The 57671-nt window shown below is 48.4% G+C and carries 41 protein-coding genes and 1 tRNA gene (2 of these 42 cut by a window edge); 20 read left to right on the top strand and 22 right to left on the bottom strand.

The window, feature by feature from the left end; translation table 11 throughout:
- Positions 1-1675, bottom strand: partial view of an ATP-binding protein gene (locus DW039_RS02885; protein ID WP_120381687.1) — the 5' portion only. It extends 1109 nt beyond the left edge of the window; only the first 1675 of its 2784 coding nucleotides appear in the window; its start codon is at positions 1673-1675; the stop codon falls past the left edge of the window.
- A 234-nt stretch (positions 1676-1909) separates the two neighbouring features.
- Here DW039_RS02885 and DW039_RS02880 point away from each other — a divergent pair, with 234 nt between their 5' ends.
- Positions 1910-4618: a TonB-dependent receptor gene (locus DW039_RS02880; RefSeq protein ID WP_181981455.1), complete on the top strand. Its 2709-nt coding sequence runs from the start codon at positions 1910-1912 to the stop codon at positions 4616-4618.
- 63 nt (positions 4619-4681) lie between these two features.
- On the top strand, positions 4682-5866 hold the full coding sequence (locus DW039_RS02875) for a hypothetical protein (protein ID WP_057088568.1): 1185 nt from the start codon (positions 4682-4684) through the stop codon (positions 5864-5866).
- Between the two features lie 115 nt (positions 5867-5981).
- On the opposite strand, the gene DW039_RS02870 is transcribed toward DW039_RS02875, so the two are convergent.
- From DW039_RS02870 to DW039_RS02850, 4 genes are all read right to left on the bottom strand, one after another.
- Positions 5982-6410, bottom strand: coding sequence for an HU family DNA-binding protein (locus DW039_RS02870; RefSeq protein WP_057088570.1), 429 nt, complete (start codon positions 6408-6410; stop codon positions 5982-5984).
- A 335-nt stretch (positions 6411-6745) separates the two neighbouring features.
- Positions 6746-8023 carry a mechanosensitive ion channel family protein gene (locus DW039_RS02860; RefSeq protein ID WP_009037162.1) on the bottom strand — a complete coding sequence of 426 codons (1278 nt, stop codon included), beginning with the start codon at positions 8021-8023 and terminating at the stop codon, positions 6746-6748.
- Positions 8024-8050: 27 nt separating this feature from the next.
- Complete coding sequence (locus DW039_RS02855; RefSeq protein WP_117588660.1) at positions 8051-9064, bottom strand: DUF4435 domain-containing protein; 1014 nt, start codon at positions 9062-9064, stop codon at positions 8051-8053.
- Positions 9065-9075: 11 nt separating this feature from the next.
- Complete coding sequence (locus tag DW039_RS02850; protein ID WP_009037164.1) at positions 9076-9906, bottom strand: AAA family ATPase; 831 nt, start codon at positions 9904-9906, stop codon at positions 9076-9078.
- 139 nt (positions 9907-10045) lie between these two features.
- On the opposite strand from DW039_RS02850, the gene DW039_RS02845 reads away from it, so the two are divergent.
- Positions 10046-10957, top strand: a complete 912-nt coding sequence (locus DW039_RS02845) for a DMT family transporter (protein ID WP_009037165.1) — start codon at positions 10046-10048, stop codon at positions 10955-10957.
- A 16-nt stretch (positions 10958-10973) separates the two neighbouring features.
- Here the strand turns inward: DW039_RS02845 and DW039_RS02840 are convergent, their stop codons facing one another.
- From DW039_RS02840 to DW039_RS02815, 6 genes are all read right to left on the bottom strand, one after another.
- Positions 10974-11558, bottom strand: a complete 585-nt coding sequence (locus tag DW039_RS02840; RefSeq protein WP_005824006.1) for a Crp/Fnr family transcriptional regulator — start codon at positions 11556-11558, stop codon at positions 10974-10976.
- Between the two features lie 24 nt (positions 11559-11582).
- Entirely contained in the window at positions 11583-12686 is a 1104-nt protein-coding gene (meaB, locus tag DW039_RS02835) for a methylmalonyl Co-A mutase-associated GTPase MeaB (protein ID WP_117588661.1), read from the bottom strand.
- Between the two features lie 49 nt (positions 12687-12735).
- Positions 12736-13809, bottom strand: a complete 1074-nt coding sequence (locus DW039_RS02830) for a DUF1573 domain-containing protein (RefSeq protein WP_005824010.1) — start codon at positions 13807-13809, stop codon at positions 12736-12738.
- Between the two features lie 141 nt (positions 13810-13950).
- Positions 13951-19848, bottom strand: a complete 5898-nt coding sequence (locus DW039_RS02825) for an alpha-2-macroglobulin family protein (protein WP_117588662.1) — start codon at positions 19846-19848, stop codon at positions 13951-13953.
- 701 nt (positions 19849-20549) lie between these two features.
- Positions 20550-22007, bottom strand: a complete 1458-nt coding sequence (locus tag DW039_RS02820) for an aminoacyl-histidine dipeptidase (protein ID WP_005835191.1) — start codon at positions 22005-22007, stop codon at positions 20550-20552.
- A 370-nt stretch (positions 22008-22377) separates the two neighbouring features.
- A complete protein-coding gene (locus DW039_RS02815; protein ID WP_005824021.1) occupies positions 22378-23364 on the bottom strand; it encodes a lysylphosphatidylglycerol synthase transmembrane domain-containing protein in 987 nt (328 codons plus the stop codon).
- 135 nt (positions 23365-23499) lie between these two features.
- On the opposite strand from DW039_RS02815, the gene rsmA reads away from it, so the two are divergent.
- The 3 genes from rsmA (at position 23500) to DW039_RS02800 (ending at position 27638) form a co-directional block, all read left to right on the top strand.
- Positions 23500-24294, top strand: coding sequence for a 16S rRNA (adenine(1518)-N(6)/adenine(1519)-N(6))-dimethyltransferase RsmA (gene rsmA, locus DW039_RS02810; protein WP_005824025.1), 795 nt, complete (start codon positions 23500-23502; stop codon positions 24292-24294).
- 26 nt (positions 24295-24320) lie between these two features.
- Complete coding sequence (gene mgtE / locus DW039_RS02805; RefSeq protein WP_005824027.1) at positions 24321-25667, top strand: magnesium transporter; 1347 nt, start codon at positions 24321-24323, stop codon at positions 25665-25667.
- Between the two features lie 117 nt (positions 25668-25784).
- Entirely contained in the window at positions 25785-27638 is a 1854-nt protein-coding gene (locus DW039_RS02800; RefSeq protein ID WP_057282148.1) for a DUF349 domain-containing protein, read from the top strand.
- Between the two features lie 84 nt (positions 27639-27722).
- Here the strand turns inward: DW039_RS02800 and DW039_RS02795 are convergent, their stop codons facing one another.
- Both DW039_RS02795 and DW039_RS02790 read right to left on the bottom strand, forming a co-directional pair.
- Positions 27723-28901: a phosphoribosylaminoimidazolecarboxamide formyltransferase gene (locus tag DW039_RS02795; protein ID WP_120381686.1), complete on the bottom strand. Its 1179-nt coding sequence runs from the start codon at positions 28899-28901 to the stop codon at positions 27723-27725.
- Positions 28902-29083: 182 nt separating this feature from the next.
- Positions 29084-29154, bottom strand: a tRNA-Gln gene (locus DW039_RS02790).
- Between the two features lie 217 nt (positions 29155-29371).
- Here DW039_RS02790 and rsfS point away from each other — a divergent pair.
- Genes rsfS through DW039_RS02775 form a run of 3 tightly spaced genes read left to right on the top strand, consistent with a single transcriptional unit; the run spans position 29372 to position 32588 of the window.
- Positions 29372-29731 (top strand): ribosome silencing factor, encoded by a 360-nt coding sequence (gene rsfS, locus DW039_RS02785; RefSeq protein WP_005824036.1) that lies wholly within the window; start codon positions 29372-29374, stop codon positions 29729-29731.
- Positions 29732-29740: 9 nt separating this feature from the next.
- Complete coding sequence (gene ftsH, locus DW039_RS02780) at positions 29741-31756, top strand: ATP-dependent zinc metalloprotease FtsH (protein WP_087333342.1); 2016 nt, start codon at positions 29741-29743, stop codon at positions 31754-31756.
- The gene (locus DW039_RS02775) at positions 31746-32588 is read left to right on the top strand and encodes a phosphatidate cytidylyltransferase (protein WP_016274134.1); all 843 of its coding nucleotides are present in this window, start codon (positions 31746-31748) and stop codon (positions 32586-32588) included. Before ftsH ends, DW039_RS02775 begins: the two co-directional genes overlap by 11 nt.
- Positions 32589-32705: 117 nt before the next feature.
- On the opposite strand, the gene DW039_RS02770 is transcribed toward DW039_RS02775, so the two are convergent.
- The 3 genes from DW039_RS02770 to surE form a co-directional block, all read right to left on the bottom strand.
- Positions 32706-33455 (bottom strand): NigD-like protein, encoded by a 750-nt coding sequence (locus DW039_RS02770; protein ID WP_165853094.1) that lies wholly within the window; start codon positions 33453-33455, stop codon positions 32706-32708.
- 98 nt (positions 33456-33553) lie between these two features.
- On the bottom strand, positions 33554-34702 hold the full coding sequence (lpxB, locus tag DW039_RS02765; protein WP_098032348.1) for a lipid-A-disaccharide synthase: 1149 nt from the start codon (positions 34700-34702) through the stop codon (positions 33554-33556).
- 24 nt (positions 34703-34726) lie between these two features.
- Entirely contained in the window at positions 34727-35491 is a 765-nt protein-coding gene (surE, locus tag DW039_RS02760; RefSeq protein ID WP_120381685.1) for a 5'/3'-nucleotidase SurE, read from the bottom strand.
- A gap of 157 nt (positions 35492-35648) precedes the next feature.
- On the opposite strand from surE, the gene DW039_RS02755 reads away from it, so the two are divergent.
- From DW039_RS02755 to DW039_RS02725, 7 genes are all read left to right on the top strand, one after another.
- Positions 35649-37085, top strand: coding sequence for a DUF1080 domain-containing protein (locus DW039_RS02755; RefSeq protein ID WP_035450189.1), 1437 nt, complete (start codon positions 35649-35651; stop codon positions 37083-37085).
- A gap of 45 nt (positions 37086-37130) precedes the next feature.
- A complete protein-coding gene (locus tag DW039_RS02750; RefSeq protein WP_005824051.1) occupies positions 37131-37604 on the top strand; it encodes a DUF456 domain-containing protein in 474 nt (157 codons plus the stop codon).
- A 421-nt stretch (positions 37605-38025) separates the two neighbouring features.
- Positions 38026-38796, top strand: coding sequence for a ParA family protein (locus DW039_RS02745; protein WP_008665665.1), 771 nt, complete (start codon positions 38026-38028; stop codon positions 38794-38796).
- A gap of 107 nt (positions 38797-38903) precedes the next feature.
- Complete coding sequence (locus tag DW039_RS02740; RefSeq protein ID WP_005824054.1) at positions 38904-39788, top strand: ParB/RepB/Spo0J family partition protein; 885 nt, start codon at positions 38904-38906, stop codon at positions 39786-39788.
- A complete protein-coding gene (locus tag DW039_RS02735; protein ID WP_005824056.1) occupies positions 39789-40568 on the top strand; it encodes a DUF5683 domain-containing protein in 780 nt (259 codons plus the stop codon). It abuts the gene before it with no gap.
- Between the two features lie 52 nt (positions 40569-40620).
- Entirely contained in the window at positions 40621-41916 is a 1296-nt protein-coding gene (locus DW039_RS02730; RefSeq protein WP_200998832.1) for a lytic transglycosylase domain-containing protein, read from the top strand.
- A 76-nt stretch (positions 41917-41992) separates the two neighbouring features.
- Positions 41993-44251, top strand: a complete 2259-nt coding sequence (locus DW039_RS02725; RefSeq protein WP_005824059.1) for a bifunctional (p)ppGpp synthetase/guanosine-3',5'-bis(diphosphate) 3'-pyrophosphohydrolase — start codon at positions 41993-41995, stop codon at positions 44249-44251.
- A gap of 17 nt (positions 44252-44268) precedes the next feature.
- Here DW039_RS02725 and DW039_RS02720 read toward each other — a convergent pair whose 3' ends face one another.
- Together DW039_RS02720 and DW039_RS02715 are read right to left on the bottom strand one after the other, a co-directional pair.
- The gene (locus tag DW039_RS02720; protein ID WP_005824060.1) at positions 44269-44658 is read right to left on the bottom strand and encodes a MerR family transcriptional regulator; all 390 of its coding nucleotides are present in this window, start codon (positions 44656-44658) and stop codon (positions 44269-44271) included.
- Positions 44659-44687: 29 nt separating this feature from the next.
- Positions 44688-45656, bottom strand: a complete 969-nt coding sequence (locus DW039_RS02715; protein ID WP_005824061.1) for a M23 family metallopeptidase — start codon at positions 45654-45656, stop codon at positions 44688-44690.
- Positions 45657-45827: 171 nt separating this feature from the next.
- On the opposite strand from DW039_RS02715, the gene alaS reads away from it, so the two are divergent.
- Positions 45828-48446, top strand: coding sequence for an alanine--tRNA ligase (gene alaS / locus DW039_RS02710; protein WP_119958077.1), 2619 nt, complete (start codon positions 45828-45830; stop codon positions 48444-48446).
- A gap of 453 nt (positions 48447-48899) precedes the next feature.
- Here alaS and DW039_RS02705 read toward each other — a convergent pair whose 3' ends face one another.
- Both DW039_RS02705 and DW039_RS02700 read right to left on the bottom strand, forming a co-directional pair.
- On the bottom strand, positions 48900-49709 hold the full coding sequence (locus tag DW039_RS02705; protein WP_005824063.1) for a hypothetical protein: 810 nt from the start codon (positions 49707-49709) through the stop codon (positions 48900-48902).
- Between the two features lie 76 nt (positions 49710-49785).
- Positions 49786-51204, bottom strand: a complete 1419-nt coding sequence (locus tag DW039_RS02700; protein WP_119958076.1) for an ATP-dependent RecD-like DNA helicase — start codon at positions 51202-51204, stop codon at positions 49786-49788.
- Between the two features lie 95 nt (positions 51205-51299).
- Here DW039_RS02700 and DW039_RS02695 point away from each other — a divergent pair, with 95 nt between their 5' ends.
- The 3 genes from DW039_RS02695 to rsmD are packed head-to-tail and all read left to right on the top strand — an operon-like array spanning position 51300 to position 53308.
- Positions 51300-51986, top strand: a complete 687-nt coding sequence (locus DW039_RS02695) for a hypothetical protein (RefSeq protein WP_005824067.1) — start codon at positions 51300-51302, stop codon at positions 51984-51986.
- Positions 51987-52004: 18 nt separating this feature from the next.
- Entirely contained in the window at positions 52005-52784 is a 780-nt protein-coding gene (locus DW039_RS02690; RefSeq protein ID WP_119958075.1) for a DUF3822 family protein, read from the top strand.
- Positions 52775-53308, top strand: a complete 534-nt coding sequence (gene rsmD, locus DW039_RS02685) for a 16S rRNA (guanine(966)-N(2))-methyltransferase RsmD (protein ID WP_005824070.1) — start codon at positions 52775-52777, stop codon at positions 53306-53308. The genes DW039_RS02690 and rsmD overlap by 10 nt, the downstream gene beginning before the upstream one ends.
- A gap of 53 nt (positions 53309-53361) precedes the next feature.
- Here the strand turns inward: rsmD and cls are convergent, their stop codons facing one another.
- Together cls and DW039_RS02675 are read right to left on the bottom strand one after the other, a co-directional pair.
- Complete coding sequence (gene cls / locus DW039_RS02680; protein ID WP_005824073.1) at positions 53362-54801, bottom strand: cardiolipin synthase; 1440 nt, start codon at positions 54799-54801, stop codon at positions 53362-53364.
- Between the two features lie 270 nt (positions 54802-55071).
- Positions 55072-57671 carry the 3' portion of a TonB-dependent receptor gene (locus DW039_RS02675; protein WP_117588674.1) on the bottom strand. The gene runs 325 nt beyond the window's last position, so the window shows 2600 of its 2925 coding nt (coding positions 326-2925); its start codon lies off the right edge, out of view; its stop codon occupies positions 55072-55074.

Genomic DNA, 57671 nt, shown 5'->3' with positions numbered 1-57671 from the left:
TCCGTTCCGTATTGTCGATGTTAATCATGGCATAGCCGGTAAAGTTACCTTTACTGTCATACACCTTGCTCACTTTCGTATAAAGATGTATCACATCCTTCGGCTGTTTGGAAGTGGAGTAATACCCTTCAGTCCGGTCGAAAGCATAATTCAGGCGAAAGTCGACCATATCCTCAGTCTGTATACGTTCTGCCAATTGGGCGGACACATTCGGGTTCTCGAATAAGTTCACTCCAATGACATCCTGTTTGTCACGGACCCCGAATATCTCCATATCCTTATTGTTGATGTCTACCAGGAATCCGTCTTTGTCATAGATTTCCACCCCGGCCGGTATATTGGCAAAGATATTCTTGAACAGTTTTTCGCTATGGTCCAAAGCCAGATGAGTCTGTACCGAGTCTGTCGTATCGAGGAATAACGCCACCACTTCATTCTTTTCCGGAGAGTATATCACCACGTGGCAGTGCTTGTTGGTAAGCTCAAAACACATGTCCATTTCCTTATGTGTCCCGGTGTTCACTATCTCAAGCAGATATTCCAGTCTGGGGGCCGCCTCCCTTGAAAAGGACGAGGCTGTCTTGCCGATAAACGTCGACGCAGGTTTTCCCAGAAAATCGGCAAAGATAGAATTCGCATCTGTCACATAATACCCGTAGGGATTGTCCTTTTCATCACAGACAATGGACATCCGCACATACCCCAAAGGCATATAGCGGAACAAGTTGCTGAGGAAAGTACGTTCGCGCACAGCCTCATCCTTCGTTTTGCGCAACTCTATGCAAATGCTGATGACATTTGCCAACGAACTAAACCATTGGTAATCCTCGTTAGTCCACATTCGGGTACGGTCCACCAAATCAATGCCCATATATCCCCACACCTGGTCATTGGCAACCAGCGGAGTTACCATCAAGGACTTTATATTCTGTCTCGCCAGAATTTCATATTCGGCGTAAGCGTGCTCCGGCAGTTGCCCCAGCGTTTCCAGCAGAACGGGCTTTTGTGCCATAATCTGTGACGTCCACCACGGCAAGCTGTCAGCCTGGACTCCTTGAAGCATTTCTTTCTCAGGAGCCACTCCCGGAGCCACCACCTCGTATGTGCAGCTCTGGTACCGGCACTTCTCATCATATTGGAATATATAGACACGTCCGCCGCGAAAGAAATCAAGAATATCTTTCAGTATGTCGTAAATGCCCGCACTTATATCCTCGTCTTTCAGGAAGCGGAATAGGGAATGGGATATTGAGGTCTGCCGATAAAGTAAATCGTTCACTCTTTGCAAAGCCTGCTTCGCAGCCTCCTCCTTCGGCATCTCTACGCGCTGCAACACTCCGAAAGCCTTCAATGTACCATCCGGCAAATGCTCCTTATACCCCACGCGCGAATAGACCCAGACCACTCCTTCGGTAGAATAGATGGGAAACGTCTGTTCATAGACCTCCATATTCTGAATGGCAAGGAACTCCCGGCTGATACGCGCCCGATAGTCTTCGCGTATCATTTTACCGAAATCCTCAAAGCTCAGGTATTCCCCTTCCAAGCCTAACAACTTACAGACATATTCGGAGCAGAGATACTGCCTTGAAGAAAAATCAGCCTCCCACCAACCTATCCGGCCAAGAATGGAAAGGCGCCGGAAACGTTCACTATCGTCACGATGAACAGCCATATATTTATCAATATTGGTTTGAGATACAAAAATAGCCATAAAACTCTAATAAGCAACCATTAGAGACCTTTTTCGTCCCAAGCAGCCTATATATAAGGATAACAAACAATCCGGAAGAATGTGCGGTAACCAAATCGTAATAGATTTGAAAATGAAACGTATGCTCCATGTATCACCGGTGTAATGTCATTGCCTCATCTTTGCAGCGGATTAAAAAACGTACAAAGAAAAGAGATGAGCATGAAATTAGACTTGGGAAAGATTTTCTTCCTTATTTTATTCCTCACACTTTCCGTCATGGCTGCCACGGCGGGAACCATCAAAGGGACAATCACCGACCGACAAACCAAAGAACCGCTGACGGGAGCTACCATACAGATAGCCGAAACCCGTCAAGGTGTCATTGCCGACTTGGACGGGCACTACTCCATAGACGTAAAACCGGGCAACTATACCCTGCTCATCCGCTATGTGGGCTACAAGGACATCCGGATGGATAACATCCAGGCAGGCAACACAGAGATTGTGCTGAACTTCGAAATGGAAAGTGACGCGCAAACCCTGGGAGAAGTCTCCGTCATAGCAAAAAAGAATCTCGAAGGCGAACGTGCCCTGCAGATGGAACGGCAGAAGGCAACCCTCGCCATCGAAAACCTCGGTTCCAAAGAGATGAGCATCAAAGGTATCGGCAATGTAGAGGAAGGGGTAAAGAAAATAACCGGTATCTCCATTGCCAGCGCCGGGCAGCTCATCGTCCGCGGACTGGGCGACCGATACAGCACCACCACCTTGAATGGCCTGCCCATCGCCTCACCCAATCCGGACAACAAGCTGATTCCCCTTGACCTTTTTCCGTCAAGTACTGTACAGAACATAACAGTAAGCAAGGTGTATGATGCCAGTGCCTTTGCCGATTACAGTGGTGCCCACATTGACATCAGCACCAAAGAGAACATTACGGAAGATTTCTTCAACATCAGCCTCAATACCGGCGGTAAGTTCAACACTTTAGGAAAAGGGCGATTCCAGATGGATAGAGATGGTTCGCTCTTCAAGACACCCACTTTGGACCAGGCTGCACTCAACCTGGGCTTGCAAGAGTTTGATGAATACGTAAAGACCAAAAACATCTTCAACACTTCGTTTGCTGTAGAGAGGAAGAACTCCCTGCCCGAACTTGGGGGCAACCTTGGCTTTGGAAAGAATCTCGGCATCGGTAACCAGACATTAAGTTTATTGGCCTCCGTTAGTGCCAGCAACGGATACCAGAATATGAACGACGCCTTTTATAAAACGTTGGAAGCCACGGGCAACGTACAAGACAACTTCGCCTACGACAGCTATGCCAACGAACTGAAACTCGCCGCACTGGGCTACCTCGGATATACCCTGCGCCGCAGCGACCGCATCGGTTACACCTTCTTCTACGCCCGCAACGCCATCGACACCTACCAGCGCCGCGAAGGTGCCGATGCCGAAGGTCACGAACTCATCGGCAGCAACAACATCACCCATATCTACACGCTACAGAACCACCAACTGAACGGCGTGCACAACTTTGGCACGGACGACACATGGCAACTGGCCTGGGGCGGTTCCTACAGCAAAACCGGTAGTGAAGAGCCCGACCGCCGCCAAGTAATGTATCTCAAAGCCGACGACGGCAGCCTCAGCCTCTTCAAACTGAACCGCCAGGAAACCATGCGCTACTTCGGCGAACTCAATGAGGAAGAGTGGAATGCCAGTCTCGCCCTGAAGTGGAAGTGGAACGACCACAATTTTATCAAAGCGGGGTTCAATTATAAGGACAAAAGCCGCGACTATATGGGTACCCGCTTCTATTACAACATCAACAAGCTGAACCCCACCATCACCGACATTTACGACACCGACGGCTTTCTCAATCAAGAGAACATTGCCAACGGCACCATTGTCCTGGAACGTAAGATGCAGCCCAAGGACAGCTACCGGGCCGGCAATGAAATCTACTCCGGCTATCTGCTTACGGACTTCTACCCCATACCCGCACTGCTGGTAAATCTCGGCGTGCGCTACGAGCTGAGCAAGCAGTGGGTGAAATATGCCACAGACGGCGGCGAGCGGTATGCAGAACGGCGCGACCTGGACAAGAACGACCTCTTCCCCGCCATTAACCTGAAATACACGGTCAACGAAGAGAACAGCCTCCGCTTCTCCACCTCACGTACCATCACCCGTCCGTCCTTCATCGAGATGGCACCGTTCCTCTACGAAGAATCCTACGGAGCAGCACAAATCCGCGGTAACGAAGACCTGCAGAACGGATATAACTTCAATTTCGACCTACGTTACGAACTCTTCAAGAAGAATGGCGACATGCTTTCCATAACCGGATACTTCAAGTATCTGGACAACCCAATCGAACGTATCCAGCGACTGAAAGGCGGTGCCACGGAACACTCTTTCCAGAATGCCGACAATGGTATGGCAGGCGGTGTAGAAGTGGAATTCCGAAAGCAACTCATCAAAGATTTGCGACTGGGCGCCAATGCCAGCTACATGTACACCAACGTGAAGCTACCCCAAGGTGGTGCCTACACCAACAAGGAACGCTCCCTGCAAGGTGCATCGCCCATCCTGGTTAATGCCGACCTCACCTACTCTCCCCGCTTCGGTGAGGATAGGCAGCTCAACCTTGCCCTGCTCTACAACCTGCAAGGCAGCCGTATCCACGCAGTAGGCGTATCAGGTTTGGGTGACGTGAAACAACAAGCTCTGCATACACTGAACTTCAGTGCCGGTTATAGCCTGAGCAAGCACTTCAGCCTAAAGCTGCAAGTGAACGACCTGCTGAACCGCGACGTCATCTTCAAGCAAGACATTCCCACCACGGGGCAAGAAATGGAGGTGGAACGCTACCGCAAAGGAACGAACTTTGAAGTGGGGATAAGCTATAACTTGTAAGGACCGCATACCATACCAACAGAACCCATTACAATAAATCAATAACTAAAAAACAATGGAATTATGAAAGCAACGAAATGGAAATCCTACTCTCTGGCTTTGATAGCCGGAATGTCTGTCCTCACCGCCTGCAGCAGCGATGACAACAACGACAATGGCGGCAACGGCAACAATGGAAACGGCAATGAAATCGAAAACGGCACGACCCTGAAAGGTACCATTACCTCCGACGTAACGCTGACCGCCGGCAGCACCTACAAACTGAGCGGCGAATACATCGTAGAGGACGGTGCCACACTGAACATCGAAGCCGGTGTGAAAATTATCTCCATCTACGACGACATCGTGGACTACATCCTCGTGAAACAAGGCGGTAAAATCAATGCCGTCGGTACCTCCTCCGCCCCCATTGTCATGACTTCTGAAAAGGAAGAGCCGGGAGCTTGGGGCGGCATCCATATCTGCGGCAAGGCCCACACCAATGCCGAAGGCGGTAAGGGCAGCTCCGAGATAGGCGGTGCCACTTATGGCGGCAACGACGATGCCGACAATTCGGGCACGCTGAAATACGTGCGTGTGGAATACAGCGGCTATGCCTTCGACAGTGAGCACGAAGCCAACGGTATCACCTTCTACGGTGTAGGCAATGGCACCACCGTAGAGTACTGCCAAGCCTACAAAGGTTCCGATGACGGCTTTGAATTCTTCGGTGGCTCGGTCAACGTCAGCAATCTGGTATCCGTAAGTTGCAGCGACGACTCCTTCGACTGGACTGAAGGCTGGAACGGTACCGCCACCAACCTCGTGGCCTACCAGGAAGCCGAAGAAACCCTGGGCTACGACTGCGACTGCCTTATCGAAGCCGACAACAACGAAAACAACTATGCAGCCACCCCGGTAGCCCACCCGGTACTGAAGAACCTCATCCTTGTAGGCAATAACTCCGCTGCCGGCAACCGTGGCATCCGTCTGCGTCGCGGCACCCAGGTAGAGATAGACGGCGCCAAAGTGTGCGGCAAGAAGAACGCCGTCACCCTGGAAAGCGAAGAGACCGAAAACGCCCTGCTGGCAGGTACTTCCAAGCTCGCCAACATGACCGTAGACTCTGAACTGAGAAGTGAGAAGAACATCTATACCAACGACAATTTTGTGTCTGCCGGAAACACCGTCGACACCAGCCTGAAATATACTTCATTCGACGACATCAAAGCAGAGTGCGAGTGGATGGCCGGTAACTGGGTAAAATAATCCTAAAGAAGAAAATAATAAAAGAAGCACACAACCTCTTTCAACAACGTGCCCCTTGGAGCAGAAAAGCATTCAAGGGGCACGCGTTATTTCCAGGAAAAAAGGTTGCAAGCAATCACCCCTTCTTTTTCAACTCCTTTTTCAATTCCTGCACCTGGAAGCTGAACAAGTCCAAATGACGGTAGATGCGCTGCATAAAACTACCTGCCGCCTTAAAGCAGATACGCGAGATACGGACTTTGTCTGCCGTGCACTCCTCTATCCGCTCCACCGGTTCACTGGTGATGGCAGGATAGAAATTTCCAAGCCCCTTGATGTTCACCGTGCGCCCGCTCGCCAGATAGTCCGCTATAATATCCGGCAGTTGCACCAGCACGGACTGGGCGTCGCCCACTTGCAAGGAACTGACAAAAGCCAGCCTCTTGGCCAGTTCGTCATTGCTCACCGGTTCCGGCTGAAGCACTTTTGATGCCGCGTAGTAGCGCACCACTTCCTTGTCTCCACTCTTGTCCACCTTCTTGCGGACCACATAATTCATTGACATACCAATCTTTCTTTATAATTAGGTTAGTAAAAAACGAAAGATATTCCCGCCCGACGCGAAGCATATTCATAGCCTGCTCACACAAAGCCTATACCTTGCGGCAGAGACTCCGTGACCGAGTACCTTTCACTATACGACTGAGTACCTAAAACACCCGGATGTATTGCCCCAAAACATGGGGATGTTTTCACCCAAAACACCCGGATGTAATACCCCAAAACATGGGGATGTTTTGGGAGAAAAGATGGGGATGTTCTGACCTTTCAGTATACGACTCAAAGGTACTAACTCCCTATGAGAAATGCAATAGGTATAGGACTTTTTGATGGTCGGAATCAAGCTCCTTTTTCTTCGGAAGCAGCAGGCAGTACCCGCTGGAAATCTCTGCCGGACGGAGACTGGAATACCTGCAAATCGAATTCGGGGATGATTGCCAGCACATGGTCGAACACATCCGCCTGCACCCCTTCATAGGGCACCCAATCCTTCAGCGCACAGAAGAAATAAAGCTCTATCGGGATACCGCGGTCGGTAGGCTGAAGTTGGCGTACCATGCAGGTCAGTTCCTGATTTACGTCGGGAAGACTTTTCAAATAAGCCGTCAGATACGCCCGGAACACACCCAGATTGGTCTGGCGACGTCCGTTGACGAGGATGGAGTTATCGATGCCGTTTTCCACATTGTACTTTTCAATCACTTCCTCCGTCTGCTCCACATAATCTTTCAGTAGCTGTATCTTGCGATATTTTGCCAGCATCTCCGGGGTGCAGAAACGGACGCTGGTCATGTCGATATTGATACTGCGCTTCACTCGCCGCCCACCGCTCTCGCGCATGCCGCGCCAGTTCTGGAAGGAGTCGCTGACAAGCAGGTAAGGAGGGATGGTGGTAATGGTATTGTCCCAGTTGCGCACTTTTACGGTGTTCAACGTTACCTCTATCACCGTACCGTTGGCACCGTACTTGGGCATCTCAATCCAGTCGCCCACCTTCAGCATGTCGTTGGCCGAAAGCTGCACACCGGAGACAAAGCCCATAATGGAATCCTTGAATACCAGCATCAGGATGGCTGCCGAAGCACCCAATCCGGCAAGCAGCGAAAGCGGGTCGCGGCCTATCAGTTCGCCCACGACCACAATGCCGCCCACCAGCCATAGGATGACTTGCATGGTTTGCAACATCCCCTTTAAAGGGCGGTCACGAAATTGCTCCTTCTCACTGTATACACTGTAAACAGCCTTCAAGAACGAGTTAACGAAACTCAGGAAAGTAATGATGATGTAAATAAGGCAGATACGCCGGATGAAATCCATTGCCGATGAACCGACTTCGACAAATGCCAATGGAACAAACAGATAGATGATGACGGGAGCCACCATGCGGCTGAGGTGCACCATCACTTTGCGGTCGAATACGATGTCGTCCCATGTAGCTTTGGTCTTCTTCACCAGTTGTGCCACTACCTTCAGCAGGATTTTCCGGCATAGGGCATCCGCCAGGAAAGCAACGGCAAGTATCAGTGCGAAGGCAATGAATTGGTCGAGCATATCAGCCCGGGAAGGGGATATGCCCCACCCGATTAAAAGGTCGTCTATCTTCTTCAATATCTCCATAATCGTATGTTTATCATAACGGCAATCTTATCTACGCGACTGTTCCTCCCGCTCGAGGAACTCCATAATGTCTTCTTTCAACCACTGATAAAGATAAAGGTTCTTGTAGCCGCTGTTTTTTTTCAGCATCACGGATACATTGACCTGACTGTTCTCATACCCCGTCAGTTCGTTGCGGAACTGTTCGTTATGCTCTGCCAGGCGCTTTATCTCCTGCTCGCGTTCACGACGCAGCACCGTACATACCGGGATAAGGATTTTCAGCACTACACAATCCATGATATGGTGTCCTTGGATATAAAGATAGGTATTGTCCGGAGTCAGTCCCAAACGTTCCAACTCCGTGCCCAGCTGCTCCACCCGGTCGATGTAGCGGGGGAAACGGGCTTGCAGTCCGGACAGCTTTGCCGACACCGTCTTTTGCATCTCGTCCAGACTACGGTAAGGATGACGCAGGTTTATCTCCTGCAGGCGCACGCAGGCGTTGAAGTCGTACATCGGGAAGGTATGCGTGTCGTGCTGGCGGTAGAACCAGACATTCCACAGAAACAGCGGATAGGCAATCTGCGAATAACGCTTCAGGAAAGCGGGGAAGTCCAGGATATGCCGGTCGTTCAGCGTCGCCTGCACACAGACTTCATGCAGACTGTCGGCAAAGCAGTGGAAGTTCTCGATGGCATAACCGTAAGTCTGGAAGATATAGGGACTCTTGTTTATCCTATGCGACACCTTGGTGGCACCTTGCAGCAGGAAGTCGTAGTCGCTGTCTACACACGCTATCAGGCTGCGCCCCAGTTCCGATGTGTTCAACGTATTCATCAGCACCATCTTCTTGCCCTTTGCCAGAGAGGTGGCCGAGGGAAGCATCACTTGAAAATAACGTTCCTCATTCTCGAACTCAGACAGCAGCGTCCGCCAGAAAGCGATGTCGTCATAGCTTTCCACATACGCCACTATGCGCCTGCGTGCTCTCTTGGGGGACAACTTGCGGGCGGCATCCAGATAGGCGGAAGTAAGGTTATGTCTTAGGGAAGTGGGCACTTGGGTAGGGATTAAGGATTAGGGATTAGGGATGAGATTTCGCTGACTTCGGTGACGGCATCCAGCCAGCCTTCCATGATGACTGCGGGCGAATGGGTGGTGAGGATAAGCTGCACATTGGGATTCAGATTGCGTATCATGCCGATAAGCTTCTGCTGCCATTCGATGTGCAGGGAGGCTTCCGGCTCGTCCATGAAGAGTACGCAGTGGTCATCGTCACGCACCAGCACGGTCAGCAGGATGACCAGCATCTGCTTCTCGCCCGAAGACAGTTTGTAGGGCAGCAGGCGTTCACCGTTCTGATAGAAAACGATGTCGTTGCTTTTGCGGTCTATCGTCTTATGGGTATAGCTGAAAAGCTCGTCAATCATATCCTGGAACTTCCGCTTGGGGAGGGAAAGGGAGGGAGCCAGGCTACGCTGCTCTTCATCACCGCTGAGCAGTTCTATCATCTTGTTGCCGATGTTCACCTGATAGTCCAGATAACGGCGCTGGAGTAGATAGAGCTGCCAGTCCAGTTCCGACTTCACGTTGGCATCGGCCATGCGTGCCGTAAAGTCGCCCATGATAAGGGGACGGTCGTAGCTGCGGATTACATCATAGGGGATAAAGGTGGCTGCAGAATTGTCGAAGTAGACGTGTACGCCGTTCTTCTCGTCACTCTTCACTTCACCCGATGTCTGTTCCAGATAGTTGACCGAACGGTTCAGGATAGTGGTCTTCCCCACTCCGTTGATGCCGGAAAGTATATTGACGTCAGGACGCAGGTCCCAGGCAATATCGTACCGATGCCACAATCCGTGTATTTCGATACGCTTGATGTAATTGGCTTGTACTTCCATGGTTTCTTGCTTTAATTAGAAGCAAATATACACGATAATCTCTTATTTCTACGCCTGCAAGGTAGAAAAATCATATAATGAAAGATTTTCTCTTTTCAGAAAATAGTTGTTCTTTTGCACCCGCAAAGAACAAAAGAGTATGAACAAGAACATTCAAGGGCATCTGTTCGCCCTTACCGCAAATATCTTATGGGGCCTGATGGCACCTATAGGCAAGTCGGCTCTGGTGGAGTTTTCCGCGTTGTCAGTAACCACATTCCGCATGGTAGGCGCAGCTGCCTGCTTCTGGCTCCTCTCCTTGTTCTGCAAGCGCGAGCAGGTGGACCACCGGGACATGCTGAAGATATTCTTCGCCGCACTCTTCGCACTGGTATTCAATCAGGGTGTCTATATCTTCGGACTCTCCATGACTTCGCCCATAGACGCCTCCATCGTTACAACCACGCTGCCCATCGTCACCATGATAGTGGCTGCAATCTATCTGAAAGAACCGGTCACCAACAAGAAAGTGCTGGGCATCTTTGTAGGGGCTATGGGAGCATTTATACTCATCATGAGCAGCCAGACCACCGGTGCCGGCAATGGCAGCCTCATCGGAGACCTTCTCTGCCTGCTCGCCCAAATCAGCTTCTCCATTTATCTGACCGTATTCAAGGGGTTGTCGCAGAAATACTCTCCCATCACCCTGAATAAATGGATGTTTGTCTATGCCTCCATGTGCTACATCCCGTTCTCTTACCACGACGTGGCTGCCATACAGTGGAGCGAAATATCTACAGCCGCCCTGCTGCAAGCGGGATATGTGGTTGTGGGAGGAAGCTTCCTTGCCTATATCTTCATAATGAGTGCGCAGAGGCTGTTGCGCCCCACTGTGGTGAGCATGTACAACTACATGCAGCCCATCGTGGCCTCAACCGTTGCCATCATCTTAGGATTGGGAGTGTTCAATTTGGAAAAGGGAATAGCCATAGCCTTGGTATTCCTGGGAGTGTACATCGTGACACAAAGCAAGTCACGCAAGGATTTCGAGAAAGAAGGGAAAGCCGTATAAAACAGCCGTTCCACCGTCACAGTACTCCGGCACGTACCCGGCTCAGAGACTCGGGAGTCATTAACAGATAAGATGCTATGTGGTTGACTGAGGCACGCCGGGCTATCTCCGGATAATCCCTGACGAAGCGCGCATACCGCTCGCGTGAGGTTTCGAAACGCCAAGAGTCTGCTTTATATTGGGAAAGCATTAAAGACCCCTCCAATAAATGGCGAAGCAGACGGGCTATATGCAGATAACGCTCAGAGAGTTCGACCAGTCCTGCATACGAAATGCTCCAGATGACGCCTTCCTCCAGGGATTCCAGCTGAAGGCAATTACGGCGTCCGGTGAAAAGGCTGACGATACACATAGCGCCGTCACCGTCGCAGGCAAAGTTCTCTGTAATGTCCCGGCCTTCTTTGAAATAGAACTGGCGAAGCAGTCCTTTCTCTACGAAAACAATATCCCTGGCTATATCTTTCTCACTAATCAACAGTTCTCCTTTGTGCACCTCACGGCGTACAAACAAACCGGCAATGAGCTCCAGCTCCTCAGAAGGGAGTTCATGAAGGCGGCGGGTAAACCGCCGCGCCACTTCCATGTTGTTTTCCTTAGTCATCGATATAGGGAAAGGGATATGCCCTTATTTCTTCAGTTCTGCAAAATAGGTGTCCAGCAAGTTCTTGGCAGCCACAAAAGAAGTCAAGTTGCCCTGTAGCACTTGTTTTTCCTTGCCAGTCAGCATCGCTTCAATCTGCGGATTGTGGTAGAAGCTGTCGCGCAGCTGTTCGTTAATGGTCTCGTACATCCAGTATTTGCTTTGCTCATTGCGGCGGTATTCAAAGTAGCCGTTGTCTTTCACAAAGTCAATGTATTTGTAGACCATATCCCATACTTCTTTTACACCAAGATTATAGAAACCGGAATAAGTCAGCACTTGGGGTGTCCAACCGCTCTCCGGAGTCGGGAAGAGGTGCAGCGCATTACGGAACTGAGTTGCTGCCAGCCTGGCCCGCTCCAGATTGTCGCCATCAGCCTTATTAATGACAATGCCATCGGCCATTTCCATGATGCCGCGTTTGATGCCTTGCAACTCATCGCCCGTACCCGCCAGCTGTATCAGCAGGAAGAAGTCTACCATAGAATGTACGGCAGTCTCACTCTGCCCCACCCCTACTGTCTCTACAAATATCTTGTCGAAACCGGCAGCCTCACAAAGCACAATCGTTTCACGCGTCTTGCGTGCCACGCCACCCAGCGAACCGGCAGAGGGACTGGGACGTATAAAGGACTTGGGATGAACGGAGAGTTTCTCCATACGCGTCTTGTCACCGAGAATACTGCCTTTGCTGCGTTCGCTGCTCGGGTCAATGGCAAGAACGGCCAACTTGCCGCCGTGTTCCTCCAGTACATGCAAGCCAAATACATCAATAGAGGTACTTTTACCGGCACCGGGCACACCACTGATACCCACACGGACGGAGTTGCCCGAATAGGGCAAACACTTCTCTATCACCTCCTGCGCCACAGCCTGGTGCTCCGGTTTCACACTTTCCACCAGTGTTACAGCCTGGCTGAGTACCGTAACATCACCTTTCACTATACCCTCCACATAGTCTGATACGGAAAGCTCGCGTTTCTTCCGCCTGGGACGGTTCTTCAAGTAAGGATTGACCGATGAAGGTTGCTCAATGCCTGCATTGACAACCAAGCCTTTATATGCTTCATTATTTTCGGGATGTTCCATGGCTATTTGTGAGTTATAAGTTATGAGTTATGAAGGACTTTACGACTTCTTATTGTTTTGCTTTAATGTTGATTTCAACTTTCGGCTGCATCGGGTCATTGGTAATCATCAGCAGACGCAGATGACGGCGCTTCTTGCCTATATTCTTCTTCACTACCGTTACCCGCAGGCGAGTGCTTTCACCGGGTTGCAATACACTCTTCTTGAGGTTAACTCCCACTGCCGGGTGGAATACCTGGAGCTTGTTTATCTGTAAAGGAGAACGCCCGGTATTGGTAATGGTAATATCCTGACGTGCTTTTGACTTCTTTGCCAATATCGCACTCATATCAACTTCTTTGGTAGAAAGGCTGATGGCAGGAGCATTTGCCTTCTCCACTTCCGTCATTCCGGAGAAATCCGGTAAAAGAATGGCAGAAACGGGAATCTCGTTTTCATCGCCCACCTTGTCACCGGAGAAGCGAGAAAGATAGACCGACGTTTGAGTCAGTCCGAGGCCAGTCAGTCTTTCCGAATTCAATGTAAGTGTAATCACTCCTTTTTCTCCCTTTTGCAAGACATTGGGCTCTACTTTTGTCTGCAAATAAGGAGGCAGATGCATCAGTACCGGTTCATAAGGACGGTCGGAAAGATTGACCACGCCGATATGAATCACCGGCTGCTCACCATGCTGAATATCGGGAAAGTCGAGGCTGTTCTTGTCAATACGTATCTGACCGATAAGATAGGGATGCGTCTTGGTAAAGTCCTTGATTTCCTGTACTACTTCACCATTGAACTTCAAATAGACCAGATTGGGTTGCGCATTGCTGTAAATAGCCACGGATTTCTGGAAATGTCCCAATGCCTTGGCGTCAAAAGTCACATTTACTGTTCCTTTTGCCCCCGGAGCAATAGGCGTTTTTGTCCACTGGGCCACGGAGCAGGCGCAATCCGGCTCCACTTCTGTAAGCACTAAAGGCTGGTCACCCGTATTGGTGATGGTATATTGCACAGTCACGGGATGCTTCCATTCTATCTGGCCGAAACTGTACATCTCTGTATTCGAGGTAAAACGAGCTTGCGCTACAGCAGTCAATACCACACTTGCAAGCACATATAAAGTTATCAATATCCGCTTCATCTATTTTTCTTAATATCAAGATTTCCTAATTCTGCCACTCTCATTCAATATTAGTCGGACAAAAATAGGTGTTTTTAGCGAGAGTACCTAAAATAGCGGAGCGCAATTTGTACAAATTGCGCTCCGCTCCATACTCTATTGTTACTTTATTACAATTATCCCTCCCGCCGAATGCGAAGCATACTCCGGAGCATACGCACACTGTATCGTGGCCAGCCCCGTTTCGTATGTTCCGCCACGGGCTATGCGATAACTGTGCTCTAAGACATAAACGCCTTTGCCCAAATGGTCGAAGAAGAAATTGGTTGCGGCATCTTCCACTTCTGCATAATAACCGAGGCCATTACTCCAACGATAACCGGAAAGCGAGCCTATAGGTTCAAAGCAGGCACCCCGCTGGTCTTTCAACTGAACAAAATCCATAGTACGGTCCAAGCGGATAGTCAAACGGGCCACTATTTTATCACCGACGGATAATACGGTCCCTTCCGTAACCGGTTGCAAGGACTTGCTACCACCGGCCGATATACGCTCTACATAAAGTTTCTTCTCTACATTCAATTCCCCCCCCTGCTGCTTTACATCAGATATGGGTGACAGATACTGGGCATAAACAGCTCCCCAGGCAATGCCTGCATCCCGTTTCTCTACGGTGACGGTTTTAGCTTTCAGCTCCGGACTTCCTTGAGCGAAGGTTTCCTTGACATAACCCAAACCCGGGATTATGGTCTTTGTAGGCGACAATGTTTCCAAAACTTTGTTACCTAACGTGATACGTACGTCTCCCCGACTTTCCAGCAGATTAGTACCTTGACAAAGCAATGCATAAACAGCATCAGCCGTTGCAACCGGAGAATTCCAACTGGTAGTCTGCTTCTGTTTCAGCAGCCAGAGTTTCATTTCCTCCACCAAAGCATCGTTGCCACCTGCCATACGCAGGGCTTCCATTACTTCCACATGGGCAGGGATGGGCAGCATACCCCAGTTATACGGATTTGCTTGGAAAGCAAAGTATGCACCCAGTTCATCCGTCTGTACCAGATGTTCCTTGAGGGAAGCGATGAATTCATTCGCCTCGGCTGTACGCCCTACTGCTTTCAGGATGATGGCAGACTGTGCCTTGCTGCTCATGGTTCCATCTTTAAGATTGGCACCTACTTTTGATAGGAAATAGCGGTAAGCCGCTTGATTGTCTGCCGGCACTTGTTCGCCGCTAAGGGCTATCAGATACAGATATGTCATTGCCGATTCGGAGTTGGCAGTAATTCTGGCGCCATTTTTTTCGGCTTTACGGATATTGCGATACTCTTCCAAAGCCTGCCGATTCAAATAGCCGAAAGCTTTCTGCCGCATGGCGGCAACTTCTTCAGGCAGTTCATTTTTCGTCAGCAGAGGAAGACGAACAAGTAATTCTGTAATATAGCCAGTTATATAGCGGCTACCGGACATTCCCTTATACCAGCTCCATCCACCGTCTTCACCCTGCAATTCTTTCAATTTGGTAAAAGCGGAAAGATTGCGGTTATTCAGTTGGTTGATATCAAACAGCGTGGCAATACGTGCCTGCTGTTCGGCTTCAGTAGTAGCTTCCAGTACCCACGGAGACTCGCTGAGCAGGATATTCTTCACATCCTGATTCTTCTCCAACTGGCTGAGGAAGGTTTCTTTCGTGCCACCGGCAGCCTTCCAACTGTCAAATACAGTCTTAATGCGGGGCTGGCTGTTGGCAATGAAGCCTGCCAGACTATTGGCATACCAAGCTGTAGCCCAAGAAATGGCATTATCATTGGCAGGCAGGCTCAATGCCGGCAACGCTTGTACAGCATACCAAGCCGGATTCCCGGTAAATTCTACAGTCAGACGACGGTCTGTCGCTGTACGGCTATTACGGTTGAAAAGGCTGTCTAATGAGAACGTACGGGTCTCCTCGCCACGGATAGGCATAGCAAGCGTTTCCGTAATATACTCCTTATTCCTTAATACGGGCAACAGATGCTGCTCGCCATCGCTAAACGTACCTCCATCGGCAACCATACGAATACCAAGCAAATCATAGCGGTCGGACACTTCGAAATGGAAGTTGACAGCAGTATTTCTTCCTGCTTCTACCAAGAATTTCTGACGTTGAGTAGCAATAACTTTCTCCGTCATAGGGTCGAACAGTGTGAATACTGCTGTTCCTTTCACCGCTTTACCCGTCAGATTGGCTATTGTTCCGGCTATCTGTGTTTTATCTCCAACGCGGACAAACCGAGGCATATTCGGAGTCAGCATAAACTCCTTGGCAGTTACAACGGAAGCATCCAATATCCCAGTCAGCATATCCTTAGTATGTGAGTAACCACGGAAATTCCAACGAGTCAAGCTCTGCGGCATCGTAAAAGAAAACGCAAGCTCCCCTTGTTCGTTTGTACGAAGTTGAGGATAAAAAAAGGCTGTTTCGGCAAAGTTGGTGCGAAGCCCCTCAATAGGTTGCAAGGCCTCGCCAACCGGTATCGTTTCCGATTCAAAAACAACATCTTCCACCGCGTCTTCCGCTACTTGTGCAGGAACATATTTCACTTCAACGGCATTTCCGGATTCTGCTTTGGAAGCAAGCATCGGCTGGTTGGCACCACGTATTCTAAGATTACCGGTCAAAGAGCTATTCCGGGTAGTCCCATACCCCACAACACTTACTTCTTCCAAAAGCGCATTGTCTTCTACCATCACTATCCGCATCCTTCCATCCATATAAGGAGAACAGAAGTAGTCAAACGACCATACCGGAACCTTCCAAGCCTTCAACGGGAAATAAACGGAGAAGTAATTGCTATTATAACGGCTCGCACCACGGAATGCCCCATACAGATTATCCGGATAGAAAACCCGTAGTATCTGGTTACTCTTATAAATCTTATCCAGTGAAGCGTCGTACATCGTAGCCAACATCTCAGCCGCAGCAGGCATACCTTGAGGCGTCTTTATGACGAGCTTCCACTCTTCTTCCTGTCCGGGACGCAAACGGTCACGGAACACTTCCCATTTCATGTCGAGAGCACGTTCCGGCTCCCGCTTCTTCAGTTCAACCTGATGACTGTACATCTCGCCAGCTTTCACAAAACTGAAAAGAATGGTGATTCCCTTGCCATATGCTTCCTTATAAGGGAATTCCATACGAATAATAGTATCATTCAACTGCAACACACGGCTTTCAATGCGTTTTCTGTCACAAAAGACATCCATCAGCACATATGCATCCCGATAAGAAGTCCCCAAAAGAAAAGCGGCAGGGTACTGTACATCAAATTCCTCATTTTCTTTATAATAAAAGAAATCTGTAAACGTAGCCGGACGCTTGTCACTCTTTGAAAAGAGCATGAAACTGTCACTGCCATATGCCCCGTTATTCTCTTCACGTCCCAAACTATCACGTACAGAAAGTTTCAAGCGATAGTTACCTGAAGGAAGCTTGTTCCAAGCCGAAAAATCCTGGAGCCGATTGGCTGTGAAGGTACCCTCCAATACAACATCATCCAAGGGTTCAGAACCTGCAATATTCCTTGCCCCATTTTGTTCTGCAAATGGATAAAGGCAATAGGAACCTTCAATGTGCTGAGGAATATTCATTACATTATTCACTCCAAAAGTGAAAAGCATACTGTCTTCCTTACAAACATATTGAGGCAAGCGAATATCAAAGGAATAAGCTTTAGGACCTGCCAACAAGTTATACGAAGCGGATTGCGTTTCACCGGCCTCATCCGTCACCACCGCCTCCACATGATAAGTATACACACTCCCATACCCGTCTGTATCTACAGCCGGAGCTTCCAAAGTCAAGGGTATGGAAAAATCCCCGTTGGTATCCAATTGTATGGTGTCAGACAATAATGGTTTATCAGCATTGCTCCAATAACCAGGTCTCGGATTCCGGCGAGTCACCGTATATGCCAATGGCACATCCTGCACCATCATGCCATTGAAGGCCTTGACATTTCCTTTCAACACAACCTTGTCACCCAGCCGATAAGCTTCCGAAACCGGAGTGAAGGCAATCTCGAACGTAGGTCGCTTGTACTCCTCTACCCTAAAAGTGACGGTAGATTGAGGCTCTTTGGTTCGTATGCTGAACATGCCATTCAGGCAAGCTGCCGGAAGTACAAACTCCGTAGCAAAAGAGCCGAAATCATTGGTCCGCCCCTTCCTGGTGGCAAGTTCCTTGCGGTTGGCATCCAACAAGACAAGCTCATAATCAACTCCTTGTAGTACCTGGGCGCTATCACTATTCTGCTTGTAAGCTATCCCTTTTACATGAACGGTCTGCCCGGGACGATAAAGCGAACGGTCTGTCAGCAATGCCATCTGCCTCCAATCTGTATCCTTAATACCGTAATAAGGATGATTCATATAAACGTTCTGCGGCATCATGGCTGTGTCTCTGCCTTTACGCGCCACATAACTTCGGATTTCACTCTGCCAGGGTAATACAGCTTTCCCCCCGGCATCAGTCAGTACCTCTGCCATCGCTTTTCTATTCTTCTCATCATAAGAAGAGTAGAAACTCACCTTGGCACCAGCAATCGGCTGTCCACTACGGGCATCCAATGTAGCCACTTCCATACGGTTGTCACCCAAATCCAATGTCAGCACCTTGAAGCGGGTAGATACCAGAAATTTATCATCTGTACGGGCCGTTTCAGTATCAGGTACTATTTGAAGAATATAGACTCCCGTTTCCCGAGGAATCATGAACTTAAATACAGTGTCCGAGGCAAGATAAGGGACATCTTCAGGCAATTTATCCTTGCCTGGCAACGGCTTTAAGCCAAAATGCGTGGAAGAAAACTTCCGGGCATACTTTCTATAAGTATCTTTATTTATACCATGGTCCATCCAAGGTACTTCACTTAAAGTAGTGGTATATAAGTTGAGAGTGAAGCCCTCGACATTACGATAATGCAGCCTCATATTCACCGAATCGCCGGGATAACCGCTTTCATTCATAGTCAGAATGAGTTCAGGCTGTAAAATCTGTTCACGGATATTTTTCAACTCATTGATACGCTTATACGCAGGATAGCGCTTCAAGCCTTCTTCACAGACTTTTAGAGCCTCATCAGCGCGTTTCGGTTCCAAACGGCGCAGGTGGTTGGCTTTATGAATGTAAACCTCGGCACAAACCTCTCGTGAACCGTATTCCTTTATCAATTTATCCAAAACCTCAAGATATTCCCGATTAGCCTTTTCCTGACGCATTCGGAAAGTAGGATAAGGCTGCTGGCTGATACCACCGGTCAACTTCCAGTTCCAATAATCAAGAGAACAGAGCAACATAGCATCTTCCGAACCGGCACGATGGCGATAAGCATTCATCATATCCAGATAAATCCTTTCGATACGGGTCTGTACCAAAGAATCCACGCTGAAACCATCCAGCTGCCGATAAGCATCAACAGCACGGCTTACCAATAGATGGTACATATCGTGCCCATAGAACCGGCTACCGTCTTCCAACACCACAAAAGGCACATATTGTTCTGCAGATGTATTGAGCAAGCGGATGGAATCCTGCAAGGATGCACGGTTACACCTATCTATTTTATCCACAAACTGGCTGATACTCCACTCACGGATATCTTCTGGAACCTCGTCAACAGTCAGTAAAGTACGTGACAGCAAGACACGGCGATTCTTCCGCATCAAGTCAGCATATTCATATGCCAACAAAGAATGTAGAATAGCCTTGTTCACCGGATTCCTCTCCGATTGTGCCCAAGATTCCATATATTTCAGACTGGAGTAAAGGCTGTCCGGAGTCAGCCCCTCTTGATAAGTCTCCCTACAAATGTAGGCTTTCAACATTTGCGGAGCATTCTGCTCTTGCCGACCTTTCCGATAGATTTCATCAGCCAGTTTTATCACTGTTTGAGGCAGGCTTTTCTTTTGAGCCTGCTCCACCTGCTTCCACAACTTATCGTACGTCTGCGCATACAATGCCGAAGCCCCAAATGTAACCAGCAGCAACAATATGCTACAAATTCTTTGAATTACTCTCATAATTATTCGTTTGTTAGTCTTTGTATTAATAACAAAGGAAGTGAATAAAGTTCAAACAAATGTACTTTTGGACATAAAAAATCTTATTCTACTCCTACAAAAAAACAAGGGATATGTTTGCAAACATATCCCTTGTGCTATACTTAAATGCTAGTGTACTCACATTTGGAGGCTATAATATCTCATTGCCTCCATCCAATTCTTACCAGCTGCGGTAAGAATGTGCTTAAATGAATTTGCAATCTTCTTTTTCATAATCTTAAAAAATTAAACTAATACCTGAAAACTAAAATTCAATACTTCACGAAAGGGGGGGAATGCTTAAAGCATTACGTAACCCCAAATGTTCTTATCGGCTTCGCCGACATGCTTAAAAAAACTCTTTAACATTTTCATTTTGTTATCCTCCTAAAATCAATCTTGTTATCCTTAAAAAATCTACTAGTTTTCTATTGTTTTCATGTTTTACAACACAAAAATAGAGCCTTTGTTCAAGATAACAAGCAAAAAACGGATAGAAAACATGTTTTATAACACATTTCTTGACTTAGGTCAATTTTTAGGGAGAAAGTGCAAGGATATTGACATACCATTGTAATAAGTCTGGGACATTCTGGCAGAAAGGGGACAAACTGTCACAGACAAAAAAGGCAGGATACTTAATAAAGCACCCTGCCCCTATTCATTACATAAAGTATTCTCTACTTTTCAGGAGTCTGCTCCAATGTAGCCACCAAGAAATCATAGAACTTGGAAACAGTAGGAATTAACGCACGCTCGTCCGGTGAATGCGGAGAACGCAAAGTGGGACCGAAAGAAATCATATCGAGTCCTGGACAATTGGCACCAATAATACCGCATTCCAGACCTGCGTGAATAACCTTCACGGCAGGTTCCACACCAAACTGCTGCTTATAGGACAGCTTCATGGCATGCAGTATAGGAGAATCCACATTAGGCTGCCATCCGGAATAGCCACCACTCAATTCCACCTTCATACCTGCCATAGCGAAACAAGCTGTCAGGCTGTCTGCCAGGAAATCCTTCATCGTATCGCAAGAACTACGCGCCAAAATACGAACTTCGGCCTTACCGTCTGCAATGATTACGATAGCCAAATTGGAGGAAGTTTCTACAGTATCGGGAACAGTAGGAATCATACGCATCACACCATTCTGGCAAGCCATCAACACGTTAATCATATTATCCTGGATTTCTGAAGGAACAACGGCAGTGGGTAGAGTTACCTCTTCTATACTCAGGGTAATACCACTTTCAATCGGAGCATATTCGTCATTCAGTTGTGCCTCGTATTCCTTCATATAATCTTCCAAACCGTCCATATCCTCAAGATTGAACACCAATACTGCATGTGCTTCGCGAGGGATAGCATTACGCATATTACCACCTTCAAAACTTGCCAGCTGGGAGTCAAACTCAATCAGCAAATCATGTACGATGCGTGCCAGCAATTTATTGGCATTACCGCGCCCTTCATTGATTTCCAAACCGGAGTGACCGCCACGCAAACCTTTCAGCGTAATCTTACGAGCAACGAAATCGGCCATAGGCGTCTCCTCCTTATATTCCAAAGTAGCAGTAATATCAAGACCACCGGCACAGCCGATATAGAGTTCGCCTTCGTCCTCAGAATCAAGGTTCAGCAGAATTTCCCCTTGCATAGTTCCGGGTTTCAAACCGAATGCACCATACATTCCCGTTTCTTCATCCTTGGTTATCAGAGCTTCCAATGGGCCATGCTTCAAGTTATTATCTTCGAGCACCGCCATAATGGCAGCTACTCCCAAACCATTATCTGCTCCCAGCGTGGTTCCTTTGGCTTTCACCCAATCACCCTCAACATAGGTTTCAATGGGATCTGTTGTAAAATCGTGAATAGTATCGTTGTTCTTCTGAGGCACCATGTCCATATGCGCCTGAAGGATGATGCCTTTGCGATTTTCCATACCCGGAGTGGCAGGCTTACGAATAATAACATTGCCGACCTCGTCGACAAATGATTCCAACCCCAAGCCTTTTCCAAAATCAATAAGGAATTTGGTAATCTTCTCCATATGTCCTGACGGACGGGGAATCTGGGTCAGTGAATAAAAGTGCTTCCATACATTCTGTGGAGCTAACTGTAAGATTGTACTCATAATTCTAAAAAGTTAGTTTTCGCAAATATAACGGTTTATTCCCGGAAAGTACAATAAACCGGGATTTTTCTAAAGTACTAAATCATCAGCTATCTTAAACATGGCTTTTACATCTTCACATATTGCGATAGAACATCTGCACCTAATATAGCTACCATATTTAGGAATTTCTCCCACTTCTATATCCAAGCAACAATATCGTTTAAAGAAACCAATCTTCCAACAACCTTTAGGCTTCAGTACTTATAAGGAAGTACTGAAGTACTTGCAAAGAAGTATTACAGTACTTTTAAAGGAGTACTCTCTATAAGTACTGTCTCTGTCCTCTAACACAAGAAGTGACAATATAGGAACCCACCACAAGAAACGTCTATTTCTTTGCCCTATTCGCCAATGCCAGGTGCAACGACCCGTAGATGCCTAACACTATCACCAGCAACGTCTGTATGCCATGCACTATCAGAGCAAATATACCCGCATCCGTAGCATTTACCCCATAAAGCATCATCATAGTGATGACAGCAAAGTGCCAGGGTCCTGCCCCGTTGGGCGTGGGAACAATGACTGCAAACGTTCCGCCGACAAACATCACCAGCCCGGCAAGGAAACTAAGGTGCTCCGTAAACTGGAAGCAATAGAAAGTTATATAGAAATGATAGAAATAGCATAGCCAAATAAGTAAAGTGTAAAGAACAAACAAAGGCACATTCTTCACATTCTTAAGCGACATCACACCTTCCCATATATTCAAGACTACTCCCTTTACCTTTTCAAAAAAAGAAAGCATACGCAACAGAAAATAGAGAAGTACCAAAACACCAATAATAGAAAAAAGAGCCACATAAAACCAAGGGGAAGTCACAAGATGCACCAGCGAAGGAATCTTGGTGCCCGTCTCCTCGAAAAAACGGAAAAAGACAGGCATCTGCGCCAAAAAAGTAATCCCCGTAATCAGCAGAATGCAAAGCGTATCTACCAACCGCTCCGTCACCACCGTCCCCAGGGACTTTGCAAAGGAAACATTATCATATTTGGCAAGTACTCCACAACGCGAAACCTCTCCCACACGGGGCAGTACCAGATTGGTGGCATAAGATACAAAAATGGCATCAACGCAATCGCTTGTTTTGGGATGAGCATCCAGCGGCTCCAAAGTCTGCTTCCAACGCCAGCCTCGTAACACATGGCTCATCACACCGAAGAACAAGGACAACAACATCCACCACCAGTTCGTCTGATGAAGGAGAACTTCTTCTGCCTTTGAAAAGTCAAAATCACGATATACCCAATAGAGGATAAAACCACCCAATAAAATGGGTAAGATGATTTTCAACGTCTTTTTTAGCAGCTTATTCATACGATATTCCCAAATTCTTCATTCTTCATTCTTCATTCTTCATTGAAAAGAACTACCTTTGCTCCGTGTAAAGATAGGTTGTTGTTCACACTACAGCCTACGTTTACGGAGCAAAAGTAATGATTTAGTTGATACATGAGAGTAGTTAAACCTAAAAAGTTTCTCGGGCAACACTTCCTGAAAGACCTGAAAGTGGCACAAGACATTGCCGACACGGTAGATGTCTGTCCCGAAATTCCCATCCTCGAAGTTGGTCCGGGAATGGGAGTACTGACCCAGTTTCTTCTGCCCAAAGAACGCAACGTCAAAGTAGTAGAACTGGACTACGAGTCAGTGGCCTACCTACGGGAAGCCTATCCGCAACTGGAAGACAACATTATTGAGGACGACTTCCTCAAAATGAACCTGCAACGGTTGTTTGGCGGGCAACCTTTTGTGCTGACGGGAAACTATCCTTATAATATCTCCAGCCAGATATTCTTCAAAATGCTGGAATATAAGGATCTGATTCCCTGCTGTACGGGTATGATACAAAAGGAAGTAGCCGAGCGCATAGCCGCCGGGCCGGGCAGCAAGACATACGGAATCCTAAGTGTACTGATACAAGCATGGTACAAAGTGGAGTACTTGTTTACGGTACACGAACATGTCTTCAACCCGCCCCCAAAAGTTAAAAGTGCCGTCATCTGCATGATGCGCAATGAAACGCACGATTTAGGCTGCGACGAGAAATTGTTCAAGCAAGTAGTGAAAACCACGTTCAACCAACGACGCAAGACTCTGCGGAACTCCATAAAACCGATACTCGGCAAAGACTGTCCACTGACGGAGGACGTATTATTTAATAAACGCCCGGAACAACTGTCCGTACAGGAATTTATTCAGCTGACCAACCAAGTGGAACAGGCATTGAGAACGATTAATGATTAATGGCTAGTGATTAAACACGAACAATCATGGAAATAGACGAAGAATACATAGACAAAGTCAAAAGCCTGATAGAACAGAAAGACGCGGAAAACGTCAAAACACTTTTGACCGATCTTCACCCGGCGGATATTGCAGAACTGTGCAATGACCTCGGCTTGGAGGAAGCCCGCTTCGTTTACCGCCTCCTTGACAACGAAACGGCAGCGGACGTACTGGTTGAAATGGACGAAGACATCCGGAAAGAATTCCTGGAACTTCTTCCTTCGGAGACCATTGCCAAGCGTTTCGTGGATTATATGGACACGGACGATGCCGTAGACCTGATGCGCGAACTTGATGAAGACAAGCAGGAGGAAGTACTTTCGCACATCGAAGATATAGAACAAGCCGGTGACATCGTTGACCTGCTGAAATATGATGAAGACACTGCCGGTGGTTTGATGGGTACGGAAATGGTGACTGTCAATGAAAACTGGAGTATGCCGGAGTGCCTGAAGGAAATGCGCCTGCAAGCTGAAAAGCTGGATGAAATTTACTACGTATACGTCATCGACGACGAAGACCGTCTGCAAGGGGTATTCCCATTGAAGAAAATGATAACTTCCCCTTCTGTCTCCAAGGTAAAGCATGTGATGCGGAAAGATCCTATCTCCGTCCATGTAGATACCCCCATTGACGAAGTGGTACAAATCATCGAAAAGTATGACTTGGTGGCAGCTCCTGTTGTAGACAGTATCGGGCGTCTGGTAGGCCAGATTACCGTAGACGACGTCATGGACGAAGTCCGCGAACAGTCGGAACGTGATTACCAGTTGGCATCCGGTTTGTCCCAAGATGTAGAAACGGACGATAATGTCATGCGCCAGACTTCTGCCCGCCTTCCATGGTTACTTATCGGTATGTTAGGTGGTATAGGCAACTCCATGATATTGGGTAACTTCGACACGACTTTCGCCGCCCATCCGGAAATGGCCCTTTATATTCCGTTGATTGGTGGTACGGGGGGAAACGTGGGAACCCAGTCGTCTGCCATCATCGTGCAAGGCCTTGCCAACAGCTCACTGGATGCCAAAGACACCTTCAAGCAGGTAGCCAAGGAAGCAGTAGTGGCGGTCATCAATGCCACCATCATCTCCCTGCTGGTATACATCTATAATTTTATCCGGTTCGGAGCTACGGCTACGGTCACTTATTCCGTCTCCATCAGCCTCTTTGCAGTCGTCATGTTCGCCTCCATCTTCGGAACGCTAGTCCCCATGACTTTAGAGAAACTGAAGGTTGACCCGGCCATTGCCACCGGCCCGTTTATCTCCATTACCAATGACATTATAGGCATGATGCTGTACATGGGTATCACTGTCTTACTGTCATAAAAACAAGAAAATAGAAAAAAATCAAGGCAAATTGTATGAAGTAATCATTTTATTTCATTAATTTGTAGCCTAATGTAACCCGAACGGGAGGAACCCGTTTCTAAAAAAGTAAATACAATGACGGACACTCATGACACTAATCTCCCCGAAAAGCCGGTGGAATTAGAAGAAGAAAAGAAGGCAGCAGAGGTTTCTGAACCGGCAACAACAGAAACTCCCGCTGAAGAAATCGTTTCGGAAAAGCCGGTAGAGCCAGTTCAGAAGCTCACGAAAGAGGAAATACTTGCCAAACTCAAAGAGGTGGTTGCAGACGTGGAGAACGTGGCAAAACCTGAAATAGACGGTTTGAAGCAATCTTTCTACAAGCTGCACAATGCTGAGCAGGAAGCGGCCAGAAAACTGTTCATTGAAAACGGAGGCGCCGCGGAGAACTTTGTTCCACAAACAGACAGTGTGGAAGAAGAGTTCAAGAATATCATGTCCGTCATCAAAGAAAAAAGAAGCGCACTCACAGCCGAACTGGAGAAGCAGAAGGAAATGAACCTGCAGGTAAAGCTTTCCATCATCGAAGAGCTGAAGGAGCTGGTTGAATCTCCAGATGACGCCAACAAGAGCTATACGGAGTTCAAGAAACTACAGCAGCAATGGAACGAAGTTAAACTCGTTCCGCAAGCTAAGGTCAACGAGCTTTGGAAAAACTACCAATTGTATGTTGAGAAATTCTATGACCTTCTGAAACTGAACAATGAATTCCGCGAATACGATTTCAAGAAGAATTTGGAAATCAAGACACATCTCTGTGAAGCTGCCGAAAAGCTGGCAGATGAAGCGGATGTAGTTTCAGCTTTCCATCAGTTACAGAAGCTACATCAAGAATTTCGTGATACAGGGCCGGTAGCCAAGGAACTACGCGACGAAATCTGGGCACGTTTCAAAGCTGCCTCTACAACCGTAAATCGACGTCACCAGCAACATTTCGAAGCATTGAAGGAAGTGGAACAACACAATCTTGACCAAAAGACCGTAATTTGCGAAATCATAGAAGCCATCGACTACAAAGAACTGACAAACTTTGCTTCTTGGGAGAGCAAAACGCAAGAAGTCATCGCACTTCAAAACAAATGGAAGACCATCGGTTTCGCTCCGCAAAAAATGAACGTGAAGATTTTCGAACGTTTCCGCAAAGCGTGCGACGAGTTCTTCCGTAAAAAGGGAGAGTTCTTCAAGACCCTGAAGGAAGGTATGAACGAAAACCTGGAAAAGAAGCGTGCCTTGTGCGAAAAAGCAGAAGCTCTTAAGGACAGTACCGACTGGAAAGTAACTGCCGATGAACTGACCAAACTTCAGAAAGAATGGAAAACCATCGGTCCGGTAGCAAAGAAATATTCGGATGCCGTATGGAAACGTTTCATCTCCGCTTGTGACTACTTCTTCGAACAAAAGAACAAAGCCACTTCTTCACAGCGCAGCGTAGAGCAGGAAAATCTGGAAAAGAAAAAAAACATCATCGAGAAACTGAATGCTATTGATGACCAAATGGATACGGAGGGAGCTACCCAATTGGTACGCGACCTCATGAAAGAGTGGAACGGCGTAGGACATGTACCTTTCAAAGAGAAAGACCGAATCTATAAGCAATACCATAGTCAGATAGACAAATTGTTTGAACGCTTCAACATCAGTGCCTCCAACAAGAAGCTAAGCAATTTCAAGTCGACTATCAGCTCCATTCAGGAAGGTAGTCCACAAGCCCTTTACCGGGAACGTGAGAAGCTGGTACGTGCCTTCGACAATATGAAGAACGAGCTCCAGACATATGAAAACAATCTCGGCTTCCTGACCACTTCTTCCAAGAAGGGAAATAGTCTGCTGACAGAAATCAACCGCAAGGTGGAAAAGCTGAAAGCAGACATCGAGCTTGTGAAAGAAAAGATAAAAGTGGTGGACGAGAACATCAAAAACCAAGGATAACGTAACAAGATAAGACTTAATAAAAAAGGAACCCGCCCCTACAGCTATGCAGCCGTGGGGGCGGGCCTACTTTTATACCCCTTATCAATGATGGAACAGACGGATACCCGTGAACGACATGGCAATGCCATATTTATCGCAAGTTTCAATCACATGGTCATCGCGTACAGAACCACCCGCTTGGGCAATGTAATCTACTCCACTCTTATGGGCACGCTCAATATTGTCTCCAAAAGGGAAGAATGCATCCGAACCCAAAGAAACACCTTTCAATGTATCCAACCAAGCCCGTTTTTCTTCACGGGTCAGCACTTCAGGTTTCTCCGTAAAGAACTGCTGCCAAACACCGTCAGCCAGCACATCGTCATGGTCTTCACTGATATAGACATCAATCGTATTATCACGGTCGGCACGGCGGATTTTCTCTACCCATGGCAAATTCAACACCTTCGGATGCTGGCGTAAATACCAAATGTCAGTCTTGTTGCCCGCCAAGCGAGTACAGTGGATACGGCTCTGCTGGCCGGCACCAATACCGATAGCCTGACCGTCCTTCACATAGCATACAGAATTCGACTGCGTATATTTCAAAGTGATAAGGGCTATCATCAAATCACGTTTCGCTGCTTCCGGGAAATTCTTATTCCGAGTAGGAATATTCGCAAAGAGTTCATCTCCATTCAGCTTTATCTCATTACGTCCCTGCTCAAACGTGATACCAAAGACATCCTTATGTTCAATCGGGGCAGGCTTATAGCCGGGACTTATCTGAATCACATTGTAAGTTCCTTTACGCTTTTCCCTCAAGATAGCCAGTGCTTCGTCCGTATACCCCGGAGCAATAACGCCATCCGAGACCTCGCGGTTAATAAAACGTGCAGTAGCCTCGTCGCACACATCACTCAAAGCGATAAAGTCACCATAGGAAGACATACGGTCGGCACCGCGGGCACGCACATATGCGCAAGCAAGCGGAGAGAGCGGAAGATTATCCACAAAATAAATCTTCTTCATTGTCTCGTTGAGTTCCAAGCCGATGGCGGCACCCGCCGGACTGACGTGTTTGAATGAAGTTGCAGCAGGCATACCGGTCGCCTCTTTCAGTTCCTTTACCAACTGCCATCCATTCAAGGCATCCATAAAATTAATATACCCCGGACGTCCATTCAAAACCTCAATAGGTAACTCCCCCTCCTGCATGAAAATGCGAGCCGGCTTCTGGTTAGGGTTACAGCCGTACTTCAGTGCTAATTCTTTTGCCATAAAATTCTGCTTTAATGTTGAAATGCTACAAATTTACAGAATATTTCCGGCTTACAGAAGCCTTGTCACTGAATTTGCCACCGAATGCCTACACTGAAATTTTCGTACATGGTCGAAAAGCAACAAAAAACCACTAAAACTTGCGATTTTAGTGGTTTTTTGACTTAAATAAGGTAAGTTCGTTGGGCTACCTGGATTCGAACCAGGAATGACAGGACCAGAATCTGTAGTGTTACCATTACACCATAGCCCAATTGTTATTATTTCCGTTTTGCGGTTGCAAAGATACAAAGATTTCTATAAATCAAAACAAAAACGAGTATTTTTTTCGCAAAAAACTGATAAGATACCGTAATCCAAAGGATTATATAACTAAAAAAAATCAAAAATTGAAAGAGTTTTCCTCTTTTGCGTGTTTGATATGAGAAATCAACGTATATTTGTCAACTGTTTTAATATAATAATGTATAATGAACGAAACGAAGAAACTGATTCAACAGATAACAGAAGGTATTCAAGATAAAAAAGGAAAAAAAATCGTCATCGCAGATCTGACAAAAATCGACGATACAATATGCAATTATTTCGTCATCTGCCAAGGAAACTCTCCCAGCCAAGTGACAGCCATTGTAGAATCCATCAGGGACTTCACACGCAAGGGTGCCGATACCAAGCCCTTTGCCGTAGACGGGCTGCGCAATGCCGAATGGGTAGCTATGGACTACTCGGACATATTGGTGCATGTCTTCCTGCCTGAAACAAGGGAATTCTACAATCTGGAGCACCTATGGGCAGACGCCAAATTAACTCAAATTCCTGACCTCGATTAATCAAAACGTATGGACAATAATACCAACAAGAAACCCAATAAAGTGAATATGCCCAAGTTCAACCTGAACTGGCTGTATATGATTATAGCGATGATGTTGCTGGGGTTGTACCTGACCAATGAAAATGGTACGGCAACTAAAAACATCTCTTATGATGAATTCCAGCAATATGTACGAGACGGTTATATAAGCAAAGTCATCGGCTACGACGACAATTCCGTCGAAGCATACGTCAAACCCCAGCACGTAGGAAACGTATTTCGTCAGGACTCCAGCCGCGTAGGCAAGAATCCGCTTATTACGACCGAGGCCCCCTCACGCGAGAGCCTAGGTAATTTCCTGCAAAAGGAAAGAGACGACGCCCACTTTGACGGCTCCATTAACTACGAAAAAAAGCGGAACTACTTCGGTGCCATTTTGTGGCAGATTCTCCCCTTTGCATTCCTTATCGGTTTCTGGATTTTCATGTCCCGCCGCATGAGCGGTGGTGGAGGCATGGGCGGAGGTGGAGGCATCTTCAGCGTAGGAAAGTCCAAGGCCCAATTGTTTGAAAAAGGTTCCCCCATCAAGATTACATTCAAGGATGTGGCAGGACTTGCTGAAGCCAAGCAAGAGGTAGAAGAAATTGTCGAGTTCTTGAAAGAGCCCCAGAAATATACCGATTTGGGAGGTAAGATACCCAAGGGCGCCTTGCTGGTAGGCCCTCCGGGAACAGGAAAGACCCTGCTTGCAAAGGCTGTGGCCGGAGAAGCCAACGTACCATTCTTCTCTTTGGCAGGTTCCGACTTTGTGGAAATGTTTGTCGGCGTGGGTGCTTCCCGTGTCCGCGATTTGTTCCGCCAAGCAAAGGAAAAAGCGCCTTGTATCGTGTTCATCGACGAGATTGACGCTGTAGGGCGTGCCCGTGCCAAAGCAGCTGCTATGGGTGGCAACGACGAGCGCGAGAACACATTGAACCAGTTACTGACCGAGATGGACGGTTTCGGCTCCAATAGTGGTGTTATCATCTTAGCCGCCACCAACCGTGTGGACGTTTTGGATAAGGCATTGCTGCGCGCCGGACGTTTTGACCGCCAGATACATGTAGACCTACCCGACCTTAATGAGCGTAAGGAAGTATTCGGTGTACACCTGCGCCCCATCAAGATAGACAATAGTGTGGATGTAGACCTTCTGGCACGCCAGACTCCCGGATTCTCGGGGGCAGACATTGCCAATGTATGTAACGAAGCAGCTTTGATAGCTGCCCGCCACGGCAAAAAGTTTGTCGGAAAGCAAGACTTTCTGGACGCCGTAGACCGTATTGTGGGTGGGTTGGAAAAGAAAACCAAAATCACTACCGAGGCCGAACGCCGTTCCATTGCCATACACGAAGCCGGCCATGCCAGCATCTCCTGGTTACTGGAATACGCCAATCCGCTGATTAAAGTAACCATTGTACCCCGTGGACGCGCTTTGGGCGCGGCTTGGTATCTGCCGGAAGAACGGCAAATCACCACTAAGGAACAGATGCTCGATGAGATGTGTGCCACCTTGGGAGGACGTGCCGCCGAAGACCTATTCTTAGGTAGAATATCCACCGGAGCCATGAATGACTTGGAACGCGTGACAAAGCAGGCGTACGGTATGATTGCCTATCTGGGTATGAGCGAAAAACTACCCAACCTCTGTTACTATAATAATGAGGAATATTCCTTCAACCGCCCGTATAGCGAAAAGACTGCGGAACTGATTGACGAAGAAGTGAAGCAGATGGTCAACGAACAGTACGAACGTGCCAAGAAAATATTGTCCGAAAACCAAGAAGGGCACAACCGGCTGGCACAACTGCTGATTGACAAAGAAGTAATCTTTGCCGAAGACGTTGAACACATCTTTGGGAAACGTCCATGGGCTTCCCGCTCGGAGGAAATCAGTGCAAACAAGACTGCTGCCGAGCTGAAAAAAGCGGAGCAAGAAGAAGAGCAAAAAGCCATAGAAGCAGAAAAGGAAGTCAAGGAAGAAGAAGAAAAGCATGAAAAATAACTTTATCCAACGTGCCGTTACCGGCGTGTTATTCGTCATAGTATTGGTGGGCTGTATTATTTACAGCCCCCTTTCGTTCGGTATACTGTTCACCATTATCAGCGCACTGAGCGTACATGAGTTTGCCCAATTAGTCAGCAAAAGCGGCGAAGTAAGCATTAACAAGACCATCACTGCATTGGGGGGAGCCTACCTTTTCCTTGCATTAATGAGTTTCTGTACCCAGCAGTCTGTAGGAGCACGGGTATTCCTTCCTTATTTGGGACTATTGCTCTACATGATGATTACGGAACTTTACCTCAAGAAAAAGAATCCGACGGGTAACTGGGCCTACTCCATGCTAAGCCAATTGTACGTGGCACTCCCCTTTGCCCTGCTGAACGTACTTGCTTTTCAGAACTCCCCGGAAACGGGCAGTGTGACCTACAACCCTATTCTACCGCTTTCCATTTTCGTTTTTATCTGGTTGAGCGATACAGGTGCCTATTGCGTAGGTTCGCTGATAGGCAAACACCGTCTGTTCGAACGTATCTCACCTAAAAAATCCTGGGAGGGCAGCATCGGCGGCGGAATATTCTCCATCGCTTCCTCTCTTGGCTTTGCACATTTCTTTCCTTTTATGCCAGGATGGCAATGGGTAGGTCTGGCAATCGTTGTCGTCATTTTCGGCACTTGGGGCGATCTGACCGAATCACTCATGAAACGCCAATTGGGCATCAAGGATTCCGGTAACATTCTGCCGGGGCATGGAGGGATGCTCGACCGTTTCGACAGTGCCCTGATGGCAATTCCTGCAGCAGTTGTTTATCTATATGCCTTGACGATGTTCTAACGACGGCTCACATGACCAAACTTACATAAAACAGATATAAAAAGAGCACCCGGGCAAGATGAATGACATCAAAATCACGGGTGCTCTTTCTAACTATATACTCTCGCAAACTCTTTCTTACTTCAACTGCATATTGGACAAATCCACATTAGTAGTCAGCTTTTCATTACTCCCCGCAGTTTTCAAATCAAAGGTTACTTCCACCTCTCCATTCTCTTCTGAATTGAGTTTCAACTTGATGCCTTTGGTTTCAGAGGGGATGTCCAGACTGTTCAAGTTATAGGAGACAGCACCAGGACTACGACGTCCCGTCAGGTCATCATAGTCGTTATAGCGGAGTCCCAAATGGACGTATCCATCTTCGCCATACAAAGTATCATCTTCTTGCGGACGCACCAGGCTGATACGGTGTTTATTATCAGTCGAAGATGGCAGGTTCTGCATGAAAAAAATGTTCATATAGCCACCACTGATGGTAATATCACCTTTATATATACGCACGGGGTCATTACCGAATTCCTCTTCGGTTTCGGGAGTCAGCGTCTCCACCTCTTTCGTCAAGACGTTCTGCAGACGCAGCAGCTTCACAGCATGGTCATATCCTGCATAGTTGTCCCACAAAGGATTGAACACGGTAATCACACGCTGCCCATCCACAGCATCATACCACCCAATGTCCGTATTTACCGGCCAGAGTGTCCCCCAGACATCGCAGTTTAAATAAAAGGCATTTCCCGTAACACGCACAGTAGCCCACAAAGGCGGGGTAAAATCACCCAAAGAATATCCGTCGTTATCATCACATGATTGCAAAGCGGGCATCACTGCCAAACATATTGCCATAAATAACCAATGTAGCTTTTTCATAATCAAAGTTCTTTTCATTTGTTTCTGTATAGAAAATACAAAAGCCGGGCATTTACTGCACCGGCTTTCCCCATTTTAACAAATTCTTAATTTTTCGACTATTCCTCCCTGCTCCTCCTCAACAATGCCACCATCTTGCGGGCAGCATGTTTGGGTGCCCCTGCCTCTCCCAGACGGGATGCCATATACTCATATCCCTCGAGCATCTGACGGCGGTATTCCTTATCGTACAAAATGCGGTTCAGCTCCGAGCGTACCTGCTCTACCGTCATGGTATCTGCAACCAGCTCTTTCACCACCTCCCGGTTGGCTATGAGATTGACCAGGGAAATGTACTTCACTTTCAGTACATGCCGTTTCAGGAAAGCGATAACCTTCCCTATCGGAGTATGGTAGCACACCGCTTGCGGCACACGGAACAGAGCAGTTTCCAGCGTTGCTGTCCCCGAAGTGACCAGTGCAGCCTCTGCCTGCCTCAACAAAGGAAATGTCTTGTTGAAGATAATCTTCACGTCCGCCCCACCCACATAACGTTTGTAATACTCGGGAGAAATGCCCGGAGCACCGGCCAGCACCAGTTGATAATCGGGAAAAGAAGCTGCCGCACGAAGCATGTCCGGCAGATTGTCCTTGATTTCCTGCTTGCGGCTACCGGCCAGCAGAGCAATAACGGGTTTGGCCGAAAGTCCGTTTGCCCGGACAAAGTCGTCGAATGTCTCTGAGCTGGAAGCAAGAAAAGCCGTCACTTCATCCACTGTCGGATTGCCGACATAATGTATTGGATACCCGTGCTTCCCTTCAAAAAACTCCACCTCGAACGGTAGGATGGAGAACAGCTCATCCACATCCCGTTTAATATTCTTGATGCGGTATTCCTTCCATGCCCAAATCTTGGGAGAAATATAATAAAAGACAGGAATCCTTGTGTTGGCATGGACAAACTTGGCTATATCCAGATTAAAGCCCGGATAGTCCACCAAAATCAGCACATCCGGCTGCCACGCAACAATATCCTCCTTGCAGCGCTTCATATTGGCAAAGATGGTGCGCAGATGCAGCAATACGGGAATGAACCCCATATACGCCAACTCTTTGTAATGCTTCACCATCACACCGCCCACTGCAGCCATGAGGTCGCCTCCGAAGAAACGGAACTCCGCTTGCAAGTCCTCCTCCTTCAATGCAGCCATCAGATGGGAGGCATGCAGGTCGCCGGAAGCTTCACCGACAATCAAGTAATACTTCATATCAATTGATAATTGTCAATTAATTCAGAACCATGCTTTCAGTTCATCAATCAAGCCGTATGCCGTTGCATCCACCGTGGTCGGGGTGATTGCCACATAACCGTTATCAAGCGCCCAATGGTCATTCTTCTCATTTTCGGTATCGTTGTTCTCAAACTCGCCGGTCAGCCAGTAGTAATGGGCATCTCCTCTATGAGCAAAGTTTTCCCATTCATTGGTCCATTGCCCCTTGGTTTGTTCGCAAATCTTCACACCCTTCAATTCTTTGGTATCGGGGAAGTTGACATTGAGGCATGTCAACGGAGGGAGTCCTTTCTCCAATACCAGCCGGGCTATCTCGCGGATGTAAGGACCTGCAGGTTCAAAATCAGCGTTCGGCTCATGGTTGCAAAGGGAGAATCCGATGGAAGGCACTCCTTTCAGGCATCCCTCTATCACAACGCCCATCGTACCGGAATAATGCAGGTTTACAGAAGAATTGTCGCCGTGGTTGATGCCGCCTACCACCAAGTCGGGCTTGCGGTCGAGCACCGTATGAAAAGCCAGCTTCACACAATCGGTCGGCGTACCGGAACACTTGTATACCGTCAGCCCAACATCCTTACGGACCAACTGGTAGTGGATAGGTTCCGTTACAGTCAGCGCACACGCACTTCCAGAGCGGGGTGCATCCGGCGCCATTACCACAATCTCGCCCAGCGGACGGAGGAATTTGATTAACTCGCTAATACCTTTCGCAATGATGCCGTCATCATTGGAAATCAATATCAAAGGTCTCTGATTTTCCATAACTTTCTTTTTTATTATCGTGCAAAAGTAGCTAAAAAGGCTTTAAACAGAATACTACAAAGATAATAATTCTTTTGTATTCAAAGATATTTTCAGAAAAGGCTAACTTTGTACCGACAATAATTGGAATATAATCATTCATAAAATCCATGCTATAATGAACACTTCTTGCCATTCTACCATTGCTGCACGCATCGAGACGGCAGCTGCCGCAATTATTCTGTTTCTAACAACCCTGACAAGCTGTGGCAGGAGCAGTTCTCCCGAGCCACTTGACCAATGGAATGACGGGACATCTACGCTTCACACGGCAGACCCGGTCATTGCAGAAGGCCGGAAGCTCTTCAACGACAAAGAATACCAAAATTTCCGACTCACCGGAGAAGCCCTCACACAACCCGGCTCCGAAGCAGGCCTCCTCTTTCATACGGACGGCGAGTCCGGTTATGAAGTGATATTCCGTAACGGAGACATCGACGGCACACGCAAGAGCGGCTCACTCGCCTCGGTGCGCAACCTCTATCGCTCACTCGCAAAAGATGGAGAATGGTTTGACTTCGAGATAACCGTACGCGGACAAAACATCATTGTCTGCATTAACGGAACCGAAGTTGTTTGTTATACCGAACCCGGACACCCATATCGCACAGAGGAGCACGCCCGGCAACTGCTGAGTCAAGGTTCCATTGCCCTGCAAGGCATACACGGCGAAGTGTCATTCCGGAATCTCGCCATCGAACGGCTTGCCAAGGAGGCACGCAACGAAGCCGACACGCTTGCTCCGGTAGACGAGCGCACGGATGAGATAATCAGGCTACAGCAGCACGATTTCCCAGTTATAGACTATCACGTTCACTTGAAAGGAGGGCTGACGAAGGAAATGGCACACGCCATGTCCATGAATTACGGTATCAACTATGGTGTCGCCCCCAATGCCGGAGAAGGAGGCGTAGGACGTATGCTGGCCGATGACAAAGAAGTGTACGACTATTTTAATGAAGTAAAAGGGATGCCATTCCTGTGCGGTGTACAAGGTGAGGGACGCAAATGGACGGCAACTTTCTCGCAGGAAGCTTTGGGGATTTTCGATTACCTGTTTACCGACGCCATGACCATCATAGACCACAAGGGACGTAATTCGCGCATCTACCGGGCCGAAGAAGCACTCTTTGATGACATTACGCTTGAACAGTATATGGACCACCTTGTCGACCAAACAGTCCTGATTCTGACCAACGAGCCAGCCGACATTTATGCCAACCCTACCTTCTTGCCCGATACTATGGCGCATGATTACGACAAGTACTGGACGGACGGACGCATTGAACGCGTATTGAATGTATTGCAACAACATGGAATCGCTCTGGAAATCAATGCACGCTACCGGATTCCCAGTTTCGAGATTATCCGTCGCGCCAAAGCACGTGGAATCAAACTCACATTCGGTACAAACAATGTCGATGCCGACTTCGGACGACTGGAATACTGCGCCGAAGCCATCAAGCAATGCGGCCTCACAGCCGACGATATATGGTTCCCGTCGATGAGCACACGCCGCTCCCGCCCCATTGTCATATACAACCGATTCGAGTAGCAGGGAACAACCGCTGTCATCTTCACCAACAGAAACGATACACCTATGGACATTCTTCTCATCATCTTGGGCATCCTCTGCCTGATTGTCGGATTGGCAGGCTGCATCCTGCCTATGATTCCGGGACCGCCCGTAGCCTATGCAGGCTTGTTGCTTCTACATTTCACGGACAAGGCGCAGTTTTCCACCACGCAGTTACTTTTATGGCTGGCAGCAGTCGTCCTTGTACAGATACTGGATTATTTCGTCCCGATGCTGGGCAGCAAATACAGCGGAGGCAGTCGGTGGGGAACGCGCGGCTGCCTCATAGGCACCATCGTAGGGTTGTTCTTCATGCCTTGGGGCATCATCCTCGGCCCCTTTCTCGGAGCCTTTGCCGGCGAACTGATGGGAGGCAGCAAGACAGACCAGGCCTTGAAATCGGGGCTGGGCTCGCTGCTTGGATTCTTGCTGGGCACAGTAGTGAAATGTGTGATGTGTGCGTACTTCTGCTGGGAGTTCGTCAAAGCCTTGGTCTGACACCAGCTCCTCTCCTTCTGCCCGGGAACAACTTATCCCCCGACCATCTTCCACACGGTAGTCCATCTGCATGAGATGTACATCTCGAGCAACATGAGATGCACGTTTCAAACAACACGAGATGTACATCTCATGCAAGTAGAGAGAATAGTCCAAGCCAATGTCTTCCATTGGTTTACAAATCTTAATCTTCTGCAAGCGAGACAAAAAATCAGCTTCATTTCAAGATAAATACGTATATTTGCCCACTAAACAGAGAAAGAACGCTTTACGCGCAATTTACAAGAAGAAAAACAGCGGTAAACGTCTGTGAGTTATTAACAAAACAGCCGACTTATCAACCGTTTTTGCAATCTTTCTCCAAATTTGTAGGCGCTATCCGGAATTATCACTTATTTCGCTGCCAATAAATATTGAGATTATGGGAAAAATAATTGCTATGGCTAACCAAAAGGGTGGTGTAGGCAAGACTACGACGACAATCAACCTCGCAGCCTCACTCGCCACGCTTGAAAAGAAAGTGCTCGTTGTAGATGCCGACCCGCAGGCCAATGCCTCCTCAGGATTGGGTGTGGACATCAAGCAGTCGGAATGTACTATCTACGAGTGCATTATTGACCGTGCAGACGTACGCGAGGCCCTTCATGACACGGAGATAGACACACTGAAGGTAATCTCCTCCCACATCAATCTGGTAGGTGCCGAAATAGAGATGCTCAATCTGAAAAACCGCGAAAAGATACTGAAAGAAGTACTCGCTCCGCTGAAGAATGAGTTTGATTATATCTTGATAGACTGTTCCCCGTCTTTGGGTCTGATTACGGTCAACGCACTGACTGCCGCCGATTCGGTAATCATCCCCGTACAAGCGGAATATTTTGCACTGGAAGGCATCAGCAAATTGCTGAATACCATTAAAATCATCAAGTCCAAGCTGAACCCTGCCCTCGAAATCGAAGGCTTCCTGCTGACGATGTACGACTCGCGCCTGCGCCAGGCCAACCAGATTTACGATGAAGTGAAACGCCACTTCCAGGAATTGGTATTCAACACCGTCATCCAGCGCAATGTGAAACTGAGCGAAGCTCCCAGCTACGGCCTGCCCACCATTCTCTATGACGCAGACTCAACCGGAGCCAAAAACCACATGGCACTTGCCAAGGAATTGATAAGCAGAAACGAAAAGAAGTGATTATAGTGGTTAGTGATTAATGATTAGTGATAAATACCATATTTACAATGCACAAACAAATCATCCCGTATGGTTAAATTGTAAATCGTCAAATAGTAAATAAACAGATGGCACAAAGAAATGCATTAGGACGCGGGCTAGACGCCCTCTTCTCCATGGATGAAGTAAAGACCGAAGGCTCCTCCTCTATCAATGAGATAGAGCTGTCGAAGATTACGGTCAATCCCAACCAGCCCCGTCATGAATTCGACCCGGTTGCGTTGCAGGAGTTAGCCGATTCCATCTCCGAAATCGGCATCATACAGCCCATCACCCTGCGCAAGCTTAGCGACGACGAATACCAGATTATCGCCGGCGAGCGTCGTTTCCGTGCTTCGCAGCTTGCCGGACTGACAAGCATCCCTGCCTATATCCGCACTGCAGATGACGAGAACGTCATGGAAATGGCGCTCATCGAAAACATACAGCGCGAAGACTTGAACTCCGTAGAAATAGCCCTCGCTTACCAGCATCTGTTGGAACAATACGGACTGACGCAGGAACGCCTCAGCGAACGCGTTGGTAAGAAGCGTACCACCATTGCCAACTACCTGCGCCTGCTCAAACTGCCCGCCCCCGTCCAGATGGGACTGCAGAACAAGCAGATAGACATGGGACATGCCCGCGCTTTGGTAACGCTTGGCGATCCCAAACTGCAAGTGAAGATTTTCGAAGAAATCCTGGAGCACGGGTATTCCGTACGCAAAGTGGAAGAAATCGTAAAGTCACTGAGTGAAGGCGAAAGCGTGAAGAGCGGTGGTCGTAAGATTGCCCCCAAGCGCGCCAAACTGCCCGAAGAATTCAATATGCTGAAACAACAGCTCTCGGGCTTTTTCAGTACCAAGGTGCAGCTAACCTGCTCGGAGAAAGGAAAAGGTAAAATCAGTATCCCGTTCAATAACGAAGAAGAATTGGAACGTATCATCGGCATTCTTGATACGCTGAAGAAATAAATGAGGAAAAAAGGAAGAATATATCAGTTAGCCATTGCCCTGCTGCTCTGTTTTTTACAGATGGCAGGGATTGCTATGTATGGTCAGGACCGTCCACGTGCCGCTTCCAAGCGTGCGCAGCGGCATCAGACCGATACACTCAACACCGTGGTGAACCGGGACAGCCTCACTGTTGCCGACAGTCTTGCAGCCGAAAACAAGCGGAAGATGCTGGAAATGACTGCCAGCCCCGACCTGAAGGAACAGCCCGTGCCTACAGACAGTCTGCAAAAGGCCATCGACCCCAAAAGGTGGGTACCTAATCCCACAAAAGCCACCTGGCTTGCCCTCGTCATTCCCGGCGGTGGACAAATTTACAACCGCAAGTATTGGAAACTGCCCATCTTCTATGGAGGATTTGCCGGTTGTGCCTATGCCCTTACGTGGAACAGCAAGATGTATAAGGACTATTCGGCCGCCTACAAGGATGCCGTAAATGGTAATTTCAACTCCAGTACCATTACCGACCTGCTGCCTCCCAACTATAACTATACCGAAAGCCAGCTGACGGAGACACTACGGAAGCGTAAGGATACCTTCCGACGATACCGCGACTTGAGCATCTTCGCCTTTATCGGTGTATACCTGCTGTCTGTTGTCGACGCATACGTAGACGCAGAGCTGTCCAACTTTGACATCACCCCCGACCTCAGCATGAAAGTGGAACCTGCCATAATCAACAGCCAGATGACTGGTTCCTCTAATAAGAACGTCGGCGTGCAATGCAGTTTCCGATTCTAAAAACGAAAATTAAAGCATAAATTATTACCTAATGACACACAAGGCCATATATATGAAAAGAATTATTCTCGGTTCCTCGCTTCTGTTTTGCGCCCTCTTCACCGCTCCGGCCATGCATGCGCAAGAAAGCGTGGAAGTGCTTATCCGCGAAAACGGCACGGAACGCCAGGAATCCATCGAGCTGCCCAAAAGCATGACCTATCCGCTGGACAGCCTGCTCAATGACTGGAAAGCCAAGAATTACATAGACTTGGGAAAAGACTGCAGCACCTCTACCGTAAACCCGATGTTCAGTGACTCTGTATACATAGACCGGTTGTCGCGCATGCCGACCGTCATGGAAATGCCATACAACGAGATTGTGCGCAAGTTCATCGACATGTATGCCGGACGTCTGCGCAACCAGGTTGCCTTCATGCTGAGCGCCTGCAACTTCTATATGCCCATCTTCGAAGAAGCGCTGGATGCCTACGGCCTGCCGCTCGAGCTGAAATACCTGCCCATCATAGAATCCGCTCTCAACCCTTCTGCCGTATCCCGCGCGGGAGCCTGCGGACTATGGCAGTTTATGCTCGCCACCGGAAAGATATACGGACTGGAAAGCAACAGCCTCGTAGACGAACGCCGTGACCCGATAAAGGCGACCTGGGCGGCAGCACGCTACCTGAAGGACATGTATGACATTTACAAAGACTGGAACCTGGTGATTGCCGCCTACAACTGCGGTCCGGGCACCATCAACAAAGCCATCCGCCGCTCGGGAGGGAAAACCGATTATTGGGAAATCTACAACTATCTGCCCAAAGAGACACGCGGCTACGTGCCCGCCTTCATTGCCGCCAACTACGTAATGACCTACTACTGCAAGCACAACATCTGCCCCATGGAAACCGACATTCCGGAAGCAACCGATACGGTGCAAGTAAGCCGTAACCTTCATTTCGAGCAGATTTCCGACCTATGCGGCATCAGCCTGGACCAGATAAAGAGCCTAAATCCCCAATTCAAGAAAAGCATCATCCCCGGAGAGAGCAAGCCACAGACGCTACGCCTCCCCATCAACTACATCAGTGCCTTCATTGACAAGCAAGACACCATCTATGCCCACCGCAGTAACGAGCTGTTCAAGAACCGCAGAGTCGTGGCCGTTTCCAATACACGCTCGACGGCACGTAGCAGCAAAGGCAGTACCGCTACGGGGAATGTCACCTACCACAAGATACGCAGTGGCGAGAATCTCGGCAGCATTGCACGGAAATACGGCGTCACTGTCAATCAGTTAAAAAGTTGGAATGGATTGCGCAGTACCAGAATCTCCGCAGGAAAGCGCTTGAAGATTTATAAATAAAGACATAAACGCTTGCCCGGTGTTGAAAATTGCTTATTTTTGCAAAAAGTGAAGTGAAGAAAGGAGAAAGCAGTATATGGAAGAAAATATAAGTCAGAAGGAAAAGGAAAAAGCCGAAGAGGAAATGATCGAACAGGCATTCCAAGAACTGTTGAACGACTATTTGGCCACCAAGCACCGCAAGCGCGTCGAAATAATAACCAAAGCATTCAACTTTGCCAACCAGGCGCATAAGGGCATCAAGCGTCGTTCCGGCGAGCCCTACATCATGCACCCCATTGCTGTGGCAAAGATTGTCTGTAATGAGATAGGACTGGGGTCTACTTCCATATGCTCGGCATTGCTGCATGATGTGGTGGAGGACACCGACTACACCGTAGAGGATATTGAAAACATCTTCGGTCCCAAAATCGCCCAGATTGTAGACGGGCTGACAAAGATTTCCGGCGGTATCTTCGGCGACCGTGCCTCGGCGCAGGCAGAGAACTTCAAGAAGCTGCTGCTCACCATGTCCGACGATATCCGAGTTATCCTCATCAAGATAGCCGACCGTCTGCATAACATGCGTACACTCGGCTCCATGCTGCCCAACAAGCAGTTCAAGATTGCAGGCGAAACACTCTATATTTATGCCCCGCTCGCCAACCGCCTCGGCTTGTACAAAATCAAGACAGAACTGGAAAACCTGAGCTTCAAGTACGAACATCCGGAAGAGTACCACGAGATAGAAGAGAAACTGGAAGCCACCGCCGTGGAGCGCGACAAGGTATTCAATGAGTTCACCGCTCCGATACGGGCGCAACTGGACAAAATGGGACTGAAATACCGTATCCTTGCCCGTGTAAAGTCCATCTACTCCATCTGGAACAAAATGCAGACCAAGCATGTCCCCTTCGAGGAAATCTATGATTTGCTTGCTGTCCGCATCATCTTCGAGCCCCGCAATATAGAGGAAGAGCTAAACGACTGCTTCGACATTTACGTCTCCATATCCAAGATATACAAGCCCCACCCTGACCGCCTGCGCGACTGGGTGAGCCATCCCAAAGCCAACGGCTACCAAGCCCTGCACGTCACCCTTATGGGTAACAACGGGCAATGGATTGAAGTACAAATCCGCAGTGAACGCATGAATGACGTTGCCGAACAAGGCTTTGCCGCCCACTGGAAATACAAAGAAGGCGGAGGCAGCGAAGATGAAGGCGAACTGGAGAAATGGTTGCGTACCATCAAGGAAATTCTGGACGACCCACAACCGGACGCCATCGATTTTCTCGATACCATCAAACTGAACTTGTTTGCATCGGAAATTTTCGTCTTCACCCCGAAAGGCGACCTCAAGACCATGCCGCAGAACTCTACGGCACTGGACTTTGCCTTCTCCTTGCATACCGACATCGGCAGCCACTGCATCGGCGCCAAGGTAAACCACAAACTGGTTCCCCTAAGCCACAAACTGCAAAGCGGTGACCAGGTAGAGATATTGACCTCCAAATCGCAACGCGTACAGCCGGAGTGGGAAGTGTATGCCACCACCGCCCGCGCCCGCGCCAAGATTGCCGCCATCCTGCGCAAAGAGGCGAAAGCCTATCAGAAAGAAGGTGAAACCATACTGAACGAATTCTTCAAAAACGAGGATATACGTATGGATGATGCTGCTCTGGACAAGCTGACCAGGCTGCACGGCTTCCACACCCGCGACGAGCTGCTCGTTGCCATCGGCAACAAACGGGTTGTGCTGGGCGATGCCGACAAGAACGTGTTCAAGGAAAAGCAGAACAGCAACTGGAAGAAGTTCCTGACCTTCTCCTTCGGTAACAAGGACAACAAGGATGCCAAAGAACAACCGGAAGAGAAAACACCGCAAGAGAAAATCAACACTAAGCAGATTCTGAAGCTGACGGAAGAGACCATCTCAAAGAACTATATTATGGCCGACTGTTGCCATCCCATTCCGGGTGACGACGTACTGGGATACATCGACGAGCAAAACCGTGTTGTCATCCACAAGCGCCAATGCCCCGTTGCCACCCGCCTTAAGAGTAGCTACGGAAACCGTATCATCGCCACCGAGTGGGACACTCACAAGGATTTGTCGTTCCTCGTCACCATATATATAAAAGGTATAGACAGCATGGGATTGCTGAACGAAGTAACTCAAGTCATCTCCCGCCAGCTCAACGTGAATATCCGTAAACTGACCATCGAAACCAACGACGGTATCTTCGAAGGAAAGATACAACTCTATGTACACGATGTGGACGACGTGCGCACTATCTGCAATAACCTGAAGCAGATACAGAATATAAAACAAGTGACGAGAGTAGAGGAATAAACGGAGTGGTATTTATTCTACTTCAGTCCTTGAATATTTTCCTTCAAGCTCTCCACATCCTCGTAAGTAAACTCATCCAATGCCAGTTTCATGCCTACCAGTTCTTCGCGGATAGCTCTCAGGCGATCTACGATTTCAAAGTTGCGTATCGTAGCTTCTTTATTGTCTTTCATCCGTTGGCGGGCGCCGGGCAAGGTCATTCCGCGCTCCTTCACCAGATGATAGATAAGTTTCACTGTCTCAATGTCCTCCTTACGGTACTGGCGTATTCCCCGCCCCCCCTTCTTCGGATTGAGTTGCGGAAACTCCTTTTCCCAGAAACGGAGCAGTGATTCGTTGACATCGAACATGGCAGCCACCTCGCTGATGGAGTAATATAACTTTAAATTCTTATCTGTATTCAGCATGATGTAATCCTTTCTCTATAAATCATCCGTCAATCAAGCACCTTACCATGATTCGCCGCAATCTGTATCATGCGGTCATAATCCTCGGCACTGAGATCCATGAAGTAGTAGTTGACGGGATTCACAACTTTTCCCTTAACGTGTACTTCGTAGTGCAAGTGCGGACCAGTACTCTTGCCCGTACTGCCTACCCCGCCAATGACCTCACCACGTACCACTTTCTTGCCCAACTTCGTCCGGAAATCGCGCAAGTGTGCATACACCGTCTGATAACCGAAGCCGTGGTCTATCACAATTCTGTTGCCATAGCCCGATTGCCAGCCCATCTGCACCACGGTGCCATCTCCCGTGGCATAGACATCCGTGCCCTGGGGAGCCGAAAAGTCCATACCCTCATGGAACTTGCTGGTACCATAAATGGGGTCGATACGCGTACCGTAACCCGAAGCGGTCTTACGGAGGTCTTTATTGGAAACCGGCTGTATGGCAGGAATGCAGCGCAGCATTTCATCATGATTCTTGCACATCTCCACCACATCGTCAAAGGAGCGGGACTGGATATAGAGTTGCTTGCTAATCATATCCATTTTCTGCGTGGTATTGATAACCAAGTCGGAGTTAGCCATATCCATCAGATGCTCATAGCGGTTGGTACCGCCGTATCCAGCCTGACGGATGGCAGAAGGAATAGGGTCGGCCATGAAAATCACCCGGTACAGATTGTCATCACGCTGCTGTATGTCTTGCAGCACTCCCATAGCCTCGTCCAGCCGGCGGGAGAGGACGTTGTACTGCGCCTGCAGTTTGCTGTTCTCCTTTCGCAACTCCTTCTCCGACGGAGAGCCGAAGATAAGCAGCAATACGATGAAACTGCCTGCACCCAGCCCCATACCGATGAACAAACGGCGGAGAATGCTCAGCGCCCGCTGCCTCACGGTAGGATAAATACGGTCGTACGTCTGCGTCTGGGGATTATAAATGTAGTAAACTTTGCGCATCTTAGGAAATATTTCGCTTGTCAATGCGACAAAAGTAATAAAAACAAGCTATCTTTGCACAGTTTTTTCAAGAATATTAAGACTAAGTAGCAAGTAGTTAGTAGTAAGAAACGGGCAAAAAACGACAAGAGAAGGTAAATCAAATTAGAATCAGATAAATCAATAGAGAGTATGTTGACTGCAAACGAAATCAGAGACTCTTTCAAGAGTTTCTTCGAAAGTAAAGGTCACCAGATAGTGCCTTCGGCCCCGATGGTGATTAAGGATGACCCCACGTTGATGTTCACCAATGCGGGAATGAACCAGTTTAAAGATATCATTTTGGGCAACCACCCGGCGAAATACAAAAGAGTTGCTGACTCGCAGAAATGCCTTCGCGTAAGCGGAAAGCACAACGACCTGGAGGAAGTGGGTCACGATACCTACCACCACACCATGTTCGAGATGCTGGGCAACTGGTCGTTTGGCGACTACTTCAAGAAGGAAGCCATCTCCTGGGCATGGGAGTATCTGGTGGATGTATTGAAACTCGACCCTAAAGACCTCTACGCCACCGTATTCGAAGGTAGCGCCGAAGAAGGACTGGAACGCGACAACGAAGCCGCTTCTTACTGGGAGCAGTTCTTGCCGAAAGACCACATTCTGAATGGCAACAAACACGATAACTTCTGGGAAATGGGTGATACGGGACCGTGCGGTCCGTGTTCGGAAATCCATGTGGACTCCCGTTCGGAAGAAGAGAAGGCCAAAGTACCCGGCAGCCAGCTGGTGAACAAAGACCACCCGCAGGTGATTGAAATCTGGAACCTCGTGTTCATGCAGTTCAACCGCAAGGCGGACGGTAGCCTGGAAGGACTTCCCGCCAAGGTTATCGACACCGGCATGGGCTTCGAGCGACTGGTGCGCACACTGCAAGGAAAGACCTCCAACTACGACACCGACGTATTCCAACCGATACTGAAAGCCATCGGAGACATGGCAGGCAAGAAGTATGGCGAAGATGAGAAGTCGGACATCGCCATGCGTGTAATTGCCGACCACATCCGCACCATCGCCTTCTCCATCACCGACGGACAGCTTCCGAGCAATGCCAAGGCAGGTTACGTCATCCGTCGTATCCTCCGCCGTGCCGTGCGCTACGGTTACACGTTCCTCGGACAGAAGCAGGCATTCATGTACAAGCTCCTCCCCGTACTCATCGAGAACATGGGCGCCGCTTATCCCGAACTGGATGCACAGAAGGAACTGATTGCCAAAGTTATCAAGGAAGAAGAAGACTCCTTCCTCCGCACCCTGGAGACGGGTATCCGCCTGCTGGAAAAGACCATGGCAGACGCCAAAGCCGCCGGCAAGAACGAAATCAGCGGAAAGGATGCCTTTACCTTATATGATACCTTCGGTTTCCCGCTCGACTTGACGGAACTGATTCTCCGCGAAAACGGCATGACTGCCGACATCAAGGAGTTTGACGCCGAAATGCAGCAGCAGAAACAGCGCGCCCGCAATGCCGCCGCCATAGAGACCGGTGACTGGATTACGCTAAAGGAGGGTACTACCGAATTCGTAGGATATGACTATACGGAATACGAAACATCCATTCTGCGCTACCGCCAAGTGAAGCAGAAGAACCAAACCTTGTATCAGATTGTACTGGACAAGACTCCGTTCTATGCCGAAAGCGGCGGTCAGGTAGGTGACACCGGTGTATTGGTGAACGAGTTTGAAACCATCGAAGTGGTAGACACCAAGAAGGAGAACAACCTGCCTATCCACATCACCAAGAAGCTGCCCGAACACATGGAAGCTCCGATGATGGCATGCGTGGATACCGACAAGCGTACCGCTTGTGCCGCCAACCACTCTGCTACCCACTTGCTGGATGCTGCGCTGCGCGAAGTATTGGGCGAGCATGTAGAGCAGAAGGGCTCTTTGGTTACACCGGACTCCCTGCGTTTCGACTTCTCACACTTCCAGAAGGTGACGGACGAGGAAATCCGCAAGGTGGAACACATCGTTAATGCAAAGATTCGCGCCAACATACCTTTGAAGGAATACCGCAACATTCCTATCGAAGAAGCCAAAGAACTGGGCGCCATCGCTCTGTTCGGCGAGAAGTACGGCGACCATGTACGCGTTATCCAGTTCGGTTCTTCCGTAGAATTCTGTGGTGGTACGCACGTGGCTGCAACCGGAAACATCGGTATGGTGAAGATTATCTCCGAAAGCTCCGTGGCTGCCGGTGTGCGCCGTATCGAAGCCTACACGGGTGCACGCGTGGAGGAACTGATGAACACCATCGAGGACACGCTGCACGACTTGAAGGCGCTCTTCAACAACGCACCCGACCTTGCCGGAACCATCCGTAAGTATATTGACGAAAACGCCGGACTGAAGAAGCAGGTAGAGGACTTCATGAAAGAGAAAGAAGCACAGCTGAAAGAAAGACTGCTGAAGAACGTACAGGAAGTCAATGGCGTTAAAGTCATCAAGTTCTGTGCTCCCCTGCCGGCAGAAACAGTGAAGAACATCGCCTTCCAGCTGCGTGGCCAGATTACGGAAAACTTGTTCTTCGTGGCCGGAACAGAAGCCGAAGGCAAGCCGATGCTGACCGTCATGCTGAGCGACAACCTTGTGGCAGGTGGACTGAAAGCCGGTAACCTGGTGAAAGAAGCCGCCAAACTTATCCAAGGCGGTGGCGGTGGCCAGCCCCACTTTGCAACTGCCGGCGGTAAGAATGTTGATGGACTGAACGCTGCCATTGACAAAGTATTGGAATTGGCAGGATTATAATCGAAAATAATTGGCGAAACACTTGACATCGCCTCTGCGATGTTGTATATTTGTAACGTCATTTTTTAGATATTTAAAAATTAAACTACCGGGAAAGGAGGAGCATTGCTTCTCCTTTTCTTTTTACCCTCCACAGTATTCCATTTGAAATGCCACATGCCGGCTCCCCAAACTCCACACCTTACCATCCTAAATGCCACACCTTAGCAAGTGAAATGGCTGGCATTTACCCTCCAAAGCCCTGGGGTTTCCGTGAAAAGCCCTGAGGTTTGGGACAGTGAAGTGGAGGGAACGGATGATTAGTCCAGAACAAACAGACAATACATTCGAAGCAAACGAATGATGCATACAGAACAGACAGATGATGCACAACAGAAACAAAAACGGGAAGCCTAAGCCTCCCGTCTGTTAATCTTTCGTAAATCTACTCTTGACAAGATTTCCACTAAAACCTTATTCCATCCGAAGTATAAACATTTCGCGATAAACTACCAGTGCACCTTCGGGCAGCAAACTGGAAGGACAGAAAGGAGTTACATTTTCCGCAAGTACACATTTACCATTTCCCGAGACCGTCCGCGTAAAGAGCCTCTTCTCTCCATTATAAGTAAACTGCCACAATGCATATGTATCTCCGTTCTCATCTTCCACTGGAACTGTCTCGTATATCCCCATTAGCGGTTCCTCCTCTTTTCCCGTCGGATAGATTTCCAATACACCTTTCCACATACTATTGGAGAAATCTTCGGGCACCAACACATAATACCCGCCATCCTTCACCCAAGGACGCTCGGCAAGTGCCTTAGAAACATCACCCAGCAGTTCCGTCGGTGCACCACTACTGATACCATACTCGAAGCCCATTTTCGTCAACGTATATTGCCTACGACCTTTCACCGTGATGCGCAGTTGTGTTTCCTCACCGGAACCATCCATCACCTTCACAATCGTCTCCCCCTCTGCCAGCGGATGAATCTTGATACGCTGATACCCGTTGACATCATCGGTAAAAGTCACGGAAGCCACCGACTCGTGCTCGTTAATCACATTATAGGAACCGTCGCCGCCGTCAATGCCCAGCACTGTATCTTCGTTTGTTTCAGAAAGATAATAAGAAAGATTGGACACCAGATTGTCACATGTCCCAATCTGGTAGATAGGCTCCACACCTTCGAAAAGTACCATGCTTCGGTAATCGTCCTCGCAACCGGAAGCGGTAAACAGCAGTGCTATCAAGGCAAAGAGAGAGTATAGCTTCTTCATACTTGTTCAGTTATAGTTGTTCTATCTACAAAAATACAAAAAATGCCGGAATACTGCATCGGTACCCCTCTCTTTTTCAAACTATTTGTTCTTCCGGATAGTTCACCAAGTAGAGCGTTCCCGTGACACGGGTAAAGGCGGTGTAGAGCCAACGGAAATAATCGGGTGTCAGGTATTCATCCGTCATATACCCCTGGTCCAGAAAGACATTCTTCCATTGCCCGCCCTGCGCCTTGTGGCAAGTCACGGCATAGGCATACTTCACTTGCAAGGCGTTGTAGTACGGGTCTGCCTTCATCTTCTTCATCCGCTCGCGCTTCACGGTGATGTCGGCATAATCTTCGAGGACGGAGTAGAAAAGCCGGTCGTTTTCTGCCTTGGGCAGCGCAGGCGAGTCGGTATGCAGCGTATCGAGCAGCATGTTCACTTCCAGTTCAAAGTCGTTATAGTCGGGAAAGACCAGCGTCACGTCTGCAAAGCGGAAGCCATACAGCTCTCGCGTACGGCGCACGCGGCGCACCACGGCAGTCTCACCGTTGGCAATGAAATCCATCTCCTTCTCCTTTTCCGTCCAGAAGTAGTTATTTTTCGCCACCATCAACAAATCACCGGTGTTTAATTCATCCTCACGCCAGAGAATCTGCGCACGGATGCCTTTGTTGTAGATGTTCGCCCTCTTGTTGGAGCGGCACACCACGATAGTTTCATCCAGCCCGTCATGGTCGTAGCAAGAGCTCAGCGTTTCTATCAGCTCATTTCCGGGCAGAACTTTAATGTCGGCAAACCCCGAAACCTTTATCTTTGGCAGGCTGTAGCAATCGTCTTCCGCTATCAACTGCCTCAGGCGGGTGGCATTCCACAAAATGCCCGACTGCTGCTCCTGGCGCACCACCTGCGTCAAGTCCACCTCCACCACTTCCAGCCCGTAGCCTTTCAAGGCATCGGCAAAGAGGGCAGGGCTCTGCTCCTCCCCCACCGGCGGCAGCTGTGCCGTATCGCCCATCAGCAGCAGGCGGCATCCCTGGCCGGAATAGACAAACTGCACCAGGTCGTCCAGCAACCTGCCCGTGCCGAACATGGAACCGGACAGTCCCTCATTGGAAATCATTGAGGCCTCATCCACTATATATAAAGTGTGAGTTGTCAAATTATCGTTCACAGAAAAATTGCTCAGCTCATTGGAGAAAGATTGCTGTCTATAAATTTTTTTATGAATTGTAAACGCCGGATGCCCCGCATACGCCGAGAAAACTTTTGCCGCCCGTCCGGTCGGTGCCAGCAATACCGACTTTTGTTGCAACTTATCCAACGTCCGCACCAAGGCACCGACCAACGATGTTTTACCCGTCCCCGCATAACCACGAAGCATAAAAACCACCTCGCTACGGGGTGACAGAAGGAACTCCGATAAAGATTTTACAGCAATTTCTTGCTCAGGAGTTGGTTGGTAAGGAAAATTTTCCTTAATTTGCCTTTCTAAATAGTTATTTATCATTTTTGTAACAGAAAAAAGTAAAGGGAACTATCGTTTTTAAATTAATTTCTTTTATTTTTGCGGTGCGAATATAACAACTAAAAAACATATTTATCATGAAAACAGTATTTAATGTCATTTTAGGCTTATGTGCTTTGGTGCTAATTTATATTTGTTACACCAGCATTATGGGTCCTATCAACTTTGAAAAAGCAAAGAAGCACAGAGACGCAGCCGTCATTGCACGTCTGATTGACATCCGTAAAGCACAATTGGAATATCGTACTTTACATGACCAGCAATATACTGCAAGCTTCGACTCTCTGATTGACTTTGTTAAAAACCAGAAACTTCCGTTCATCTTCAAGCAAGGAGAACTGAACGATAAGCAGCTGGAAGACGGTCTGACTGAAAAGAAAGCCATCAACATCATCAATAAGGCAAAGAAGACAGGTAACTATGCTGACGTCAAGAAATGGGGATTGGAAAACTTCAAGCGTGACACTATGTGGGTAGCCGTATTGGATACTATCTTCCCGAAAGGCTTCAACCCCGATTCTATGAGATATGTTCCCTTCGGAAACGGTGCACAGTTCGAAATGGCCATCAAGAACGATACAGCTAAATCCGGTGCTCCTTTCTGTCTGCTCGAAGTGAAGACTCCGTACGAAGTTTATTTGAACGGTCTGGATGCACAAGAAATTGCCAACATCAAGGACGTACAAACCAAACTTGGCAAGTACTGCGGTCTGATGATTGGTAGCTTGGAAACAGCTAACAACAACGCCGGTAACTGGGAATAATCTCACCCCGACAAACGTATGATAGAAACGACTGATTTTAATAAATCGGAACAGTATACATTATCCATCCGTCTCAGTACGGATGGATTTTCTTTTTCTGTGTTCAACCCTTTGGGCGACGGCGAGTTCTCTTACTACGACCGTGCAGTGGACGAGTCCTTCTCCCTCACTGCCAATCTGAAACAGACCTTCCGCGAACTGGCATGGCTGGAACGCCCCTTCCGCCGTGTCAATGTGCTCATGGCAGACAAACGCTTCACGTTCATTCCCCTGGAGTTCTTCGAGGACGAACAAACGGAAATCATTTTCTATCACAACCATCCTAAACGGGAAAACGAAACCGTACAATACAACATACTGCATAAGAACAGCACTGTCGTACTGTTCGGCATGGATAAGAGTGCCTGCTCCTTCCTTCGCGAACAGTATCCCGATGTCAAGTTCTATTCCCAAGCCAGCCCCTTCATTGAGTTCTTCTCCTCAAAGAGCCGCTTGGGCAACAACCGGAAGATGTATGCACACTTGCGAAAAGATGCCGTAGACGTATACGGCTACGAGCGCGGACGCCTCCTTCTTGCCAATTCCTTTGAATGCAGAAGCACACCCGACCGTGTCTACTACCTATTATATACATGGAAACAACTCGGCTTCGAGCAGGAGCGCGATGAGCTGCACCTGACCGGTGACCTGAACGACAAAGAACTGCTACTGCCCGAACTGCGAAAATTCATCCGGCAGGTATTCATCATGAATCCCGCCACTAATCTTGACCTGCAAGCCATAACCCTATGCGAGTAATCAGCGGAATATACAAAAGAAGACGTTTCGACGTGCCCCACTCCTTCAAGGCACGCCCCACCACAGACTTTGCCAAAGAGAATCTGTTCAATGTGCTCTCCAACTACATGGACTTTGAGGACGGCATCCGTGCCCTCGACCTATTTGCCGGTACGGGCAGCATCAGCATCGAGCTTGTGTCCAGAGGCTGCGACCAAGTAATCAGCGTGGAAAAAGACCGCGACCACTATGCCTTCATCTGCAAAATTATGCAGGAATTAAAGACGGACAAGTGCCTACCCATACGCGGTGACGTATTCAAATACCTCAAAAGCGGACGCGAGCAGTTCGACTTTATCTTTGCTGACCCTCCCTACGAGCTTGCCGGGCTGGAAACCTTGCCCGATCTCATCTTCGAGAACAACTTGCTGAAAGAAGACGGACTCTTCGTCTTGGAACACGGGAAGAAAAACAGTTTCGAGGAACATCCGCACTTTGTGGAGAGAAGGGTATACGGGAGCGTGAACTTCACGATATTTAAATGAAGAATGGTACGATATGAATACACTTCAAGAAATTCTTCATTCATCATTCTTCATTATAACAGCGGCGCCATCAGCCGCACCACACTCTCTGCAGCCTTACGATACCAGGGGCGCTTCACCCAGTTCTTCAGGAATACTTGTACGCAGTCGCGCTGGTCTTGAAGGAAGATTTCGCGCATCTGAAGCGCTGTTTCTGTGTCATAGATGAAGGCATTCACCTCAAAGTTATGTTCAAAACTGCGGAAATCCACATTCGTAGAGCCTACCGTGGACAACTCATCATCCGAAACCATCAGTTTGGAGTGCAAGAAGCCTTTCTTATAGAAATAGACCTTGACTCCCGAATAGAGCACATCTGCCAGATAAGAGCAGGAACCCAGATGCGTCAAGCGGTTATCAGCACGCATGGGCAACATCAGACGCACATCGACACCTGACAAGGCGGCTGTCTGCATAGCAACAAGTACGGCTTCGGTGGGCAGGAAGTAGGGAGTCTGGATATAGAAATATTTCTTTGCGCTGGAAATGGATATGACAAGTCCCTGCATAATGTCTTTCCATGGGCCTACGGGCTCACTCGTTACAATCTGCGCCAAGGAAGTACCGCAGTTTTCTATTTTCGGGAAATAGCGGGTAGACGTAATCAGTGTACGGTCCACAAAGTACCAATCGAGTAGGAAGGCGGTCTGCAATCCGTGAACAGCCTTGCCCTCCAACAGCAGATGTGTGTCCCGCCAGATGCCCCATGAGAATCCGCGCATATAGCGTTCGGCAAGATTCATCCCCCCCACAAAGCCGATGCGCCCGTCAATGACAACTATTTTCCGATGATTACGATAGTTCACCTTACTGGTGAAAAGCGGAAAACGTACCTTCAGAAAGCTGCGTACCTCGATACCGGCCTCGCGCATCTCTTCAAAAAAACGGTTGGGAACATGCCAGCAACCCACATCATCATAAATCACACGTACCTCTACCCCGGCACGCGCCTTTTCCATCAGGACATCACGCACCAAGCGCCCAATGGCATCGTCCTCAAAGATATAGAATTCCATGTGGATATGCTTCGTTGCTTTCCCCAGTTCGCGCAGCAGGGATTGCAGCATGGAGAGCCCCAGGGTATAGGCTTCCACCCGGTTTCCATCGAAGGGGAAAGCCTGGTTGGTATTACGGAACAAGGATATGAGACGACTGTAATTGATGGGAAGCGCACATGAGTCCTGCGCCAGATATTCCGCCATAGGTTTCTTCAACAAGCGGCTGTAACTCTTCTTCCCTATCATGCGCACACGGCGCTGACTACGCCCGAAGAAGAAGTAAAACACCAGCCCCACGATGGGAAGGAACATCAGTATCAGTATCCATGCCATGGTTTTCACCGGATTGCGGTTGTCGAGGATAATGACGACAATCGTTCCGATGATGGCACCGAAATAAACAATGTCGAAGGCTATCGTAGCAATCTGGCTGGCAATGAAGTTCCAATCAAGCATGTTCACAGACAATTAAGTGTGAAACAAATGTAGGAAAAACACAGAAACTTTCACCGAAGATTACAGAGATTAACATAAAAGTCCCTCTTCCCCCAACTTGTCTGAAAACTTATACTTGCTATCGCTTTGACGCGGATGACGCAGATGACGCAGATTTTTAATATTCTTATCTGCGTCATCCGCGTCTGAAAAATAATCAAAAAGAAACCTGCCACAGAATTGAGAGTGTATCAGAATGACAAGCTGATTAGGGGGCTGATCCCCTCCGCTTTAGAACGGCCTGCGTCCTCCGAAACCGCCAGGACCATGACCCGGACCGAAGCCCGGACCGCCGAAGCCGCGTCTGCCCTGCATCTTATCGCGGGCGGCCTTGCTGCCGAAAATATTCAGACGATAGATGAAGTGAAGCATGCAATAGCTGTTCACGCCGTTATATTCGTACACCGAGCGGCCGCTTGCAGTCAGCGAACGGCTGATGTTACTCTGCTTCTTCAGAATGTCGTACATCTCGAAGCTGACGGTGGCATTCCCTTTCAGGAAAGTCTGCGACAACTGTGCATTCCAGATAAGCTCGTTACGGTTCATACTGCTGTCCGTATATCCTCGACGGCTCTGGTTGGCAATGTTGGTAGAGAGCGTCATGTTCCACGGCATGGAAATCTGCGTATTGGCACCGTAGGAGAAGGTATAGGGCTCCTGATTATTGTCAGGCGTCAGTTTATCCTTCTCTATTGAATAGGAGATGCTTCCGTTCAAGCCGAATTCAAACCAGTCATTACGATAGGCGGCATTCAGACGTTCGCCCAGCGTCAGGTTGGTGGTTGTATTCTTCCGTTCCACGGCATCTGCTCCCTTACCGGACGTCAGATAAGCCACATTGTTCTGATAGTTGGCATTGGAGAAGGAGTTGATGGTATACTTCTTATTGGGCAGTGCCGTATTGAAGCCAAACATGCCGAACGCATTCCAATTACCGTTGATATTCTTCGGAGTTGTAGTCCATCCACCAGTCTCCGAATTGTACACACGGCTATTGCTGATGCTATTCTGCGTTGCCGAGAAGTTGACGTGCGACATAATACCGCGCTGCTTTTCGGCATTATACGTATTATAGAAGAATCGCATGTTGTGCGTGAAGGAAGGCTTCAAGCCCGGATTACCGATACGTACATTCTGCGGATTGGAGTTGTCCACAATCGGCAACAGATTCTCCATACTCGGTTGGCTGCTACGCCCGCGGTATGTCATACGCAGCTGGCTCACCTTGGAGAAACGGATGCGCAAGTCCAGGTTCGGAGCGAAGTTGAACACATTGCGGGTGGTATCAATCATATAGTCGCCGCGCTTATAGGACAATACAGAATGCTGCGGCTGGAACGACATACCTGCGCTCAACTGATACTTCTCGCGGATAAAGCGCAAAGACACGGATGCATCGTGGTTGTAGTAGCGGTATTCCGCATACTTACCCAGACTATCCACCGCATGCTCTTCATATCCCGTGGGAAGCTGGGTTGACAATCCCCAATCCGGAAAGCCCTGCAAATCATACGTCGTCTTGTCGCTCTCGCTATACTTGTACTGGAACTGATAGCTGAATTGCAAGAAAGTGGCGCGGGCTATCGGTTCGCTGTAAGTCAGCTGTGCACTGTAATTGTAGTTCTTGGTAGGAGTAGTGATGTACTGGTTACGAACCAAGATGGAGTCTCCTCCCAAAGCATTCAGTAACTGGAAGTAATGTGTTTCCGACTCCGTATACTGGTTGTTGTCATTATTGGTATAACCGAATCTTCCACGGAACGTGACATTGCGTCCTTTGTCATTCAGCTTTCTGTTCAACTGCAAGGTTGCATCCGTAGACACACTCTTGTTGTCGCTCAGCGAACCGCTGTTGATAGCATTTATACGGATACTCCTCAACGGGTCATCGTCCGGATTAAAAATCTTCTCCAGATTCAGCCAGTTATTGGGGTCACTCACCAGACTGTAAGGGTCGGAATTGAACGTACCGCTCTCAGAATTGGAGAGATTGTCCGTTTTGCCGTACGAGAAGTTGGGACGGAAAATGATATTCGTCATCGAGTCCGGCTTCCACTCCATACGGAAATCGGCATTGAAATTCTTGGCTTTGTTACGTTGCCTGCTGTTCGAGTTGGAGTAAGAGTTGCCGTCCGGCAGAAAGTCCTCGGTAGAACCGATACTTGCAATATCCCCATCCTGATAGTTGTAGCGTGCACTACCGCCCAGTTCCAGCTTATCGGTTTGGGTAGCGAAGTTCACACCCAGCATTTTCGTTGCAGTAAGTCCGTTGTTCCTGCGCCAGCGCGGAGGACCGCCACCACCCGAAAAGCCCTGGTCGTTCACGTTATTGGCAGAACCCACTACCGACACCTGGGTTTTGTCCACGAAGCGGTTCAGCATAAAGCGGCCCATATAGCGGTCTTCCGTCCCTCCGGCCACGTCGGCATTACCGAACCAACCCTGGTTCATGCCTTTCTTTACGGTCAGGTCGAGCACCGTCTCCTCCTCACCGTCGTCAATACCGGTGATACGTGCCAAATCGGACTTCTTATCGTAGGTTTTCAGCTTCTCTATCATATCTACCGGCAGGTTCTTCAAACCGGTCTTTACGTCTCCACCGAAGAACTCCTTGCCGTCGACCATAATCTTCGACAAGTCCTTACCGTTGATTTTCACATTACCCTCGTCGTCAATCTCCGCACCGGGCAGCTTCTTCACCAACTCCTCGAGCATGGCTCCCTCGGGGGTACGATAGGCAGATGAAGTATATACCAGTGTATCTTCCACCACCTGCACTTGCGGCGCTTCTGCCGTAACCACAGCCTCGGCCAGCATCACCGCATCCGTTT

This window comes from Bacteroides sp. AF39-16AC (assembly GCF_003602735.1).
GTDB classification, from domain to species: domain Bacteria; phylum Bacteroidota; class Bacteroidia; order Bacteroidales; family Bacteroidaceae; genus Bacteroides; species Bacteroides uniformis.
The sequence above is the reverse complement of the archived record's forward strand: the minus strand, read 5'-3'. Positions and strand labels throughout refer to the sequence as shown.

Coding starts and splice junctions, on each gene's coding strand:
- DW039_RS02880 (WP_181981455.1), top strand. CDS start 1,910: ATGAGCATGAAATTAGACTTGGGAAAGATTTTCTTCCTTATTTTATTC.
- DW039_RS02875 (WP_057088568.1), top strand. CDS start 4,682: ATGAAAGCAACGAAATGGAAATCCTACTCTCTGGCTTTGATAGCCGGA.
- DW039_RS02870 (WP_057088570.1), bottom strand. CDS start 6,410: ATGTCAATGAATTATGTGGTCCGCAAGAAGGTGGACAAGAGTGGAGAC.
- DW039_RS02860 (WP_009037162.1), bottom strand. CDS start 8,023: ATGGAGATATTGAAGAAGATAGACGACCTTTTAATCGGGTGGGGCATA.
- DW039_RS02850 (WP_009037164.1), bottom strand. CDS start 9,906: ATGGAAGTACAAGCCAATTACATCAAGCGTATCGAAATACACGGATTG.
- DW039_RS02845 (WP_009037165.1), top strand. CDS start 10,046: ATGAACAAGAACATTCAAGGGCATCTGTTCGCCCTTACCGCAAATATC.
- DW039_RS02840 (WP_005824006.1), bottom strand. CDS start 11,558: ATGACTAAGGAAAACAACATGGAAGTGGCGCGGCGGTTTACCCGCCGC.
- meaB (WP_117588661.1), bottom strand. CDS start 12,686: ATGGAACATCCCGAAAATAATGAAGCATATAAAGGCTTGGTTGTCAAT.
- DW039_RS02830 (WP_005824010.1), bottom strand. CDS start 13,809: ATGAAGCGGATATTGATAACTTTATATGTGCTTGCAAGTGTGGTATTG.
- DW039_RS02825 (WP_117588662.1), bottom strand. CDS start 19,848: ATGAGAGTAATTCAAAGAATTTGTAGCATATTGTTGCTGCTGGTTACA.
- DW039_RS02820 (WP_005835191.1), bottom strand. CDS start 22,007: ATGAGTACAATCTTACAGTTAGCTCCACAGAATGTATGGAAGCACTTT.
- DW039_RS02815 (WP_005824021.1), bottom strand. CDS start 23,364: ATGAATAAGCTGCTAAAAAAGACGTTGAAAATCATCTTACCCATTTTA.
- rsmA (WP_005824025.1), top strand. CDS start 23,500: ATGAGAGTAGTTAAACCTAAAAAGTTTCTCGGGCAACACTTCCTGAAA.
- mgtE (WP_005824027.1), top strand. CDS start 24,321: ATGGAAATAGACGAAGAATACATAGACAAAGTCAAAAGCCTGATAGAA.
- DW039_RS02800 (WP_057282148.1), top strand. CDS start 25,785: ATGACGGACACTCATGACACTAATCTCCCCGAAAAGCCGGTGGAATTA.
- DW039_RS02795 (WP_120381686.1), bottom strand. CDS start 28,901: ATGGCAAAAGAATTAGCACTGAAGTACGGCTGTAACCCTAACCAGAAG.
- rsfS (WP_005824036.1), top strand. CDS start 29,372: ATGAACGAAACGAAGAAACTGATTCAACAGATAACAGAAGGTATTCAA.
- ftsH (WP_087333342.1), top strand. CDS start 29,741: ATGGACAATAATACCAACAAGAAACCCAATAAAGTGAATATGCCCAAG.
- DW039_RS02775 (WP_016274134.1), top strand. CDS start 31,746: ATGAAAAATAACTTTATCCAACGTGCCGTTACCGGCGTGTTATTCGTC.
- DW039_RS02770 (WP_165853094.1), bottom strand. CDS start 33,455: ATGAAAAAGCTACATTGGTTATTTATGGCAATATGTTTGGCAGTGATG.
- lpxB (WP_098032348.1), bottom strand. CDS start 34,702: ATGAAGTATTACTTGATTGTCGGTGAAGCTTCCGGCGACCTGCATGCC.
- surE (WP_120381685.1), bottom strand. CDS start 35,491: ATGGAAAATCAGAGACCTTTGATATTGATTTCCAATGATGACGGCATC.
- DW039_RS02755 (WP_035450189.1), top strand. CDS start 35,649: ATGAACACTTCTTGCCATTCTACCATTGCTGCACGCATCGAGACGGCA.
- DW039_RS02750 (WP_005824051.1), top strand. CDS start 37,131: ATGGACATTCTTCTCATCATCTTGGGCATCCTCTGCCTGATTGTCGGA.
- DW039_RS02745 (WP_008665665.1), top strand. CDS start 38,026: ATGGGAAAAATAATTGCTATGGCTAACCAAAAGGGTGGTGTAGGCAAG.
- DW039_RS02740 (WP_005824054.1), top strand. CDS start 38,904: ATGGCACAAAGAAATGCATTAGGACGCGGGCTAGACGCCCTCTTCTCC.
- DW039_RS02735 (WP_005824056.1), top strand. CDS start 39,789: ATGAGGAAAAAAGGAAGAATATATCAGTTAGCCATTGCCCTGCTGCTC.
- DW039_RS02730 (WP_200998832.1), top strand. CDS start 40,621: ATGAAAAGAATTATTCTCGGTTCCTCGCTTCTGTTTTGCGCCCTCTTC.
- DW039_RS02725 (WP_005824059.1), top strand. CDS start 41,993: ATGGAAGAAAATATAAGTCAGAAGGAAAAGGAAAAAGCCGAAGAGGAA.
- DW039_RS02720 (WP_005824060.1), bottom strand. CDS start 44,658: ATGCTGAATACAGATAAGAATTTAAAGTTATATTACTCCATCAGCGAG.
- DW039_RS02715 (WP_005824061.1), bottom strand. CDS start 45,656: ATGCGCAAAGTTTACTACATTTATAATCCCCAGACGCAGACGTACGAC.
- alaS (WP_119958077.1), top strand. CDS start 45,828: ATGTTGACTGCAAACGAAATCAGAGACTCTTTCAAGAGTTTCTTCGAA.
- DW039_RS02705 (WP_005824063.1), bottom strand. CDS start 49,709: ATGAAGAAGCTATACTCTCTCTTTGCCTTGATAGCACTGCTGTTTACC.
- DW039_RS02700 (WP_119958076.1), bottom strand. CDS start 51,204: ATGATAAATAACTATTTAGAAAGGCAAATTAAGGAAAATTTTCCTTAC.
- DW039_RS02695 (WP_005824067.1), top strand. CDS start 51,300: ATGAAAACAGTATTTAATGTCATTTTAGGCTTATGTGCTTTGGTGCTA.
- DW039_RS02690 (WP_119958075.1), top strand. CDS start 52,005: ATGATAGAAACGACTGATTTTAATAAATCGGAACAGTATACATTATCC.
- rsmD (WP_005824070.1), top strand. CDS start 52,775: ATGCGAGTAATCAGCGGAATATACAAAAGAAGACGTTTCGACGTGCCC.
- cls (WP_005824073.1), bottom strand. CDS start 54,801: ATGCTTGATTGGAACTTCATTGCCAGCCAGATTGCTACGATAGCCTTC.